This window comes from Agrobacterium sp. CCNWLW32, assembly GCF_037083425.1.
GTDB classification, from domain to species: domain Bacteria; phylum Pseudomonadota; class Alphaproteobacteria; order Rhizobiales; family Rhizobiaceae; genus Agrobacterium; species Agrobacterium radiobacter.
The window spans coordinates 621255-677731 of record NZ_JBAOJM010000002.1 but is presented as its reverse complement, the minus strand read 5'-3'; the positions used below and the strand labels follow the sequence as shown (position 1 = coordinate 677731).

54 protein-coding genes, 1 tRNA gene and 1 other RNA gene (2 of these 56 cut by a window edge) are annotated in these 56477 nt (G+C 59.6%); 26 read left to right on the top strand and 30 right to left on the bottom strand.

The features are described from left to right. The 7 genes from rpsO to rimP form a co-directional block, all read right to left on the bottom strand. Window positions 1-59, bottom strand: the start of a protein-coding gene (gene rpsO / locus V6R85_RS07205; protein ID WP_003492949.1) for a 30S ribosomal protein S15. The gene continues 211 nt to the left of window position 1, outside the view; the window shows 59 of its 270 coding nt (coding positions 1-59); the start codon lies at window positions 57-59; the stop codon falls past the left edge of the window. 163 nt (window positions 60-222) lie between these two features. Continuing rightward, the gene (gene truB, locus V6R85_RS07200) at window positions 223-1170 is read right to left on the bottom strand and encodes a tRNA pseudouridine(55) synthase TruB (RefSeq protein WP_003507165.1); all 948 of its coding nucleotides are present in this window, start codon (window positions 1168-1170) and stop codon (window positions 223-225) included. Window positions 1171-1173: 3 nt separating this feature from the next. Then, window positions 1174-1590 (bottom strand): 30S ribosome-binding factor RbfA, encoded by a 417-nt coding sequence (gene rbfA / locus V6R85_RS07195; protein ID WP_003507167.1) that lies wholly within the window; start codon window positions 1588-1590, stop codon window positions 1174-1176. 75 nt (window positions 1591-1665) lie between these two features. Further along, window positions 1666-4413 carry a translation initiation factor IF-2 gene (gene infB / locus V6R85_RS07190; RefSeq protein ID WP_111833797.1) on the bottom strand — a complete coding sequence of 916 codons (2748 nt, stop codon included), beginning with the start codon at window positions 4411-4413 and terminating at the stop codon, window positions 1666-1668. A gap of 102 nt (window positions 4414-4515) precedes the next feature. Next, complete coding sequence (locus V6R85_RS07185; protein WP_003507171.1) at window positions 4516-5217, bottom strand: RNA-binding protein; 702 nt, start codon at window positions 5215-5217, stop codon at window positions 4516-4518. Next, a complete protein-coding gene (gene nusA, locus V6R85_RS07180) occupies window positions 5214-6830 on the bottom strand; it encodes a transcription termination factor NusA (protein ID WP_003507172.1) in 1617 nt (538 codons plus the stop codon). Before nusA ends, V6R85_RS07185 begins: the two co-directional genes overlap by 4 nt. Window positions 6831-6894: 64 nt before the next feature. Next, the gene (gene rimP / locus V6R85_RS07175; RefSeq protein WP_111791706.1) at window positions 6895-7491 is read right to left on the bottom strand and encodes a ribosome maturation factor RimP; all 597 of its coding nucleotides are present in this window, start codon (window positions 7489-7491) and stop codon (window positions 6895-6897) included. Window positions 7492-7778: 287 nt separating this feature from the next. Here rimP and V6R85_RS07170 point away from each other — a divergent pair, with 287 nt between their 5' ends. Further along, on the top strand, window positions 7779-9407 hold the full coding sequence (locus V6R85_RS07170) for an MFS transporter (RefSeq protein ID WP_060722713.1): 1629 nt from the start codon (window positions 7779-7781) through the stop codon (window positions 9405-9407). Window positions 9408-9572: 165 nt separating this feature from the next. On the opposite strand, the gene V6R85_RS07165 is transcribed toward V6R85_RS07170, so the two are convergent. After that, entirely contained in the window at window positions 9573-10838 is a 1266-nt protein-coding gene (locus tag V6R85_RS07165) for a lytic murein transglycosylase (protein ID WP_111833796.1), read from the bottom strand. 38 nt (window positions 10839-10876) lie between these two features. Continuing rightward, a complete protein-coding gene (gene recR, locus V6R85_RS07160) occupies window positions 10877-11482 on the bottom strand; it encodes a recombination mediator RecR (protein WP_003507177.1) in 606 nt (201 codons plus the stop codon). A 37-nt stretch (window positions 11483-11519) separates the two neighbouring features. Between recR and V6R85_RS07155 the strand changes: the two genes are divergently transcribed. Further along, the gene (locus tag V6R85_RS07155) at window positions 11520-12155 is read left to right on the top strand and encodes an MOSC domain-containing protein (RefSeq protein ID WP_162691552.1); all 636 of its coding nucleotides are present in this window, start codon (window positions 11520-11522) and stop codon (window positions 12153-12155) included. 66 nt (window positions 12156-12221) lie between these two features. Here V6R85_RS07155 and V6R85_RS07150 read toward each other — a convergent pair whose 3' ends face one another. The 3 genes from V6R85_RS07150 to ffs all read right to left on the bottom strand — a co-directional run bounded on the left by V6R85_RS07150 (window position 12222) and on the right by ffs (window position 14623). Beyond that, complete coding sequence (locus V6R85_RS07150; RefSeq protein ID WP_003507179.1) at window positions 12222-12545, bottom strand: YbaB/EbfC family nucleoid-associated protein; 324 nt, start codon at window positions 12543-12545, stop codon at window positions 12222-12224. 24 nt (window positions 12546-12569) lie between these two features. Next, entirely contained in the window at window positions 12570-14447 is a 1878-nt protein-coding gene (locus tag V6R85_RS07145) for a DNA polymerase III subunit gamma/tau (RefSeq protein ID WP_111794269.1), read from the bottom strand. A gap of 79 nt (window positions 14448-14526) precedes the next feature. Further along, window positions 14527-14623: signal recognition particle sRNA small type (gene ffs, locus V6R85_RS07140), an RNA gene on the bottom strand. A gap of 65 nt (window positions 14624-14688) precedes the next feature. Between ffs and V6R85_RS07135 the strand changes: the two genes are divergently transcribed. Both V6R85_RS07135 and nudC read left to right on the top strand, forming a co-directional pair. Beyond that, entirely contained in the window at window positions 14689-15117 is a 429-nt protein-coding gene (locus V6R85_RS07135; RefSeq protein WP_035213077.1) for an HIT domain-containing protein, read from the top strand. Then, window positions 15117-16079: an NAD(+) diphosphatase gene (gene nudC, locus V6R85_RS07130; protein WP_003507186.1), complete on the top strand. Its 963-nt coding sequence runs from the start codon at window positions 15117-15119 to the stop codon at window positions 16077-16079. The genes V6R85_RS07135 and nudC overlap by 1 nt, the downstream gene beginning before the upstream one ends. Before the next feature lie 15 nt (window positions 16080-16094). Here the strand turns inward: nudC and V6R85_RS07125 are convergent, their stop codons facing one another. Further along, a complete protein-coding gene (locus tag V6R85_RS07125; protein ID WP_111833795.1) occupies window positions 16095-16958 on the bottom strand; it encodes a prephenate dehydratase in 864 nt (287 codons plus the stop codon). Window positions 16959-16969: 11 nt separating this feature from the next. After that, a complete protein-coding gene (locus V6R85_RS07120) occupies window positions 16970-17725 on the bottom strand; it encodes a 3-deoxy-manno-octulosonate cytidylyltransferase (RefSeq protein ID WP_003507189.1) in 756 nt (251 codons plus the stop codon). Between the two features lie 149 nt (window positions 17726-17874). On the opposite strand from V6R85_RS07120, the gene V6R85_RS07115 reads away from it, so the two are divergent. Continuing rightward, window positions 17875-18450 (top strand): c-type cytochrome, encoded by a 576-nt coding sequence (locus tag V6R85_RS07115; protein ID WP_003507191.1) that lies wholly within the window; start codon window positions 17875-17877, stop codon window positions 18448-18450. A gap of 96 nt (window positions 18451-18546) precedes the next feature. Here V6R85_RS07115 and V6R85_RS07110 read toward each other — a convergent pair whose 3' ends face one another. From V6R85_RS07110 to V6R85_RS07100, 3 genes are all read right to left on the bottom strand, one after another. Further along, a complete protein-coding gene (locus tag V6R85_RS07110) occupies window positions 18547-19275 on the bottom strand; it encodes a sugar transferase (RefSeq protein ID WP_111833794.1) in 729 nt (242 codons plus the stop codon). Between the two features lie 290 nt (window positions 19276-19565). Beyond that, window positions 19566-21860, bottom strand: a complete 2295-nt coding sequence (locus tag V6R85_RS07105; protein WP_336377045.1) for a transglycosylase domain-containing protein — start codon at window positions 21858-21860, stop codon at window positions 19566-19568. Window positions 21861-22006: 146 nt separating this feature from the next. Continuing rightward, window positions 22007-22465: a YbaK/EbsC family protein gene (locus V6R85_RS07100; RefSeq protein ID WP_111794268.1), complete on the bottom strand. Its 459-nt coding sequence runs from the start codon at window positions 22463-22465 to the stop codon at window positions 22007-22009. A 477-nt stretch (window positions 22466-22942) separates the two neighbouring features. Between V6R85_RS07100 and V6R85_RS07095 the strand changes: the two genes are divergently transcribed. Further along, the gene (locus tag V6R85_RS07095) at window positions 22943-23152 is read left to right on the top strand and encodes a cold-shock protein (RefSeq protein ID WP_003492998.1); all 210 of its coding nucleotides are present in this window, start codon (window positions 22943-22945) and stop codon (window positions 23150-23152) included. Window positions 23153-23552: 400 nt separating this feature from the next. Here V6R85_RS07095 and V6R85_RS07090 read toward each other — a convergent pair whose 3' ends face one another. Together V6R85_RS07090 and V6R85_RS07085 are read right to left on the bottom strand one after the other, a co-directional pair. Beyond that, complete coding sequence (locus tag V6R85_RS07090; protein ID WP_080865688.1) at window positions 23553-24944, bottom strand: dipeptidase; 1392 nt, start codon at window positions 24942-24944, stop codon at window positions 23553-23555. Window positions 24945-25110: 166 nt separating this feature from the next. Beyond that, the gene (locus tag V6R85_RS07085) at window positions 25111-25545 is read right to left on the bottom strand and encodes a MarR family winged helix-turn-helix transcriptional regulator (protein ID WP_035213110.1); all 435 of its coding nucleotides are present in this window, start codon (window positions 25543-25545) and stop codon (window positions 25111-25113) included. A gap of 415 nt (window positions 25546-25960) precedes the next feature. Between V6R85_RS07085 and polA the strand changes: the two genes are divergently transcribed. From polA to V6R85_RS07035, 10 genes are all read left to right on the top strand, one after another. Then, window positions 25961-28960, top strand: a complete 3000-nt coding sequence (gene polA / locus V6R85_RS07080) for a DNA polymerase I (protein WP_060727128.1) — start codon at window positions 25961-25963, stop codon at window positions 28958-28960. 75 nt (window positions 28961-29035) lie between these two features. Then, window positions 29036-29755 (top strand): DUF1868 domain-containing protein, encoded by a 720-nt coding sequence (locus V6R85_RS07075; RefSeq protein WP_060727127.1) that lies wholly within the window; start codon window positions 29036-29038, stop codon window positions 29753-29755. A gap of 192 nt (window positions 29756-29947) precedes the next feature. Beyond that, window positions 29948-30133 (top strand): 50S ribosomal protein L32, encoded by a 186-nt coding sequence (rpmF, locus tag V6R85_RS07070; protein ID WP_003507205.1) that lies wholly within the window; start codon window positions 29948-29950, stop codon window positions 30131-30133. 186 nt (window positions 30134-30319) lie between these two features. Next, window positions 30320-32122, top strand: a complete 1803-nt coding sequence (locus tag V6R85_RS07065; RefSeq protein WP_060722720.1) for a sensor histidine kinase — start codon at window positions 30320-30322, stop codon at window positions 32120-32122. After that, on the top strand, window positions 32119-33465 hold the full coding sequence (locus V6R85_RS07060) for a sigma-54-dependent transcriptional regulator (protein ID WP_080865692.1): 1347 nt from the start codon (window positions 32119-32121) through the stop codon (window positions 33463-33465). The genes V6R85_RS07065 and V6R85_RS07060 overlap by 4 nt, the downstream gene beginning before the upstream one ends. A gap of 197 nt (window positions 33466-33662) precedes the next feature. Continuing rightward, on the top strand, window positions 33663-34646 hold the full coding sequence (locus V6R85_RS07055) for a tripartite tricarboxylate transporter substrate-binding protein (RefSeq protein WP_336377044.1): 984 nt from the start codon (window positions 33663-33665) through the stop codon (window positions 34644-34646). Between the two features lie 97 nt (window positions 34647-34743). Continuing rightward, window positions 34744-35205, top strand: a complete 462-nt coding sequence (locus V6R85_RS07050) for a tripartite tricarboxylate transporter TctB family protein (protein WP_035213079.1) — start codon at window positions 34744-34746, stop codon at window positions 35203-35205. A 9-nt stretch (window positions 35206-35214) separates the two neighbouring features. Continuing rightward, window positions 35215-36720 carry a tripartite tricarboxylate transporter permease gene (locus V6R85_RS07045; protein WP_003507211.1) on the top strand — a complete coding sequence of 502 codons (1506 nt, stop codon included), beginning with the start codon at window positions 35215-35217 and terminating at the stop codon, window positions 36718-36720. 148 nt (window positions 36721-36868) lie between these two features. After that, the gene (locus tag V6R85_RS07040) at window positions 36869-37081 is read left to right on the top strand and encodes a SlyX family protein (RefSeq protein ID WP_087744208.1); all 213 of its coding nucleotides are present in this window, start codon (window positions 36869-36871) and stop codon (window positions 37079-37081) included. 13 nt (window positions 37082-37094) lie between these two features. Further along, window positions 37095-37646, top strand: coding sequence for a DUF924 family protein (locus V6R85_RS07035; protein ID WP_087743156.1), 552 nt, complete (start codon window positions 37095-37097; stop codon window positions 37644-37646). Between the two features lie 67 nt (window positions 37647-37713). Here V6R85_RS07035 and dnaJ read toward each other — a convergent pair whose 3' ends face one another. The 3 genes from dnaJ to V6R85_RS07020 all read right to left on the bottom strand — a co-directional run bounded on the left by dnaJ (window position 37714) and on the right by V6R85_RS07020 (window position 41227). Further along, on the bottom strand, window positions 37714-38850 hold the full coding sequence (gene dnaJ, locus V6R85_RS07030) for a molecular chaperone DnaJ (RefSeq protein ID WP_003507223.1): 1137 nt from the start codon (window positions 38848-38850) through the stop codon (window positions 37714-37716). A gap of 89 nt (window positions 38851-38939) precedes the next feature. Beyond that, window positions 38940-40841, bottom strand: coding sequence for a molecular chaperone DnaK (gene dnaK, locus V6R85_RS07025; protein ID WP_003507226.1), 1902 nt, complete (start codon window positions 40839-40841; stop codon window positions 38940-38942). 296 nt (window positions 40842-41137) lie between these two features. Next, window positions 41138-41227: transfer RNA gene (locus tag V6R85_RS07020), tRNA-Ser, on the bottom strand. A gap of 219 nt (window positions 41228-41446) precedes the next feature. Here V6R85_RS07020 and V6R85_RS07015 point away from each other — a divergent pair. The 10 genes from V6R85_RS07015 (at window position 41447) to deoA (ending at window position 50678) form a co-directional block, all read left to right on the top strand. Next, window positions 41447-41764 carry a hypothetical protein gene (locus V6R85_RS07015; RefSeq protein ID WP_060722723.1) on the top strand — a complete coding sequence of 106 codons (318 nt, stop codon included), beginning with the start codon at window positions 41447-41449 and terminating at the stop codon, window positions 41762-41764. Window positions 41765-41840: 76 nt separating this feature from the next. After that, a complete protein-coding gene (msrA, locus tag V6R85_RS07010; protein WP_087743158.1) occupies window positions 41841-42491 on the top strand; it encodes a peptide-methionine (S)-S-oxide reductase MsrA in 651 nt (216 codons plus the stop codon). A 213-nt stretch (window positions 42492-42704) separates the two neighbouring features. After that, entirely contained in the window at window positions 42705-43697 is a 993-nt protein-coding gene (locus V6R85_RS07005) for a BMP family lipoprotein (protein ID WP_003514392.1), read from the top strand. An 88-nt stretch (window positions 43698-43785) separates the two neighbouring features. Then, window positions 43786-45291 (top strand): ABC transporter ATP-binding protein, encoded by a 1506-nt coding sequence (locus V6R85_RS07000; protein WP_080865699.1) that lies wholly within the window; start codon window positions 43786-43788, stop codon window positions 45289-45291. A gap of 7 nt (window positions 45292-45298) precedes the next feature. Next, on the top strand, window positions 45299-46402 hold the full coding sequence (locus tag V6R85_RS06995) for an ABC transporter permease (protein WP_111833792.1): 1104 nt from the start codon (window positions 45299-45301) through the stop codon (window positions 46400-46402). Between the two features lie 6 nt (window positions 46403-46408). Then, window positions 46409-47380 carry an ABC transporter permease gene (locus tag V6R85_RS06990; RefSeq protein ID WP_003514401.1) on the top strand — a complete coding sequence of 324 codons (972 nt, stop codon included), beginning with the start codon at window positions 46409-46411 and terminating at the stop codon, window positions 47378-47380. 19 nt (window positions 47381-47399) lie between these two features. After that, on the top strand, window positions 47400-47789 hold the full coding sequence (locus V6R85_RS06985) for a cytidine deaminase (RefSeq protein ID WP_019564546.1): 390 nt from the start codon (window positions 47400-47402) through the stop codon (window positions 47787-47789). Then, window positions 47789-48589, top strand: coding sequence for a purine-nucleoside phosphorylase (locus tag V6R85_RS06980; protein WP_003514406.1), 801 nt, complete (start codon window positions 47789-47791; stop codon window positions 48587-48589). Before V6R85_RS06985 ends, V6R85_RS06980 begins: the two co-directional genes overlap by 1 nt. Before the next feature lie 2 nt (window positions 48590-48591). After that, window positions 48592-49365, top strand: coding sequence for a deoxyribose-phosphate aldolase (deoC, locus tag V6R85_RS06975; protein ID WP_087743167.1), 774 nt, complete (start codon window positions 48592-48594; stop codon window positions 49363-49365). Beyond that, entirely contained in the window at window positions 49362-50678 is a 1317-nt protein-coding gene (gene deoA, locus V6R85_RS06970; protein WP_111833791.1) for a thymidine phosphorylase, read from the top strand. The genes deoC and deoA overlap by 4 nt, the downstream gene beginning before the upstream one ends. On the opposite strand, the gene V6R85_RS06965 is transcribed toward deoA, so the two are convergent. The 8 genes from V6R85_RS06965 to cyoB all read right to left on the bottom strand — a co-directional run. Then, window positions 50671-51192, bottom strand: a complete 522-nt coding sequence (locus tag V6R85_RS06965; RefSeq protein ID WP_162687137.1) for a TIGR02281 family clan AA aspartic protease — start codon at window positions 51190-51192, stop codon at window positions 50671-50673. The genes deoA and V6R85_RS06965 overlap by 8 nt on opposite strands. 133 nt (window positions 51193-51325) lie before the next feature. After that, window positions 51326-51955, bottom strand: a complete 630-nt coding sequence (gene upp / locus V6R85_RS06960; protein ID WP_003493096.1) for a uracil phosphoribosyltransferase — start codon at window positions 51953-51955, stop codon at window positions 51326-51328. Window positions 51956-52052: 97 nt separating this feature from the next. Next, window positions 52053-53030, bottom strand: a complete 978-nt coding sequence (locus tag V6R85_RS06955) for an adenosine deaminase (protein WP_111784749.1) — start codon at window positions 53028-53030, stop codon at window positions 52053-52055. Further along, window positions 53027-54247, bottom strand: coding sequence for a phosphopentomutase (locus V6R85_RS06950; protein ID WP_099085759.1), 1221 nt, complete (start codon window positions 54245-54247; stop codon window positions 53027-53029). The genes V6R85_RS06955 and V6R85_RS06950 overlap by 4 nt, the downstream gene beginning before the upstream one ends. A gap of 113 nt (window positions 54248-54360) precedes the next feature. Beyond that, window positions 54361-55122: an SURF1 family protein gene (locus V6R85_RS06945; RefSeq protein ID WP_162695471.1), complete on the bottom strand. Its 762-nt coding sequence runs from the start codon at window positions 55120-55122 to the stop codon at window positions 54361-54363. A gap of 168 nt (window positions 55123-55290) precedes the next feature. Beyond that, entirely contained in the window at window positions 55291-55683 is a 393-nt protein-coding gene (cyoD, locus tag V6R85_RS06940; RefSeq protein WP_003507255.1) for a cytochrome o ubiquinol oxidase subunit IV, read from the bottom strand. Continuing rightward, entirely contained in the window at window positions 55683-56306 is a 624-nt protein-coding gene (gene cyoC, locus V6R85_RS06935; RefSeq protein WP_111833790.1) for a cytochrome o ubiquinol oxidase subunit III, read from the bottom strand. The genes cyoD and cyoC overlap by 1 nt, the downstream gene beginning before the upstream one ends. A gap of 5 nt (window positions 56307-56311) precedes the next feature. Then, a protein-coding gene (gene cyoB / locus V6R85_RS06930; protein ID WP_112958529.1) for a cytochrome o ubiquinol oxidase subunit I crosses the window boundary here: on the bottom strand, window positions 56312-56477 show its end. It continues 1838 nt past the right edge of the window; the window shows 166 of its 2004 coding nt (coding positions 1839-2004); its start codon lies off the right edge, out of view; the stop codon is at window positions 56312-56314.

Sequence of the window (56477 nt, the reverse complement as noted above, 5' to 3'; positions counted from 1 at the left end):
CCTTCCTTCGTGGCATATTCCTTGATGAGGGCGGCTTTGCGCTCTGCAGTAATCGACATCGGACGATCCTTTCTGTTTTAAGGAAAAATGGGACGCCTTGAGCCGGGATGTCGTCCAGCTCAGGCCATTCAGCAGCATAGGCAAAGCCCAAGCTGGCGCTGCCTATAAACTATTCCGGGTGCGATGGAAAGAGGCGATTGATTCCTGCCCGCGCTGCCCGGCTCAGCCGAAAACCCGCTTCGGCCGGAACTCGCCTTCACCGATCTCGCCGATAGCGACAAGCTTGCCATGCGCGGTGGCATAGGCTTCCGGATGGTTGGCCGGTGCATCACGCCCGCGAAGCAGGATGGGGTTGCCCATCTTCAGCCGGTGCGCCTGGTCGTCGTTGATGATGAGGCGGGGAAGGGCGGAAAGCGCCTCGGCCGTATCGATCAGGAAGGCGTCCAGCGCCTCCAGCCGTTCGTCGCGGTCCTCCACGGCCTCCAGTGCCGTCAGGGTTTCGAGCGGCACCATCATGTCTTCGCCGAAGGGAGCGACCATGGTGCGGCGCAGTTCCGAAATATGGCCGAAACAGCCGAGATCGCGGCCCATATCGCGCGCCAGCGCCCGCACATAGGTGCCCTTGCCGCATTCCACTTCGAAATGGGCCGTATTGGCGTCCGGGCAGGCAAGCAGCGTCAGGCGATGGATTTCGACCTCGCGTGCGGGGATTTCCACCGTTTCGCCTTCGCGCGCCAGATCATAGGCGCGCTCGCCAGCGATCTTGATGGCCGAAAATTGCGGCGGCGTCTGCAGGATCACGCCGGTATAGTTGGGCAGAATATCGCGGATCGCCTGTTCGTCCGGGCGCTGCTCGGAGGAATCGAGCACCTCGCCTTCCAGATCGTCGGTCGTGCGCTGCTCACCCCAGGTGACGGTAAATTCGTAGATTTTCCGGCCGTCCATGACGTAAGGCACGGTTTTGGTAGCGTCGCCAAGCGCGATCGGCAGCATGCCGGAAGCGAGCGGATCGAGCGTGCCGGCATGGCCCGCCTTCTGGGCATTGAACAGCCACTTGATCTTGGAAACGGCCTCGGTGGAGCCGAAATCGAGCGGTTTGTCGAGGATGAGCCAACCGGAAATCGGGCGGCCCTTGGGTTTGCGGTTCTGCTGTTTGCGTGGTTTGGACATGCTTCAGTTCTGTTCGTCGTCTTTTTCGTTTGAAGGTCCAAGATCGCGCTGCACTTCGGGCGAGCGCAGAAGGGCGTCGATCTTCTGGTAATTGTCGAAACTCGTATCGTCGCGGAAACGCAGTTCCGGCATGTATTTCATCTGCCGCAGCTGCGGGCCGAGGCGGCCGCGCATGAACTTGGCATGGCGGTTGAGCGCCGTGATGATGTCGGTGTGATCGGCAACGCCAAGCGGCGTCACATAGGCGGTCGCGATCTTCAGATCGGGCGACATGCGCACTTCCGAGATGGAAATGACGGTGCCTTCGATCAGATCGTCGCGGACTTCACCGCGCTGGAGAATCTGGGTCAGGGCGGCGCGCACCTGTTCGCCAACACGCAGCATGCGTTGCGAAGGGGCCGATGATGTAGCTTTTGCCATTGGTTATGCCTCAAACGGAGCGAGCGCCGGTAAGCCGGCGCCCGACAGTAAATTCCTGTTTTGCGGCGAGAACGCTTAGAGCGTTCTCGTGATGTGTTCGACGCGGAAGCACTCGATGGTGTCGCCGGCGCGGATGTCTTCGTAGTTTTCGAATGCCATACCGCACTCCTGACCAACAGGCACTTCGTTGACTTCGTCCTTGAAGCGCTTGAGGGTCTTGAGCTTGCCTTCGTGGATAACGACGTTGTCGCGCACCAGACGCACACCCGCACCACGTTCCACCTTGCCCTCGACGACGCGGCAACCCGCGACCTTGCCGACCTTGGTGATGTTAAACACCTCGAGAATTTCGGCATTGCCGAGGAAGGTCTCGCGACGTTCCGGCGAAAGCAGACCTGACATCGCCGCCTTCACGTCATCCACCAGATCGTAGATGATGTTGTAGTAGCGGATTTCGATACCGGCGCGTTCGGACGCCGTACGTGCCTGTGCGTTGGCGCGAACGTTGAAGCCGATGATCGCGGCGTTCGATGCCTCGGCAAGCGAGATATCCGATTCCGTGATGGCACCAGCACCAGAGTGAACGACACGAGCGCGGACTTCGTCTGTGCCGAGCTTGTCGAGCGAAGCGATAATGGCTTCGACCGAACCCTGCACGTCCGCCTTGATGACCAGCGGGAATTCCTTCAATCCCGAAGTCTGCAACTGGCTCATCATCTGTTCCAGCGAACCGCGCTGGCCGGTCTGACGGGCGACAGCCTTGTCGCGGGCCAGACGCTGGCGGTACTCGGAAATCTCGCGGGCGCGGCTTTCGTTTTCGACGACCGCGAAACGGTCACCGGCCGAAGGCGTGCCGGAAAGGCCGAGAATCTCGACCGGCATTGCCGGACCGGCTTCCTTGACGTGTTCGCCCTTGTCGTTGACGAGTGCGCGCACACGGCCCCACTGGTCGCCGGCAACGATGATCTGGCCGGGCTTCAGTGTGCCCTTCTGCACGAGAACGGTCGCAACGGCACCGCGTCCACGGTCCAGCTCGGCCTCGATGACCGTGCCTTCTGCGGTGCGGTTCGGATCCGCCTTCAGATCGAGGATTTCGGCCTGAAGCAGGATCGCCTCGAGCAGCTTGTCGAGGTTGAGCTTGTTCTTGGCCGAAACTTCGACATCAAGAACTTCACCACCCATCGATTCCACGAAAACTTCGTGTTGCAACAGCTGCTGGCGCACCTTTTCCGGGTTTGCCTCGTGCTTGTCGATCTTGTTGATCGCAACGACGATCGGAACACCGGCAGCCTTGGCATGGTTGATGGACTCGATCGTCTGCGGCATCACACTGTCATCAGCGGCGACAACCAGCACTGCAATGTCGGTTGCCTGCGCGCCACGGGCACGCATGGCCGTAAAGGCGGCGTGGCCGGGAGTGTCGATGAAGGTGATCTTCTGACCGTTCTTTTCGACCTGGTAGGCGCCGATATGCTGGGTGATGCCACCGGCTTCGCCAGCGACCACGTTTGCCTGACGAATGGCGTCGAGCAGCGAGGTTTTGCCGTGGTCGACGTGACCCATGATCGTCACGACCGGCGGACGGGAAACCATCTCGCCTGCGTCGTCGGCCTGGTTGAAGATACCTTCTTCAACGTCGGATTCGGAAACGCGCTTGACGGTATGGCCGAATTCGACCGCGATCAGTTCCGCCAGATCGGCGTCGATCACGTCGCCCGGCTTCATCATCTGGCCTTCCTTCATCAGGAACTTGATGACGTCGACGGCGCGTTCGGACATGCGCTGCGACAGTTCCTGAATGGTAATGGTCTCAGGCAGGATCACTTCGCGCATGACCTTTTCACGGGTTTCCTGCATCTGGCTGCGGCGGAATTTTTCCTGGCGGCGGCGCATGGATGCCATGGAACGGCCACGCGGCGTTCCGTCTTCATCCAGATTGGACGAGGTAACGGTCAGCTTGCCGCGACGGCGTTCTTCTTCCGTCTTCAGGCGGGCAGCGGGCTTGGCCGGAACCGGAGCCGCGACCTTGCCGCGAGCCGGAAGGCTGCTACCGCGGCGCGCGCTACGATCGTCCTCGTCGTCACCACCGGTACGACGTCCGCGCGGAGCGACGGCGTCAGGCGTGGCAGGAGCAGAACGGGGAGCGGCGGCTGCAGGCTGAGGACGGGCGTCGGCTCGTGGCGCAGGTGCTGCGGCCGCAGCCGGCGTTTCATCGGCCGGTTCGGATTTTGCTTCAGTGGCAGGCTGGCTTGCAGCCACCTTTGCAGCCGCTGCCTCTTCGACGGCGCGGCGTGCCGCCTCTTCCTTTTCGGCTGCGATGCGCTGTTCTTCCTCGACCTTGCGGCGCGCTTCATCTTCCGCGCGCTGCTTGGCTTCCACCACGTCACGAGCCTGCGCTTCCATCAGCGCGCGGCGACGGGCTTCCATCTCGCCTGCTGAAAGGTCGTGCAGAACATTGCCGCGCGGTCGGTCAGGCTGGCGCTGCTGGGGTGCGGACGAGCCTGGACGCTGCTGCGACTGGGAAGAGCCCGGACGCTGCTGCTGGCCGCTTGGCTGGTGAATACGCTGCTGGGGAGCCTGCGGACGCGGTGCCGAAGGCGCAGGGGCTGCTACCACCGGCCTTGGTGCTGCCGCAACAGGCTGAACCGGCTTCTCGTCTTCGGGACGCAGGGGGCGGCGCTTGCGTGTTTCCACGACAACCGCGTTTGTGCGACCTCGACCCATGTCCTGCCGCACGGTGCCCTGATTCATCCCGCCCGGTTTCAGGGTAAGAGTCTTCTTGGCCGGCGCATTGAGTGTCTTGTCGTCGTTGTTGTCGGTCATTCCGTTCCCGTTCCTTCGGACGAGAACCGGATGACGTTCATCAGGTCTCGTCGTTCAATTGCTGCATCGGAACGCGGCGACCGTTCATGTCGGGCAACCGCGTCATTGTTCTGTCCGGGCAGCGTCGCGTTCCGCCTGAGATCGACCGCCAAGGCGGTACTGCTCAAGCATCGTTGCGCGCTTCACTACACCTTCACCCGCCTGCCCTGCAAGCGCGCAGGCATGGATAAAAGCATTCTGGCCCATCAACTCGTCCATTTCGGCTTCGCTAAAGAGCCGGAAGGACGGAATTTCATTGCCGGCATCGCTGCCGAGCGCCCAGGCCTTGCGGGCCTGGTCCAGTTTTCTCACGCCATCGGCCGCAGCATCGGTCGCGTGGAATACGGCGATCGCGTTCCCGGACCGGACGGCGGCATCGACCTTCGTCGCGCCACTGATGAACTGGCCCGCCTTGCGCGCCATGTTCATCATACCAGCCACATGCTGCGCCATCAGCCGGTCGAGAATAGCAAGAAGCTCGGGTCCGGCCTTGACGTCACGTTTGAGCGCCCGCGCGAAGAGCTTCTTCGCGATGGCCTTCTCGATCAGGGCGCGCTCGGGTGTTACCCAGCAACCGCGCCCCGGCAATTGGCGTTTCAGATCCGGCACGACGCTGCCGTCCGGGCCTGCGACGAAGCGGATCAGCTCATCCGGCGATCCGCTTTGCCGTGTCACAATGCACATACGTCCATTGACGTCGCCTTTGAGCCGCCCGTCGTCATCCGTTTCGGGCAGCTCGTCCGGCTCATGCGCCTGCGATGTCATTCCTGTTCGGCGGTATCCGCCTCCTCGGCAGCTTCCGCATCGGCTTCCTCTTCAGAAGCGAGCTCTTCGGCGGTGATCCAGCCTGCCAGAAGGCGGGCCTGCACCACCATGTTCTCGGCTTCGACGCGCGAAACGTCGAGCTTGGAGAAGATGCCTTCGAACTTCTTCGTCTCGCCGTCCTTGCGCTCGCTCCAGCCGACCAGGTCGTCTGCGGCACAGCCGGCAAAGTCCTCGATGGTCTTGATGCCTTCTTCACCGAGGGCGACCATCATCTGCGAGGTCAGGCCGTCGATCTGGCGCAGTTCGTCGGAAACGCCGAGTTCCTTGCGCTTGGCGTCCATTTCGGCTTCCAGGCGCTCCAGATATTCGCGGGCGCGGGTCTGGATTTCATCGGCGGTGTCTTCGTCGAAGCCGTCGATCGACGAAATTTCGTCGAGATCGACATAGGCCAGTTCTTCAACCTGCGCGAAGCCTTCCGAAGCCAGAACCTGACCGACCATTTCGTCGACATCGAGGGCTTCCATGAAGAGGGCCGTACGCTCGTTGAATTCCTTCTGACGGCGCTCGGATTCTTCCTGCTCGGTCATGATGTCGATATCCCAGCCGGTCAGCTGCGATGCCAGACGCACGTTCTGGCCACGGCGGCCGATGGCGAGCGACAGCTGCTCATCCGGAACAACCACTTCGATGCGCTCGGACTCTTCATCCAGAACGACCTTGGCGACTTCTGCCGGCTGCAGGGCGTTGACGATGAAGGATGCCGGCTCCTGGCTCCACGGAATGATGTCGATCTTTTCGCCCTGGAGTTCGCCGACGACGGCCTGAACGCGCGAACCGCGCATACCGACGCAGGCGCCGACGGGATCGATCGACGAGTCGTTCGAAATGACGGCGATCTTGGCGCGCGAACCGGGGTCACGGGCAACCGACTTGATCTGGATGATGCCGTCGTAGATCTCAGGAACTTCCATGGTGAACAGCTTCACCATGAACTGCGGATGGGTACGCGACAGGAAAATCTGCGGGCCGCGCTGTTCGCGGCGAACGTCGTAAACGTAAGCGCGCACGCGATCGCCGTAACGCATGTTTTCACGCGGGATCATCTCGTCACGACGGATGATGCCTTCGCCACGGCCGAGATCGACGATGACATTGCCATATTCGACGCGCTTGACGGTGCCGTTGACGATTTCGCCGATACGGTCCTTGAATTCGTCATACTGGCGGTCACGCTCGGCTTCGCGCACCTTCTGCACAATCACCTGCTTGGCGGACTGGGCGGCGATACGGCCAAAATCCATCGGCGGCAGCGGGTCGGCGATGAAGTCGCCGAGCTTGGCGTCCGGATTGCGGTCGCGGGCCAACTCAAGCGGGATCTGGGTCGAATAGTCCTCGGCCGCTTCGACAACTTCGAGAAGACGCTGCAGGCGGATTTCGCCGGTCTTGGAGTTGATGTCGGCGCGGATGTTGGTTTCCGAACCATAGCGCGAGCGGGCGGCTTTCTGGATAGCGTCGGCCATTGCGGCAAGCACGATTTCGCGGTCGATGACCTTTTCGCGCGCCACAGCATCGGCGATCTGCAGAAGCTCAAGCCGGTTAGCACTCACTGCCATTTTTCTATCTCCGTAAGTCGCATAATTGCGTTGATCGCCCGTTTTTTCGGGCTTTACGTTGGAATTAGTCTTCGTCTGCTTCGTTTTCGTCGTTCTGGTTTGCGGCGGCGGCCTTGGCGGCCTTGTCTGCCCGCAGCGCATCACGAATAAGGTCGTCCGTCAGAATGAGCTTCGCATCGGAAAGCGCGCTGAACGGAATGATGACTGTCGGCTCTTCGCCGTAGGCGATCTGGTCGCGTTCCAGCTTGAAGCCGTCAGCATTAACCTCAACGATCTTGCCGCGAAACCGCTTGCGGTTCTCGACCAGAATGGAGGTCTCGACCTTCACCAGATGGCCCTGCCAGCGGGTGAAATCCGATTTGCGAACCATCGGCCGGTCGATGCCGGGCGAGGAAACTTCGAGATGATACGCTTTATCGACCGGATCTTCCACATCAAGAACCGGTGAAATCGCCATCGAAATGGCTTCGCAGTCCTGAACGGTCATGGTTCCGTCTTCGCGCTCGGCCATCACCTGCAGCGTCATGCCGTTCTGGTTGGAGAGCCGCACGCGCACCAGAAGATAGCCCATGCCCGTCAGAACAGGTTCGATGATCTCGGCAATGCGCTGGTCGATGCCTGTTTCGGTAATCAGTCGCGGTTCTTGTGCGGTCTCTGCCATCTGGCCTTCCGGTCTTTGATTTTCACCGGGCTTTCTGCCCGTGGTTTCCGGTTCGCCTAACGAAAAAGAGCGGAGCCTTGCGGCCCCACTCTTCATCAAGCGATCAAGAATTTCAGGGGTCATATAGACCCATCGGGGCAGGATTGCAAGGTTTTAGCGGGCTCCTCCGCTTCGGTCGCCGCCTTCGCCACATTTTCACCCTTACCTTGTCGGAAAGGCTGGCATGATTACCGGCACTGTCTATAGTTGCCGTTTGACAAATCGCAGTTGCATCAAGTGGACAGAGCGTGCCTGACCGTAAATCGCCACTCGCGCCTTTAAGGCATTTGACTTACAGACGAATCTGGGTCGCGAGCCTTGCCTCGAATTTCGGCGGACTGATCCAGGCGGTGGGCGCCGCATGGATGATGACGTCGCTCTCAAGTTCGGAAAACATGATCGCTCTGGTGCAGGCCTCCACCTCTTTGCCGATCATGCTGTTCTCACTGATTTCAGGCGCGTTGGCCGATAGTTTCGACCGCCGCCGCATCATGATTTCGGCGCAGCTGCTGATGCTGACGGCCTCTGTGCTGCTCACGGTTTTTGCCTGGTCCGGCTGGCTCACGCCCTGGCTTCTGCTCTTCTTCACCTTCATGATCGGCTGCGGCACGGCGCTCAACAATCCGTCCTGGCAGGCATCGGTCGGCGAAATGGTGCCGCGCGAGGACTTGCCCGCCGCCGTGACGCTGAACAGCGTCGGCTTCAACATCACCCGCAGCGTCGGCCCGGCCATCGGTGGTATCATCGTCGCCGCCGCCGGTGCTGCCGCGGCGTTTTTCGTGAATGCGCTGAGCTATTTCACCCTGATCTACGCCCTGTTTCGCTGGCAGCCGCCCAAATATGCCTCGACATTGCCGCGCGAGCAGCTTCTGGCCGCCATTTCGGCCGGCATGCGTTATGTGGCGATGTCGCCCAATATCGGCAAGGTGTTGGTGCGCGGTTTCCTTTTCGGCCTTTCCGCCAGCGCCATCCTGGCGCTGATGCCCATCGTCGCCCGCGATCTGGTCGAGGGCGGTCCGCTGACCTACGGCGTCATGCTCGGCGCATTCGGTGTCGGCGCGATAGCCGGCGCGCTGGTCAGTGCGAGACTGCGTGAGGTCCTGTCCAGCGAATGGATCGTGCGCGTCGCCTTTTTAGGCTTCGCTTTCAGCTCTGGCGTGACGGCGGTGAGCACGAGCGCGATCATCACCTCGCTTGTCCTGACGGTTGCCGGCGCCTGCTGGGTTCTGGCGCTGTCGCTCTTCAACACCATCGTCCAGCTTTCCACGCCGCGCTGGGTGGTGGGTCGGGCACTGTCGCTTTACCAGACGCTGACCTTCGGCGGCATTGCGGTCGGCAGCTGGCTGTGGGGTGAGTTGGCGGAAGACTACGGCATTTCCTATTCGCTTCTCTGTTCCTGCGTGCTGATGCTGCTCGGCGTCGTCGTCGGCCTCAAGCTCGCAATGCCGGCCTTCGCCTCGCTCAATCTCGATCCGCTCAACCGTTTCGTCGAACCGCCGCTGAGACTGGACATCAAGCCGCGCAGCGGCCCCATCGCCATTCTCATCGACTATGAAATCCATGACGAGGACCTCGGCGAATTCCTGCCGCTGATGGCCGAGCGCCGCCGTATCCGCCTGCGCGACGGCGCGCGCAACTGGAACCTGATGCGCGATCTCGAAAACCCCGACATCTGGACGGAAAGCTACCATGTGCCGACATGGGTGGAATATGTCCGCCACAACCACCGCCGCACCCAGGCGGATGCGGAAGCCTGGGACCGGCTGCTTGAGCTTCACCGGGGCAAGACGCGGCCGCGGGTACACCGGATGATCGAGCGGCAGACCATCCCGCCGACCGACGATATCTTTCACAAGCCGCATACCGATCAGCACTGAAAGACGATGCGCTGGGAGAGTGGCGGCGGCTTTTACCCCACACGCGCCGTCATCCTCGGGCCTGTCCCGAGGATCCAATCACCTGTCGTTAAATCAATCGGTTGCAGATGCTCGGGAAAGGCCCGAGCATGACGGAAGAGAGGTTTGTGCTTCGCCAGCAACCTGCTATTTCAGCTTCGCCTTCAACGTCGAATCGGGAAAGCAGGTGGGGGCCAAGCCGTTTTTCGCCTGCCAGTCGCCGAGCGAGCGGCGCGTCTTGAAGCCCGCCAGCCCATCGGCCTTGCCGACATCATAACCCTTGGTGACCAGCGCCTTTTGCATGGCGAGAACGTCGGAGCGCAGCATCGACCCGACATTGCCCCATTCACCCTTGAACGGTCCTGCGCCATGGGTGATGCGGTCGGCGAGATTGCCGATGAAGAGCGCGTAGAGATCGGAATTGTTATATTCCTTGATGACGTAAAAATTCGGCGTCACCACGAATTCCGGCCCGTGCCGCCCGGCCGGCACCAGCATCATGCCGTCGGCTGATAGGTCGTTGGCTGGAAAGGCTTTTCCGGAAATGCGGGTAATGCCCATATTCGCCCAGTCGGCCACCGGCCGGGCAAGATCAGGGCCCTCCTGCGCGCAGGAGACATTGGCGGGGATAGAGACTTCAAAACCCCAGTCACGATTGCGCTGCCAGCCGCGCTGGGAAAGATAGTTTGCTATGGATGCCAGCGCATCCGGCACTGAGTTCCAGATATCGCGGTGGCCGTCGCCATCGAAATCCACGGCATATTTGAGATAGCTCGACGGCATGAATTGCGGCTGGCCGAGGGCGCCGGCCCAGGAACCCATCATGCGCGAAGCCGCGATATCGCCGCTTTCGACGATCTTCAGCGCATCGATCAGCTCGGCGCGGAACATCTCCTTGCGGGTCGACATATAGGCTTTTGTGGCGAGTACATCGACCACGGAATGCGGCAGTTTTGCTCGGCCGAACCCGGATTCGCGACCCCAGATCGCAACGACGATATCACCCGGCACACCGTATTTCGCCTCGATTCTGCGCAGCGTCGCCGCATGGGTGGCTGCAAGCGAACGGCCGGTGCTGGCCAGCCCCTGCAGCCGCTTTTCGGAGAAATAGGCGCCGGGTGAGGAAAATTCCGCCTGGCTCTGGCTCTGCTCCTTTGGCGGCTTCTGGCCGGGAATGACGAGATCGGGCAGGTTCCAGCTGATGGAGAGACCATTGAGCGTGGCTTCAAGCGTCTTTTGCGAAATGCCGGCCTTGCGGGCCTCCGGCCAGATTTCCTTTTTCAGCCAGACATTAAATTCAGCGTCATATCGGGCTGCCGCTGCTCCTGTCGGTGCCGACTGCGCTAGAGCTGTCGTTGCTGAAAAAACGGAAAGAAGTGCAGCCAGTGCCTTCGGGGCAAAATGGTTTCGCATTGGGTCTCCTCTTTGAATGACGGGGAGGGAGGGGGACTTCAGATCGTCGTGCGCGCCCGAAGCGCCGCCGTCAATGTGCCCTCGTCGAGATAATCGAGCTCACCGCCCACCGGCACGCCATGCGCAAGCCGGGTGATCTTGATGTCGAGACCGGAGAGGCGGTCGGTGATGTAATGGGCGGTTGCCTGTCCCTCCACCGTCGCATTGACGGCGATGATAAGCTCGCGAATGCCGCCCGCGCTGACACGGTCGATCAGGCCCTTGATATTCAGGTCCTCCGGCCCGACGCCATCGAGTGGCGAAAGCGTGCCGCCGAGAACGTGGTAGGCGGTGTTCATCGCGCCCGTCCGCTCCAGCGCCCAGAGATCCGACACGTCTTCCACCACGATGATGACCGACTGGTCACGCCGGTCGTCAGCGCAGACGGTGCAGGGATCGATGGTATCGACATTGCCGCAGCAGGAGCAGATCTTCACCTTGTCATAGGCCTCGCCCATGGCATGGCCTAGCGGTCCGAGAAGTTGCTCCTTCTTCTTAATGAGATGCAACGCTGCCCGCCGCGCCGAGCGGGGCCCAAGCCCCGGCACTTTTGCCAGAAGCTGGATGAGTTTTTCAATTTCGGGACCGGTGACTCGTTTTGCCATGAGCGCTTTCTACTGCATAAAACGGGAAACGGGAATCATGAAGCACGAAGGGCAGGCCATGAAAATACAGGCGGTATGCCGGGGCGAGGCAAAAAGCCTGCCGGGAAAGACGACGAAGACGGGCATCTTCAAGCATCCCGTGAACGGGCCGGTCATGGTGGATGCCGAAGGTATCGTCAGCGATGCCGTCTGCAATCGCAAACATCACGGCGGGCCGGATCAGGCAATTTACGTGATGGGCTCCGTTGATCTCGACTTCTGGTCCCGCGCTCTGGGTTTCGTGGTCGAACCCGGATTTTTCGGCGAGAACCTCGTGCTTGATGGTGTCGACAGCGCGAAACTCCATGTGGGTGACAGGTTCTCGGCAAGCGAAGTCTTGCTGGAGGTGACCGCTGCCCGCATTCCCTGCGCCACGCTGTCGGCCCGGATCGGCGATCCCGATTTCGCACCGCGCTTCCGGCAGGCAGGCCATCCGGGTTTTTATTGCCGGGTGTTGAAGGGCGGAATGCTCGCTGCCGGGGAGGATATCGCCTTTGCAGCCTATCAGGGAACGAAGCTGCCGATACCAACTATTCTGCAGCGCTTCCGCCCCATGCAGCTCGACGCAGCCGAACGCAGGACCTATCTCGAAACACCGCTTGCAAGCCGGTTCCGTGCGATGCTGGAAGCCTGAATCTCGCCTCGAGACAGGGACGGCGACCACGCCATGCGTGTCGCCATCCTCTTCGGGTTGATTATATCAGAACGGGAATTTCATGCCGGGAGGCAGCGGCAGACCCGCGGTCAGGCCGGCCATCTTTTCCTGTGCCTGCGCTTCGCCTTTTTCCTTGGCGTCCTTATGGGCAGCCACGATCAGGTCCTCGAGGATTTCCACCTCGTCTTCCTTGAACAGCGAAGGATCGATTTTCAGGCCGCGCATTTCGCCCTTGCCGTTGAGAATGACGGTCACCAGACCGCCGCCGGCCCTGCCTTCGACTTCAAGGGCGGCGATTTCTTCCTGCACCTTCTCCATCTTGGACTGCATTTCCTTGACCTTGCCCATCATGCCCATGATGTCACGCATGTGCCAATCTCCTGTTCTTTTTGTTTAAAACTCGATGTCGTCGCCGGGAAGGATGTCGCCTTCGCTCGATTCGGCAACCGATGGCGGCGCGATATCCTCCGCCTCATCCTGTGCGGCGGCACGGATGCGCACGTCGGTGATTTTTGCGCCGGGAAACTGCGCCAGAATGGCGGCAACGTCAGGATCCTGACGCGCATCGACAAGGCGGGCATCCCGGGCATTGCCTTCGGCTTCGACAAGGGTCGGCTCCCCCTGCTCCTTGCTGAGGCTGATGATCCAGTGGATACCGGTCCATTCCTTGAGCTTGACGCCAAGCTCACCGGGCAGAGAGCCGGGCGCACCTTCGCCGAGGCGCATATCAAGCCGGCCGGGCTCCAGCCGCACCAGCCGCACAAAGTTGCGCACCTTTGCCCGCATGACGGGATCGCGGTTCTTCTGGCAGAGATCAGCAATATCCTGCACCGAATTGACGGGAACCTTCGGCTCCGGCCGCTCCTCGGTTTTGGGTGCTACGACCTGCATCTCCTGCGGGCGGCTGTCTGGAACGGCGCGCAGCACGGCGGAGGTCTGCGGCGTCGTCTGGCGCTGGGCGGGAAGATCGACAGGTCTTCCCGCGGCCACGGTCTGTCCTGACGAATAGGCGCGCGCACCGCCGCCGTTGCCGCCGCCCGAAGGTCCGCCATTGGCGTAACCGCCGCCGTCGCCGCTCGAAAGCTCGAGCAGGCGCCGCGCGGCATCTTCAGGTGCGGGCAGATTGGCGGCGTGCGAAAGCCGGATCAGAACCATTTCGGCAGCACCGGCAGGCCGCGAGGCGTTTTCCGTTTCCGGAATGCCCTTCAGCAGCATCTGCCAAATGCGCGACAGTGCGGTTACCGCAATCGTCTCGGCAAATTCCGCACCACGCACGCGTTCTATTTCCGAAAGCGAGGGGTCTTCCGCCGCATCAGGCACATATTTCATGCGGGTGACGAGATGGGTGAAATCGGCAAGGTCGTTCAATACGACGACAGGGTTCGCGCCCGCCTCATATTGCCCGTTGAATTCCGAAAGGGCGGCCGCGACGTCGCCTTTGACGACGTGCTGGAAGAGATCGACGATGCGCGCACGGTCGGCAAGGCCGAGCATGCCGCGCACCGCTTCGGCCTCCACCCGGCCGCCGCCATGGGCGATCGCCTGGTCGAGCAGGGAAAGGCCGTCACGGGCGGAACCCTCTGCCGCGCGGGCGATCATCGACAGCGCCTGCGGATCGGCCTCGAAACCTTCCTTGCCCGCAATGGCGGTGAACAGGCCGACGAGATCAGCGGCGCTGATGCGGCGCAGGTCGAAGCGTTGGCAGCGCGACAGAACGGTAATTGGAACCTTGCGGATTTCGGTGGTCGCGAAGATGAATTTCACATGTTCCGGCGGCTCCTCCAGCGTCTTCAGAAGACCGTTAAACGCCTGCGTCGACAGCATGTGCACTTCGTCGATGATATAGACCTTGTAGCGCGCCGAGACCGGGCGATAGCGCACCTGTTCGATGATCTCGCGAATATCGTCGATGCCGGTATGGGAGGCGGCGTCCATCTCGATCACGTCGACATGCCGGCCTTCCATGATCGCCTGGCAATGTTCGCCGGGGATCCGAAGGTCGATGGTCGGCTTGTCGATGGTGTCGGTCTTGTAATTCAGCGCGCGGGCGAGAATGCGTGCCGTGGTCGTTTTGCCCACGCCGCGAACGCCGGTCAGCATATAGGCCTGGGCAATGCGGCCGGTCTCAAACGCGTTGGTCAGCGTGCGGACCATCGGCTCCTGGCCGACCATCAGATCGGAAAAATCTTTCGGGCGATATTTGCGTGCCAGTACCCGGTAGCCGGTCCCGACCTGGGATTCGCTTGTTGTGGTGGGTACGGTATCGCTCATTGCCTCGCCAGTTTGTTTTGCCAGTTTGTCTTGGGGCGCTGAACTGGCCCGGCGAAAGCTGAGCACGTCTTTTAAAAAGGTGGGAGGCTGGCACGGCGACCCGTGCCGGGCTCGTTAGGGCTGCTTCCTTCCGGACCTGACCCGGTTGGCGAGTGGCTCGTCCACCACCAACCTCCCGGGGCCACATATCGGCAATATCGACAGCAAATGCAAGCCAAGCCTTCAAAAAACTGCTATCACGATGAAAACAAACATGGAGGACACCTTGGAGACATTCCGGCTGGACGACAGGCTGGCGCGCGACAGTGTGCTTGTGACGCGTTTGGGGCTATGTGAACTGCGTTTGCAAAACGACAGTCGCTGGCCTTGGCTGGTGCTGGTGCCGCAGCGAGACGGCGTCAGCGAATTGTTCGATCTCACCCCGCTTGATCAGGCCGTGCTGACATTCGAGACCAATCTCGTCGCGTCCGCCTTGAAGGAGATCACGGGGGCCACCAAGATAAATGTCGGTGCTTTGGGCAATATCGTCCGGCAATTGCATGTCCATATTATCGCCCGCAATGAAGGCGACACCTGCTGGCCCGGCCCCATCTGGGGTTACGGAACGGCGGTGCCCTATGCTGCGGGCGAAAAGGAAACTTTGATGAAAAAAATCTCCGGCGCGCTCTGATGATTTCCATGAAAATTTTTGAAACCACTGCCCCCCATCCTGAAGCAAGCCTGCTGACGGCCTTTTCCAAAAATGCCCTCGACCGTTTCGCCGAAAAGCGGACGGAGGAGTGTGTTGCCGATGCACTGAAAGTCGATGGCACCCATATTTTTGCCTTCTCGGGCAACCGGCTGGTCCTGAAACATGATGAGCAGGTCATCGATCCCCTGTTTTCCGCCTATGAGCTGGCCGAATTGCAGCCGGATTTCGACAATGCCGTGCTGCTCGGATACCGCGAAACCGGCGAGCCGAGAATTGCGGTGCCGGTCGCCGTGGCCGAGGATCAGCTGGCGAGCCATTACAAGCTGGCCGATGCCCGCACGCTTTATCGCGATCATCTTCTCGACGAGGAACTGCTGAGCGAGGTTGCGCAGGCAGTCAGCCTGACGCACTGGAATGGTGACAATCGCTTTTGCGGTAAGTGCGGCGGAACCATGGAGCTGCGAATCGGCGGCTACAAGCGCATCTGCGGCGCCTGCAGCCACACTATTTTTCCGCGCACCGATCCCGTTGTCATCATGATGACCATCGATATCGAGCGTGATCTCTGCCTGCTTGGCCGCGGTGCGCATTTTGCGCCGGGCATGTATTCCTGCCTTGCCGGCTTCGTGGAGCCGGGCGAAACCATCGAACAGGCCGTCCGCCGCGAAACGCATGAGGAATCCGGCGTTGAAATCGGTCGTGTGCGGTATCACGCCTCCCAGCCCTGGCCGATGCCGCATACGCTGATGATAGGCTGTTATGCCGAGGCGCTCTCTTTTGAGATCGCGCGTGACGAGATCGAGCTTGAGGATTGCCGTTGGTTCACGCGGGAAGAGGTAGCAAAGATGCTGGAGGCCCCGACGGGTGAAGGTTTTTCCGCGCCGCCAATGGGAGCCATCGCGCATCGGCTGATGCGCGACTGGGTGGAATGGCTAAAATAATGGGCTGCGGCAGGCTCAGCTTTGGTTGAGCTTGCCGCGCATCGCGTGACCGTTGTAGACGCCGAGAATGCGGACTTTTTCCGAGAAGAAACGCAACTCGTCCAGCGCATGCCGCACCGGCTCGTCATCGGGGTGGCCTTCAATATCGGCATAAAACTGCGTCGCCACGAATTTGCCGCCGAGCTGGTAGCTTTCGAGCTTCGTCATGTTGATGCCGTTCGTCGCAAAGCCGCCCATGGCCTTGTAAAGTGCTGCCGGAATATTGCGAACGTTGAAAACGAAGGTCGTGACGACGATTTCGTCACTCGACTGGCGCTTGGCCCAGTTTTCATCGCGGGAAAGCACCACGAAGCGCGTGACGTTGTTGTCCGAATCCTCGACATTTTCAGCGAGAATATCGAGACCGTAGAGGCTGGCGGCAAGACGTGGCGCAAGGGCCGCCATGCTGCGGTCGCCCTGTTCGGACACGAGCCTTGCGGAGCCTGCCGTATCGCCGGCGATGACGGGCTTCCAGCCGTTGGAACGGATGATCTTGCGGCATTGGCCAAGCGCGTGGATGTGGCTGTGGACGGTGCGAATCTCATCCTTCTTCACGCCGGGCATCACCATCAGCTGGAAGCGGATCGGCATGAAGTATTCGCCGATGATGTGCAGGCGCGATTCCGGCAGCAGGTGATGAATATCCGCAACGCGGCCGGCCAGTGTATTTTCAATCGGGATCATGCCGAGATCAGCTTCGCCGTTTTCAATGGCGTTGAAGGCATCCTCGAAGGTCGGGCAGGGCAAAGGCTCCATATCCGGGAACATGTCGCGGCAGGCCATGTCGGAATTCGCGCCGAATTCGCCCTGGAAGGCAATACGATTTGTGCTCAAGGTCATGGGACTGTCCGTTAGAGGGTTCTGCTTGCGAGAATTTTGCGGGCTTTTTCCAGATCGTGCGGCGTGTCGACGCCGAGCGGCACGGAACGGACGATTTCAGCGTCGATGCGCATCCCCGCTTCCAGTGCGCGCAGCTGTTCCAGCCGTTCGCGTTTTTCAAGCGGCGAGGGCGGCAGGCTCACGAATGTCTCGAGCGCAGAGCGGCGATAGGTATAAAGCCCGATGTGATGATAAAGCGGGCCATCGCCATAGGGTGCGGTGGTGCGGGTAAAATAAAGCGCGCGCAATCGCGTCTCGGAAAGCGGGCTGCCCACCACTTTCACCACGTTAGGATTGGTTTTTTCTTCCTCGTCGGTGATTTCGACCGTCAGTGTCGCAATATCGACCTCTGTATTTTCCAGTGGGCGCAGCGAAGCGCGGATCGTTTCCGCCTCAATGGTCGGCAGGTCGCCCTGAACATTGATGACATATTCCGCCTTTCCATAGGGGTCGGCCTTTTGCAGCGCTTCGAAAATGCGGTCCGAGCCGGACTGGTGGTCGTCGCGGGTCATCATCACGTCGAAACCGGCATTTTGCACGGCCGAAAACACCTGTTCGTCATCAACGGCAACAACGATTCGTTCCGCACCGGCCTCGCGTGCCCGCAGCGCAACCTGCACGATCATCGGCTTGCCGCCTATGTCGGCGAGCGGCTTGCCTGGCAGGCGTGTGGATGCCATCCGCGCCGGTATGAGGACGACAGCTTTCTCGAATTCCCGATTCTTCATCCGACACCCTTCAAATCCCGCCCGAAAAGTGTCAAAACGTCACGGTGTGGGGAGCATTATTCAAGTTGCGCAGGCTGTGCAAAAGCCATAGCTTTCGAGCAATTTCAAGATGCCCGTTATATCAAGCGGATGCGAGGGAGCGCATATAGATGAATTCTTATGTAAATATGGGCGTTGGGGCGTTGCTTGGCACGGTTTTCGTCCTGATGTCGGTGTCGATTGCGTCTGAGGGCATTTTCCATGCGCCTGCGCCCGAAAAGGAAGGTTTCGCCATTGCTGCGGCAGAGAGCGGCGGCGAAGCGGGTGGCGGTGAAGCCGCTGCCGCGGCGACGCCGATCGCGCAATTGCTTGCCAGCGCCGATGCCGCCAAGGGCGAAACAGTCTTCAAGAAGTGTACGAGCTGTCATACCGGAGAGAGTGGTGGTGCAAACAAGGTCGGCCCCAATCTCTTCGATATCGTCAACCGGCCGATCGCCAGCCATGAAGGTTTCAGCTATTCCGCCGGGATGAAGGATTTCTCCAAGGGCGGTTCCGTGCATTGGGACTACGATCATCTCAGCTACTTCCTCGAATCCCCCAAGAAACACGTTCCCGGCACGGCCATGGGTTTTGCGGGTGTGAAGAAGGAGACGGAACGCGCCGATCTCATCGCTTATCTGCGCACGCTTTCGGCAAACCCGGCACCGCTTCCGGATCCGGCAGCGGCTCCCGCGCCGACAAACTGATTGTCATGATGATTTCATGATAAAAGCCCGGCATCGCTGCCGGGCTTTTGTTTTTATAACGGATGGACTGCAGCTGCGGGAATGGCGTCTGAAAAATCAGAAACCCTTGCCGCCGCGCAATTCGGAAATCACCGTTCCGACCATGATCCTGATATCAAGCCAGATCGAAAAATTTTCGACGTAATAAAGATCGGAGACGATTCGGGCGCGCGCCTTGTCGCTGCGATCCGTCGGGCCGCGTAATCCCCGCATCTGTGCGAGGCCGGTAATGCCCGGCCGCACCCGGTGCCGCATATGGTAGTGCGGCACCAGTTCCTCATAAAGACGGCCGGCCGCCAGCATGCCGATGGCGTGGCAGCGGGGCCCGACCAGCGACATATCGCCTTTCAGCACATTCAGAAGCTGCGGCAGTTCGTCGATATTCGTGCGGCGAAGAATCGCGCCGATCCGGGTTATTCTGGGATCGTTCTTCACCGTTTGCGCCACACCGGTGGCATCGCAAAGGTCGGTTCTCATGGAGCGGAATTTATAGACACGGATTTTCCGCCCGTTCATACCCCAGCGGACCTGCGAAAACAGGACCGGCCCTTTGCTATCGAGTTTGACCAGAGCCGCTACGGTGAGCAACACCGGCGCGAGCGCGACAAGGGCGATGGACGCCCCTGCAATATCCATCGTTCTTTTGAGCGCGAACTGGCCGCGCAAAAATGCGGAGACGGTTTTTTCCGAAGAGGAAGGTTGCGTTTCCGGCGATTCGAAAGTTGTGGCTGCGGAATAGGAGGCACCGTAAAAAACGGCATGCGATGAGCCTTTAGTACCCAGCATAATATAAAGCCCTGAAAAGTTATTTTGATAGAAGAAAATTAATTTATATGAACGATTAATAATTCATTTACCGTAAAAAGTCATCCGAAATGTAACCGCTCTGGAGCAAATGGCAATCTACGGTTAATGCGACTGCACGCGGATGTTGCAGGGCGAGCATCCTCTCCGCTCGTAGCTGCCGAGACGACCAGTCTCCATGGAGCCAAATCCTGCTAAATCGGGAATTTAGCGCGACAATGACGTCATCGTCACCGCCCGTGAGATCAGCGCCTGCCGGCCACGCTATGCCGTCAGTTTCCCATCAGAATATCGAGCAGGGTCGTCTGCTTTGGTCCGGATGGCGCCTGACCGCCGATATCGGCGGGTGGTACAGGCCCGTTGCCGGCTGAATAGCCGGGCTCGATATCGCGGGAAGGGATATTTGCCGGCGGCATCGGCACATCCGGCTGATTCGGGTTCGGCGCAATGGGGGCTTGGGGATAGGCGCGCGTATCCGGCGTCCCGCCCCCGAGCGCATTGGAAATGATATCGCCGATGGAGGAGGGCGGGTTTTCCGGTGCCGGCTGCTGCATTTCCCCAAGCGGCGGCACGCCGCCTGCGCCAAGCCCGAAGAGCGGCGAGGGTGAAAGCCCCGAATGGGCGGCGGTCATGAAATCTTTCCACGCCTTTGCCGGAAGCCCGCCGCCGGTGACCTTTTTCATTGATGTGCCGTCGTCATTGCCGAACCATACGCCGGTGGTCAGGTTGCTTGTGTAGCCGACAAAAAGTGCATCGCGGAAGGACTGCGTCGTGCCGGATTTTCCAGCCGCCTGCCAGCCCTGCAGCTTCGCCGCCTTGCCGGTGCCTTCGGTGATAACGCGCGACAGCATGCTGTTCATGGTCGCGGCGATCTCTTCGCTCAGAACGCGAGGCGGATTGTCATATTTGTTTTCGTAAAGCACTTTGCCGTCGGCGTCGGTGATGCGTTTGACGATATGCGGCGTCGCCTTGTAGCCGCCATTCATGAAGGGGGCGTAGGAGGCCGTCAGCTCCATCAGCGACACTTCCGAGGTGCCGAGCGCGATGGAGGCATTGTTCTGCAGCTCGGATTCGATGCCCATGCGATGTGCCACCTGGGTCACACGATCAGGCCCCACTTCCATCACCAGCTGCGCGGCAATGGTGTTCAGCGAATTGGCGAGCGCGGTGGCGAGTGTCACTTCGCCTCGATATTTCTTCTCGTAATTTTCCGGGGTCCAGTTGCCGATACGAACAGGCGCGTCATTACGGATGGTATAGGGGGTAAGCCCGGATTCGAGCGCGGCGACGTAAACGAAGGGCTTGAATGCGGAGCCGGGTTGCCGTTTTGCCTTGGCGGCGCGGTTGAACTGGCTTTCGGCATAATCAGCCCCGCCTACCACGGCCCGGATTGCACCCGTGCCATCAATGGAAACAAGGGCCGCTTGCGAGGCGCCCTGTTTCTTGCCGTCGCCATGCAGCACGTGGGTCAGCGCCTTTTCGGCATCGCGCTCGAGATTGGGATCGATCGTCGTGTCGACGACGATATCCTGCTTCACCTCGCCAACCAGGTTGCGCACCTCCTCCAGCACCATGTCGGCGGCGTAATGTTCGGCGCCGGACCAGAAACGTTTCGCCTTGGTTGGCGGCTGCGACATGGCGGTCTTGATTTCGTCGTCCGTGATGAAGCCGACATCGCGCATGGATTGCAGCACGACCTGCGCCCGCTCTTCCGCCGCCTGCGGATCGCGCGCCGGCGAAAGGCGCGAGGGCGCTTTAAGAAGCCCGGCCAGCATTGCCGCTTCGCCCAGATTGACGTCGCGCGCGGATTTGTTGAAGTAGCGCCGCGAGGCCGCCTCGACGCCATAGGCATTGGAGCCGAAATAGACGCGATTGAGATACATCGCGAGAATCTGGTCCTTGGTGAATTCATGCTCCAGCCAGAAAGACAGCAGCACTTCCTGAACCTTGCGCTCCAGCGTGCGATCCGGCGAGAGGAACAGGTTTTTTGCCAGCTGCTGTGTCAGCGTCGAGCCGCCCTGCACCGTTCGCCCCGTCAGGACATTCGTTACGATAGCGCGTCCAAGACCCAGCGGATCGACGCCGAAATGCGAATAGAACCGCCGGTCCTCGATCGCCATCACGGCCTGCGGAATATAGGGTGACATGTCCTCCAGCGCGAGCGCCTCGCCGCCGGTGGTGCCGCGATTGGCAAGCACGCTGTCATTCACCGAAACGATCTTCACATTCGGCGGGCGTTCGGGAATGGACCAGCTGCTGGCGCTCGGCATGCGCGCACCATAATAAAGGACAAGACCGGCAACGCCGATGCCGCCCCAGATGCCGAGTACGATACACCAATAAACGAGGGAGCGGAGGAAGCCCGTCGCGCCACGGCCGGAACTGCGGGTGCGCTTTTCTTTTTTGCTGGATTTGGTGCGGCCGGATGCCGGCTTCGGTTTCCTGGCCTGCTGCTTTGTGGTTCCGCTGATGCGCTCGCTGGCGTCAAGGCGCAGGTCGTCACCGGACTCATGGAAATCCCCGAAGGAAGGTTCTACCCGTTCGCGTGATTTACCCTTGCCTGCCATCCAGCCGAAGTCGCTCCTATTCGCGAAACCGCGCGCATCCCATTCGGGTTTCAGGCTTCTATGCCTGCGCGATCCTTAATCCAGGATGAAGAGTTTAAATGCGGCAATTTAAGGCGGGGTTAAGTCCCGGCCGCATCAAATCAGCGTCATTGGCAGACGTCGACCCACTCCGCGTCCGTCAGTTCGGCCATCACATCGGGTGAAATCTTCACTGCCGCATTGGTGGCGCCGGCCGCGGGAACCACCTCATGATAGTTTTTCAGCGATATGTCGCAAAACACCGGGAGGGCAGAGGGCAGGCCGAAAGGGCACACCCCGCCGATGGGATGGCTGGTCACCGCAACCACCTCATCCGGTCCAAGCATGCGCGGCTTTGCTCCGAAATGATCGCGGAATTTCCGGTTGTCGAGGCGTTTCGTGCCGGCGACGACGACGAGAAGAATGGTGTCGCCCGCCTTCAGGCAGATCGTTTTCGCAATCTGGTCGGGGTCGACGCCGTGTGCTTCGGCGGCCAGCGCCACCGTCGCTGAACTCGCTTCCGTTTCAATCACGGTCACTTCGGGCGACTTTTCGGTGAAGAAGGCTCTGACGGATTCGATAGACATGCGTATTTATTAGGCGTTACGCGGAGAAGCTTCAAGTCACCCTGAAGTAGCTATGCATTATGCGCAATGCTGCGCTGCGATGAAACGTCTGTTTTTTAAGCTGATATCCTGTATCTTCAAACCATCGAAGCGACGCACTCCTCCTCCCAGCGTCGCCCGATTGGACTGACAATACTCCTCCTCCCAATTGTCAGTCAGTTTCAAGAACCCGGCGCACCTCCTCCCGCGCCGGGTTTTTGCTGTTTAGGGCCCTGTTTCCAACGGATTTGGGTGGCCGGCGGCTCACAAAGATCGCCGCGTTTTTCAAAGAAACTTGACTTTTCGCCCCTGCCAACCTAGGTGTTCGGCCATCGATATTTGTTTGACGACCAGAGCTTCGGCGCCTTTTTGGGTGCACACGACGATCTTTCCTTCAAATTCGACCTAAGTCCGCACTGCTCGCAGTGCAAATACAATTGCCAACGGAAGGAAATCGTTATGGCGACTGGTACAGTAAAGTGGTTCAACGCAACCAAGGGCTACGGCTTCATTCAGCCTGACGACGGTTCGCAGGACGTATTCGTTCACATCTCCGCTGTTGAGCGCGCTGGTCTGACCGCCCTCAACGACGGCCAGAAGCTCTCCTACGAGCTGATGCAGGATCGTCGCTCGGGCAAGATGTCCGCAGGCAACCTCGTTGCTGCCTGATAAGCGCTTTGGCCCGAAAGGGTCATTCGCATGAATGGAAAGGCCGGATTTTTCCGGCCTTTTTCTTTTGCAGGAAGGGACTGGGCCGGCCACTCTTGAAAAAGCCGGACGACATACCAATATAGGGTTCAACAGTGCTCCGGATCGGAACTGCCGGGAATGGCGCTTTTAAAAGTGCCGCTGCTGTTGCGTTAACCAAAGATTAACCAAAGCAGCCGATCCTGAGCCGGAAAGCAGCGTCGATATCTTTGGCGCGCTCTGGAGCATCAGACCGTTTGAACGCTTTGACCACGGATGTACTGGCATTGACGAAAAACGGATGGAAAGGTCGGGCTTGCCCGGCCTTTTTGTTTATGTACCGAGGAGGTGCCGAATATTCGGCGCCTCCTCTTTTTCCGGATTATTTTGCCGCGAGTGCGTCGAGAATGCGGACCCAGGAGCGGATGCCCTTGTGGAACGACTGCAGGTCGTATTTTTCATTCGGCGAATGAATGCGGTCATCGGTAAGTCCGAAGCCCACAAGCAGCGAATCCATTCCCAGCATCTTCTGGAAATCGCCGACGATCGGGATCGAGCCTCCCATGCCGATGACGACGGCGGGCTTTGGCCACTCTTCCGAAAGCGCATTTTTGGCTTTGGTCAGTACGGGCGAGTCGTAGGACAGCTGGATGGCGGGTGAACCGCCATGTTCGTGGAACTCCACGGAGCAGTCGGCGGGTATTTTCGAGCGCACATAGCCCCGGAAGCTTTCGCGAATGGCCGCAGGGTCCTGCTCACCGACGAGACGGAAAGACACCTTGGCGGAGGCTTTCGCGGCGATCACGGTCTTGAAACCATCGCCGGTATAGCCGCCGATAATGCCGTTGACTTCCGCCGTCGGCCGCGCCCAGGTCTGCTCAAGCACGGAGCGACCCTTTTCGCCCGAGGGAACCGAAAGGCCTACTTCGCCGAGAAAGGCTTCGGCCGTGCGGCCCAGCGTCTCCCAGGAGGCCTTGATGTTGGCTGGCGTTTCTTCCACGCCGTCATAAAAGCCTGAAAGAGTTACCCGGCCGGTCTCGTCATGCAGGCCGGCGAGAATATCGGTGAGGATGTGAATGGGGTTTGCGGCAGCACCACCGAACAGACCGGAATGCAGATCGCGGTCGGCTGCTGTGATGACGACTTCTTCGCCGACCAGGCCGCGAAGGGCCGCAGCAATGGCTGGCGTATCCCGGTCCCACATGCCGGTATCGCAGACCAGCGCATAATCGGCCTTCAGTTCTTCCGCATTGGCTTCGAGGAAAGGCTTCAGCGACGGCGAGCCGGATTCCTCTTCGCCTTCAAAAAGAATGGTGACGCGCACCGGCAGGCCGCCATTCACTGCCTTATAGGCGCGGCAGGCTTCGACGAAGGTCATCAGCTGGCCCTTGTCGTCTGCCGTACCACGTCCCGTGATCACCTGGCGGCCGGCGCCGATATCCTTGACGGCGGGTTCGAACGGATCGTTTTCCCAGAGCTCGAGCGGATCAACCGGCTGTACGTCATAATGGCCGTAAAAAAGCACATGCGGCGCGTCCTTGGTGGCCGCATCATGATGCGCCACCACCATGGGGTGGCCGGCCGTATCGCGCACGGAGGCCGTAAAGCCGAGCGCTGAAAGCGTCCTGACCAGCCACTCCGCCGCCTTGCGGCATTCCGCCTTGTAGGCGGGGTCCGTCGAAATCGACGGAATGCGTACGAGCTCGAACAGTCGCTCAAGGCTGGAGGTGAGATTGTCGTCGGCGGTGGAAAGAATGGGGGAAACGTCTGTCATCGCTGATCCTGTCATGTCTGTCGTGACCCGGCGATAAGACGAAACATCCGGGCATCGCGCATCGCGGGAAACAAGGGGGCCGGCGCGTCGTGAATCGGCAAACGTGCGGCCGCCGGAACGATAGAGCAGTTCAGGGAAAGTGCGAAGTGGTTTCGGGCTGTAAATGCTATTTCGCTTTTTTGGCGCTTTCGATCGCCCGGCGCATATATTCCAGCAAAAGCTGTCTCTCGAAACGCCGGAAATCCTTGAGCAGTGCATCTTCGGTGGCTTCGGAAGCTGCAATGGCATTGGCTTCCAGATCCCTGCCGCGCTGTGTCAGCTCGATGATCTGGGCACGGCGGTCGCTTGGATGGGATTTGCGGATGATCAGCCCGTCGCGTTCCATGCGTGAGAGCGTATTGGCGAGCGTCGCCTGTTCGACATCGATTCTATCAAGCAATTGTCGCTGCGTCAGGCCGTCCTCATGCCAAAGTTCGATGAGAATGGGGAATTGTCCGGGCGAGAAACCCAGGGCGGCGGCTCTTTTCTGCAGCGCCATGGTGAATTCCCGCGCCATTTTCGAGGCGAGATAGATCGCCGATTCGTCCCGGGAAAAACCCATTTTTCCGCCCATAAAACATCACGGCCGGCTCAGCCCGGCAATTCAATAGCGCGATATATATCGCATGATATGTTTAGGCCAGCCCGAAACGGCGCATAAAATAAAACCGCCATGGCCGGGAGGGGTCGGCCATGGCGGTCATATTGGAGGACAAAGGCCCGGAGAGGGGGAAAGGCCTTTGTCCGGTCTGACGCGGCGGGGGACGAGCCAGCTATCAGACTACGGCGTGATCAGGCGCCGTCCCTTATGAAATGTGTCTGCAAATGCGGCTTTTCAAGGGAAGGGCGGATTACAAATCGGTAACGTTCAGGTGAATTTTGCAGGTCTGTGCTGGAGCCCCATTCCCCGCTCTTTACGGTGCGTTGTGCGAAGTTTCGGTAGACGTCAAAACGGCCCCGCGCTATCCATGCTACCCATGAAAAAAGGCGATCATCTCTTCCTCGTTGACGGTTCCGGTTTCATTTTCCGGGCCTTCCATGCAATCCCGCCGCTGAACCGCAAGTCGGACGGGCTGCCGGTCAACGCCGTTTCCGGCTTCTGCAACATGTTGTGGAAGCTCTTGAGGGATGCGCGCAATACCGATGTCGGCGTGACGCCTACTCATTTCGCGGTGATTTTCGACTATTCATCGAAGACCTTCCGCAACGAGCTTTATGATCTCTACAAGGCCAACCGCACCGCACCGCCGGAAGATCTGGTGCCGCAATTCGGCCTGATCCGCGAAGCGACGCGGGCCTTCAACCTTCCCTGCATCGAGACGGAAGGCTTCGAGGCTGATGATATCATCGCCACCTATGCCCGGCAGGCCGAAGCGATCGGCGCCGATGTCACCATCATCTCCTCCGACAAGGATCTGATGCAGCTCGTCACGGCCAATGTACACATGTACGACGCCATGAAGGACAAGCAGATCGGCATTCCTGATGTCATCGAGAAGTGGGGCGTAGGCCCTGAAAAGATGATCGACCTGCAGGCGATGACCGGCGATTCCACCGACAATGTGCCCGGCATTCCCGGCATCGGCCCGAAGACGGCGGCGCAGTTGCTGGAGGAATATGGCGATCTCGATACCCTCCTGACCCGTGCTGGCGAAATCAAGCAGCAGAAGCGGCGGGAGAATATCATCGCCAATGCGGAACTTGCCCGCCTTTCCAGACAGCTTGTGGCGCTCAGGACTGATGTGCCGCTGGAGCAGTCGCTTGAAGCTCTGGTGCTCGAACCGCAGAACGGGCCGAAACTGATCGCCTTCCTGAAGGCGATGGAGTTCACGACGCTGACACGCCGGGTGGCCGAGGCGACCGAAACCGACGCTTCTGCCATCGACCCTGCCAATGTGCCAGTGCAATGGGGTGCCGATGCCCATGGTCCCGATCTTGATGCGCCAGCCCCTGCCGTTCAGGCTGGTGAAGTGGCCACTAACACCGCTGGCGCCGCGGCTTCGCCCGCCGCTCCGGCAAGAAAAGTAACGGGGGAGGGCAGCGCGCCCGCCGATCTGGCCGCAGCGCGACAGGCGCTTTTTTCCGCCGCCAAGATCGATACGACAGCCTATCTAACGATCAGGGATCTTCCGACGCTCGACCGCTGGATTGCGGCGGCCCGGGAGACGGGCGTTGTCGCCTTCGATACGGAAACGACCTCGCTCGATCCGATGCAGGCCGAACTTGTCGGTTTTTCGCTGGCCATTGCCGATAATGGCAAGGATGCCACGGGCACCGATATCCGGGCCGCTTATGTTCCTTTGACGCACAAGACCGGCTCCGGCGGCGATCTCTTCAGCGATGGCATCAGAATGGCGGAGGGGCAGGTGCCCTTTGCCGAGGCGCTGGCGCGCCTGAAGGACCTGCTCGAAGATGAAGCTGTCCTGAAAGTCGCCCAGAACCTCAAATATGATTATCTGCTGATGAAACGCCACGGCGTCGTCATGCAGAGCTTCGACGACACGATGCTGATTTCCTATGTTCTCGAGGCCGGCAAGGCCACGCACGGCATGGATTCGCTGTCCGAACGCTGGCTTGGCCACACGCCGATCGCCTATAAGGACGTGGCGGGATCGGGCAAGTCGAGCGTCACCTTCGATTTTGTCGATATCGACAAGGCGACAGCCTACGCGGCGGAAGACGCGGATGTCACCTTAAGGCTATGGATGGCGCTGAAGCCGAGGCTTGTGTCGGAACGGCTGACCAAGGTCTATGAGCGGCTGGAGCGCCCCCTCGTGCCGGTTCTGGCGCATATGGAAGAGCGCGGCATCACCATCGACCGGCAGATTCTCTCGCGCCTTTCCGGCGAACTCGCGCAGAAGGCTGCGTCCTTCGAAGAGGAAATCTACGAGCTGGCAGGCGAGCGTTTCAATATCGGATCGCCAAAGCAGCTCGGCGATATCCTTTTTGGCAAGATGGGTCTGCCGGGTGGTTCCAAGACCAAGACCGGTCAATGGTCGACATCGGCACAGGTTCTGGAAGATCTCGCGGCGGAAGGTATCGAACTGCCGCGCAAGATCGTCGACTGGCGGCAGCTGACGAAGCTGAAATCGACCTATACGGATGCACTTCCGGGATATATCCATCCCGAGACAAAGCGGGTGCATACGTCCTATGCGCTCGCCTCCACCACCACGGGACGCCTGTCCTCCTCGGAACCGAACCTTCAGAACATTCCGGTCCGCACGGCGGAAGGGCGCAAGATCCGCACGGCTTTCATCTCCACGCCGGGTCACAAGCTCCTGTCGGCCGACTACAGCCAGATCGAACTGCGCGTGCTGGCGCATGTCGCCGACATTCCGCAGCTTCGCAACGCTTTCGAAAACGGCATCGACATTCATGCGATGACGGCATCGGAAATGTTCGGCGTGCCTGTCGAAGGCATGCCGTCGGAAGTGCGCCGCCGCGCCAAGGCCATCAACTTCGGCATCATCTACGGCATTTCCGCTTTTGGCCTTGCCAATCAGCTCAGCATCGCCCGCTCCGAAGCAGGCGACTATATCAAGAAATATTTCGAGCGTTTTCCCGGTATTCGCGACTACATGGAGGCGACCAAGGCCTTCGCCCGCGAAAACGGTTATGTCGAAACGATTTTCGGCCGCCGCGCGCATTATCCGGAAATTCGCTCTTCCAATCCTTCGGTAAAAGCATTCAACGAGCGCGCGGCCATCAACGCGCCGATCCAGGGCTCGGCTGCCGATATCATCCGCCGTGCCATGGTCCGCATCGAGCCCGCGTTGGAGGCGGAAAAACTTTCCGCCCGCATGCTGTTGCAGGTGCATGACGAACTCATCTTCGAAGTCGAGGAAGCGGAGATCGAAAAGACCTTGCCCGTCGTCGTCTCTGTCATGGAAAACGCGGCCATGCCGGCGATTTCGATGAAGGTGCCACTGAAAGTGGATGCCCGCGCGGCCGACAATTGGGATGAGGCGCACTGATCGCTCTTCAGGCGGTCGATGTCATTGCCTTGTTGCGTGCAGGTACTAGGGGGAAATTCTTACAAGGAGTTTCCCATGCACGCCCCGCTCGTCTCGAAAGATCTTGAGTATATTTCTGCCGCTGATCACGATCAGCCGCCGCGCCATCTGGGTAGCCGCTACAATGCTGATGGTGAGTTCCTGCCAGAGCCGGGCAATACGGTTGTGTGCCATCTTGTCGAAGGGTCGCAGACCGAAAAAGCCATCATTGCAACCCGCCAGCGTTTTCTGGATACGCCGGAGGCGCCGCAGCTTGCCTTCACGCCGGTTTCCAGCCTGCACATGACGGTGTTTCAGGGCATTATCGAATTTCGGCGCGCTTTGCCCTACTGGCCGGAGAACATGCCGCTCGATACGCCGATCGACGTGATGACGGAATATTATCGCCAGCGTCTTTCCGCCTTTCCGGCCCTGCCGGCGTTCAACATGCAGGTTACGGGTCTGCGCCCGGTGGGACTGGTCATGAAGGGTGCAACCGTAGAGGACGATCGGATCGTGGCTCTCTGGCGGGATACATTCGCCGATTTCTTCGGCTACCGACATCCTGATCACGGCACTTATGAGTTTCATATCACCTTGTCCTACATCATCAGCTGGTTCGAGCCGGAATGCTTGCCGCGCTGGCAGGTGATGCTCGACGAGGAACTGGAAAAGCTGCGCGCCGCAGCGCCGGTCATTGAGATGCGTCCGCCAGCTTTCTGTGAATTCCGGGACATGAACCACTTCAAGGAGCGCGTCATTTTCGATAAGACGTGAGCCATGATTTGCGATGCCTGACGATCGCTTGTTGCGCTTATTCCGCTGAATCGGAAAAAATGCGCGTCAGGGCTGGTCAAAGCCCGTTTGGGCATGTATAAGCGCGCCAAATTTCCGATATCGAGACATCCGACATTCGGCCTTTGGTTCTGGCCGGTTCCGTTGTTTCGCCGCTTAAGTGGAGTAACAAAAATGGCTGTACCAAAAAGAAAAACAAGCCCGTCCAAGCGTGGCATGCGCCGCTCGGCTGACGGTCTCAAGTCTGCGACCTACGTTGAAGACAAGAACTCCGGCGAACTGCGCCGCCCGCACCATATCGATCTGAAGACCGGTATGTATCGCGGTCGTCAGGTTCTGACGCCGAAGGAAAGCGCATAAGCTTTTCTGAAATCATCTTTGCAAAAAACCGGTCCTCGTGGCCGGTTTTTTGTTTTTGGGACTGTCTGGCTGCCTTTTCCGCTCACTTGGAAAATTCGGCCGCTCCACCTACACTCTTTTAGGGAGAGCAGGTTTGATGCCTGCAACAGGAGGGGAGCTTCGGTGAAATATCGCTGGATTTTGTTGATGCTTCTCAGCTTCGGTCTCGGTTATGGCGCCGTGACGAGAGGCGGCGGCATCATTGCGGAAAGCTATTTCGGCGAAATGTCCGAGCAGGGCCGCACGACCCTCCGGTTGGCTGTCTCCGCTCTCGGCGGGCTTTTGAACCGTTACGAGCCGCTGCCCGCCTTGATCGCCGATCACGACGACATTGAGGAACTGGTCGCACATCCCAAGGATGCCGAGCTGCGCCAGCGCGCCAATGTCTACCTCAAATCTATTAACACCCTGCTGGAATCCTCCGATATCTACATCATCACGCTCGACGGGGAGACTATCGCCGCCAGCAACTATGATGGTCCGACGAGTTTCGTTGGTGAGAATTTCAGCTACCGCCCTTATTTTCAGGATGCCGCGAAGGGCTTGCAGTCGCGGTTCTTCGCGCTTGGCACCACCTCCCATAAGCGCGGCTATTATTTTTCCGCGCCCATCCTCTTCAATGAGGAAATCAAGGGCGTCATCGTCTTCAAGGTCGATATTGAAGGCATAGAGGCCTCATTCGGCGATGGTGAGAACCGAATTCTGGTCTCGGACCCTGAGGGCATCATCTTCATGACCGGAACGCCGCAATGGCTTTATTCCGGTCTGATGCCGCTGACGCCCGAACGGCTGGCACGAACGGAGGCTTCCCGCCGGTATGCCAATGCCACCCTCAAGGAACTGCCGCTGAAAAACGGCAATTTCGGTTCGCATCAGCTGATGACGATCGTCCAGGACGACGGCGAGAGGGAATATATGCTCCTGTCACAGCCCATGCCCGATGCCGGTTGGACGGTCAGCGTGCTGATGGATACAGGTTCGCTCAGGACGCAGGTCAAGACCGCGATGATCGCGATAATCCTGTGCCTGTGTCTGGCCGCCGCCGTGATTGCGGCCATGCTGCAAAGACGGCGGCGTCTGCGCGAACGGCTGATCCATCAGGCAGAGGCGCAGGCGGAACTGGAACGCCGGGTGGAGGAGCGCACTGCCGATCTGGCGCGGGTGAACCAGGAGATCGAACACGAAATCGCCGAACGCCGCCAGACGGAAAAACAGCTGCGCAAGATGCAGAACGATCTGGTGCAGGCCGGCAAGCTTGCAGCCCTCGGGCAGATGTCGGCGGCACTGTCGCATGAGTTCAACCAGCCGCTTGCCGCGGCCAAGAACTATGCCGAAAATGCTTCGCTTCTCGTGGAGCGCGGGCGGCTGGAAGAGGTGACGGAAAACCTCAGGCGTATTTCAGGCCTTATCGACCGCATGGCGTCGATCAGCAAGCATCTCAGGAATTTCGCCCGCAAGCCCAACGAAAAAATGGCAGCGGTGGGTCTGGAGGCGGTGCTTCGGGATACGCTCGAAATTGTCGGTGCGCGGTTGAAGGCCGCCGATGCGGTGCTGGATGTTGATCTCGGGCCGGTGCAGCTTGCGGTGAAAGCCGGCCCGGTGAGATTGCAGCAGGTGCTCGTCAACATCATCTCCAACGCGGCCGATGCTGTGGAAGGGCGCGAGGATCGCCATATTGCGCTGCAAGCCGTCCAGCATGGCCAGATGGTATCGATTTTCATCCGCGATCGTGGTCCCGGCGTGCCGGCGGCGATTTCGGAGCGCATTTTTGATCCCTTCTTCACCACCAAGGGTGTGGGACGCGGCCTGGGCCTTGGCCTGTCCATCTCCTACAACATCATCAAGGATTTTGGCGGTCAGCTGCGGGTGAGAAACCATGAAGAGGGCGGGGCGGAGTTCGAGATCGAATTGCCAGCCGCCGCCTGGCGCGTGGAGGCGGCTGCGGAATGACCATGTCGCGGGTTCTGTTGATTGATGACGAGGAGGAGCTGCGCTTTTCCACCGCGCAGGCGCTGGAGCTTTCCGGCTTTGCCGTCACCATGCTCGCGAGTGCCGAGCATGCGCTCGAACTCATCGGTTACAGCTTTGATGGCGTCGTGGTCAGCGATATCAGGATGCCTGGCATGGATGGCATGACGTTGCTGCAGAAGGTGCGCGAGCTCGATCCGGAAATACCTGTCATCCTGATGACGGGCCATGGTGATGTGCAGCTTGCGGTCAACGCCATGCGCAACGGCGCCTATGATTTCATCGAAAAGCCGTTCACGCCGCAATATCTCGCCGGCATCATCAAAAGGGCGAATGACCGGCGGGCGCTGGTGCTGGAAAACCGCCGCCTCAAGGCGGTGGCGGGCAAGCACGACGATCTCGAAACACGTCTGCCCGGCAGAACCCAGATCATGGTCGATCTGCGATACCGCATCCGCGCGATTGGCGCGACGGACGCCGATACGCTGATCGTTGGCGATACCGGCGCGGGCAAGGAGGTCGTGGCGCGCGCGCTTCACGATATCAGTGCCAGAAGCAACCGGCCCTTCGTTGCGATCAATTGCGCCGCCCTCCCGCAGACGTTGATCGAAAGCGAATTGTTCGGTCATGAGGCGGGTGCGTTTCCCGGCGCGCTTCGCCCGCGCTACGGCAAGTTCGAACATGCCCGCGGCGGCACCATCCTGCTGGACGAGATCGGCTCCATGCCCTTCGAATTGCAGGGCCGCTTCCTTCGTGTCCTGCAGGAACGGGTGATTACCCGTCTGGGCTCGAATGAAACGGTCGAACTCGATGTTCGCTTCATCGCCACAAGCAAGGTGGATCTGGAACAGGAAGTCGCGGCTGGCCGGTTCCGTGCCGATCTTCTTTATCGGCTCAACGTGGCTACACTTCTCGTGCCATCTCTCTCGCAGCGCAGTGCCGATATACCGCTCCTCTTCCTGCATCTCGTGCGGGAAGCTGCTGCGCGCTACGGGCGGGAAGACATGGAGGTGCCGCAAAATCTGCTCTCGGCCATCTCCCTTCGTGAGTGGCCGGGCAACGTGCGTGAATTGCGCAATGCCGCGGACCGTTTCGTTCTCGGCCTGGAAAGCGACGTTTCCGAAGGGTCGTTGCCGTTTCAGGCTGACGGAAAAGCGGCTCTTGCTGCAAGGGTCGCGGCTTATGAAAAAAGCCTGATCGCACATGCAATTGCCGCCCACGGCGGAAATCTGAAATCCGTCTATGAGGCGCTCGGCATTTCGCGCAAAACGCTCTATGAAAAAATGCAGAAATACGGGCTGCACCGGCACATGACCGAGGTGTAGTGGGTGGATTTCCACCCATGAATAGGTGCTTATGGGTCGAAATCCACCCATTGCCTCTCGCGATAGCGATAAAAGCGCATCCCACTGCAAGACCGCCATTGCTGAACGGCAATCCCGGATCGCAAATATGTCACCCCGGTCGCCATGGAGGAGCATGCGCGGCTGAAGTGGCGAACATTTTCATCCGGGAGGAATCGATGAAAATACTGAAGACAGTCACCGGCCTTGCTGCCGCCGCTGCCGTTTCCCTTTTTGCGCTGTCCGCATCCGCTCAGAACTATCCAGCGCGCAATATCACCATGGTTGTGCCCTTTGCTGCCGGCGGCCCGACGGATACGGTCGCGCGTCTTGTTGCTGAATCCATGTCGAAGGATCTCGGCCAGCAGATCATCGTCGAAAATGTCGGCGGCGCAGGCGGCACGCTGGGTGCTGGTCGTGTGGCATCGTCCGATCCGGACGGTTACACCGTCCTTCTCCACCATATCGGCATGGCCACCAGCGCCACACTCTACCGCAAGCTCGCCTATGACACGCTGAACGCCTTCGAATATGTTGGTCTCGTCACCGAAGTGCCGATGACGATCCTGTCGCGCAAGACCCTTGAGACGAAGGATCTGAAGGGGCTGATCGAATACGCCAAGGCGAACAAGGACAAGGTCACGGTTGCCAATGCCGGCATTGGCGCTGCCTCGCATCTCTGCGGCATGCTGTTCATGAGCGCCATCGAGACGCCACTGGTCACCGTTCCCTATAAGGGGACTGGGCCGGCCATGACCGATCTGCTCGGCGGCCAGGTCGACATCATGTGCGACCAGACCACCAACACCACCAAGCAGATTCAGGGCGGAACCGTGAAAGCCTATGCCGTAACCACGGCCAAGCGGCTGGACGTGCTGCCTGACGTGCCGACGGTCGTCGAGGCGGGCCTGCCGAAGCTTGAGGTTGGCATCTGGCACGGCATCTATACGCCCAAGGGCACGCCGGCTGAAATCAACGAAAAGCTCTCCAAGTCGCTGCAGGTCGCGCTGAAGGACAAGAATGTCGCGGCTCGTTTTGCAGAACTGGGCACCACGCCCTCTTCGGAAAGCGATGCGACGCCGGCGGCACTCAAGGCCAAGCTCGAAAGCGAAATCGCCCGCTGGAAGCCGGTGATCGAAGCTGCCGGCCAATATGCCGACTGATGAACGCGGAAGGACCGGCGGCATCGCCGCCGGTCGACCGTGATCATTTTAACAGGCGGACCGGTGTGATGCCGGCCGCGGTGGAGGGGCATCTTTCATGAAGTCATTATTTAATGACCCTGCCGAGGCAGTCTGCGGGGCAATTTTTATGGGACTTGGCGTCTTTTTCGCCTTGCAGTCCTATGGGCTGGAGATCGGAACCGCCTTTCGTATGGGGCCGGGCTATTTCCCGCTCGTTCTGGCAATTATCCTCATTCTGCTCGGTGGCATCATATTCCTCCGCTCAGCCCGCCCGGCCGGGGAAGGGATCGGAGCGATCGCATGGCGTGGCATATTCTTCATCCTGCCCGCGCCGATCTTCTTCGGTTTTACTGTCCGGGGTCTTGGTTTCGTGCCGGCGCTGTTTTTTAGCGCGCTCATCGCCTCCTTTGCCTCGCACAAGATGAGTCCGATCATGGCGATTATTCTTTCCGCAGCCATCACGGCCTTCTCCGTCGCTGTTTTCAATTACGGTCTCGGCCTGCCGTTCCAGCGCTTCGGCCCCTGGCTTAAATTTTGAGGTGCTGCGATGGATTTGCTTGATAATCTTGCTCTCGGTTTCGTCACCGCCTCATCGCTGGCAAACCTGTTCTTCTGCCTGATCGGCGTGTTGCTCGGCACCCTGATCGGCGTGTTGCCCGGCATCGGCGCGACGGCGACCATTGCCATGCTGCTGCCCATCACCTTTCAGCTCGAGCCCGTCTCGTCGCTGATCATGCTCGCCGGCATTTATTATGGCGCGCAATATGGCGGTTCCACCACGGCCATCCTGATCAACATGCCCGGCGAATCCTCCTCTGCCGTCACCGCCATCGATGGTTATCAGATGGCGCGCAAGGGCAAGGCAGGGGCTGCTCTCGCCATTGCCGCCATCGGTTCGTTCTTTGCCGGCACGGTTTCCACCTTCCTCGTCGCGATCTTTGCGCCGCCTCTGACCGCAATTGCGCTGGAGTTTGGTGCGGCGGAATATTTCTCACTGATGGTCGTCGGCCTCGTTTCGTCCATCGCCCTTGCCCATGGCTCCATCGTCAAGGCGCTGGCCATGGTCGTGCTTGGTCTGCTGCTCGGTCTGGTCGGCACGGATATCTACAGCGGCACGCCGCGCTTCACCCTTGGCATCCGCGAATATGCCGATGGTCTGAACTTCGTCGCCGTGGCTGTGGGTGTCTTCGGTATCGCCGAAATCCTGCGCAACCTCGAAAACGAGCGCACCCGTTCGGTGCTGATCGCCAAGGTCAGCGGGCTGATGCCCACGCGGGAGGATTTCAGGAAAATGGTCGGCCCGGTGCTACGCGGCACGGCCATCGGTTCCGCGCTCGGCATCCTGCCGGGCGGCGGCGCCATCCTCGCGGCCTTTGCGTCCTACACGGTGGAAAAACGCGTCTCCAAGAACCCGGAGGAATTCGGGCATGGCGCGGTGGCCGGTGTGGCCGGTCCGGAATCGGCCAATAATGCCGGCGCCCAGACCTCCTTCATCCCGCTGCTCACGCTCGGCATCCCCGCCAATCCGGTGATGGCGCTGATGATTGGGGCGATGATCATTCAGGGGATCGTGCCGGGTCCAAACGTTGCGATCGAGCAGCCGGCGCTGTTCTGGGGCATCATTGCCTCCATGTGGATCGGCAACTTGATGCTCGTCGTCCTGAACCTACCGCTGATCGGGCTGTGGGTTAAGCTATTGACGGTGCCCTATTATGTGCTGTTCCCCATCATCATGGCTTTCTGCGCCATCGGAGTTTATAGCGTCAATTCCAACGTCTTTGATCTCTATGCCGTCGCCTTCTTCGGCTTCATCGGCTACGTGCTGGTGAAATTGCGCTGCGAGCCGGCGCCGCTGCTCCTCGGTTTCGTGCTTGGCCCGCTCCTGGAGGAAAACCTGCGTCGCGCGATGATCCTGTCCCGCGGTGATCCAACCACCTTCGTCACCCGGCCGATCAGCGCCACACTGCTTTTCATCGCTTTGGCCGTGCTGATCGTCGTCTTCCTGCCAAGCGTGAAGAAGAAACGAGAAGAGGTTTTCGTAGAAGAAGACTAAGCAATATCAAACTTCCCGACGCCGGCGATGGAAACATCGCCGGCTTTTTCCGTTTCCGGATCACCATGACGAATTCGCTTCACGAAAGCGACATATGGTTGACTCGCAAGCTTTTAGGCCCAAGGAAGGGCTGGAAAGAGAGGTCGATATGACGTCGGAAACCGAAAAACGAATCATCGCGCTCGAGGAGACGGTCGCGTATCAGGTGAAGGTGATAGAGGAACTGTCCGACCAGCTGGCGGAACAGTGGAAGGTGGTGGAGCAGACCCGCGCCAAGCTCGACCGCTTGACGGAGAGGTTCCTGAGCCTTGAGGAGCAATCGCTGGACGCGCCTGCGATCACCCGGCCGCCGCATTATTGACAGGGAAGAGCAGATGAAAAACGACACAGCCGCGCTTGCCGCCGATATCGTCGATTTCTGGAAGAAGGCCGGGCCGGACAAGTGGTTCGACAAGGACGCCGCCTTCGACAGTCATTTCCACGACCGTTTCCGCGATGCCCATTTCGCGGCAGCACGGCGCGAACTGGATGACTGGCTGGAGGGTGCGGAAAGCAGCCTTGCGCTGATGCTTCTGCTGGATCAGTTTCCGCGCAATTGTTTTCGTGGCACCGCCCACATGTATGCCACAGACCCCCTGGCGCGGCTTTTCGCCGACGAGGCCATTCGCCGTGGCCATGATCAGGCCGTGAGCGAGGATTTGCGCGTCTTCTTCTACCTGCCCTTTTCCCATGCGGAGGATATCGCCGCCCAGCGGCGTGCCTGCGACCTGAACCAGCCGCTCGGCGGGCTTTATCTTCATCATGCCGAAGAGCATCGCGATATCGTTGAACGTTTCGGCCGTTTTCCGCATCGCAACGACATATTGCTGCGGGAAACGACATCAGAAGAACGGCAATATCTGGAAGAAGGCGGCTTTTCCGGCTGAGCCCAAAACGAAAACGCCGCCAGTCTCAAGGGATGGCGGCGTCCTAAAAGCTTGGGACCGGCGGAAATCAGCCGTCGAAGAATTCCTTCATCCGGGCAAAGAAGCCCGTCGATTCCGGATTGTTCTCCTTCGAGGAGAGCTGCTCGAACTCCTGCAACAGCTCGCGCTGACGCTTGCTGAGTTTCTGCGGCGTCTCGATCTGAATCTGGATATAGAGATCGCCCGTCTGCGCCGAACGCAGCACCGGCATGCCCTTGCCCTTCAGACGGAATTGCTTGCCCGGCTGGGTGCCCTCGGGAACCGTGACGCGTGACTTGGTGCCGTCGAGTGTCGTGACATCGAAGGTGCCGCCAAGCGCTGCCGTCGTCATGGAGATCGGTACGGTGCAATAAAGATCGGCACCGTCGCGCTGGAAGAACTCATGCGGACGCACGGACAGGAAGATATAGAGATCGCCCGCCGGACCGCCGCGCATGCCGGCCTCGCCTTCGCCCTGCAGGCGAATGCGGGTGCCGTCTTCGATACCCGAGGGAATGTTGACCGAGAGCGAGCGCTCTTCCGTTACACGGCCCTGACCATGGCACTTGCCGCACGGATCGGAGATCGTCTGCCCGCGGCCATGGCAGGTGGGGCAGGTGCGTTCCACCGAGAAGAAGCCCTGTGCTGCGCGCACGCGGCCGGAACCCTGACAGGTAGCGCAGGTTTTCGGCTGTGTACCTGGTTTGGCGCCAGAGCCCGAACAGACATCACAGGTGATCGAGGTAGGAACCCTGATCTGCGCCGTCTTGCCGGTGAAGGCTTCTTCCAGCGTGATTTCCATGTTGTAGCGAAGATCGGCGCCGCGTTCGCGCCCGCCGGAAGAGCGGCGCGCACGGCCACCACCCATCATCTCGCCGAAGATGTCCTCGAAGATGTCGGAGAAGCCGCCATTGGCGAAACCGCCGCCGCCAAAGCCGCCACCGCCGCCCATGCCGCCATTTTCAAATGCGGCGTGGCCGAAACGGTCATAGGCCGCGCGCTTCTGCGGGTCCTTCAGCGTTTCGTAGGCTTCGTTGATTTCCTTGAATTTCTGCTCGGATTCGGCGTTATCCGGGTTCTTGTCCGGATGGTATTTCATCGCGAGTTTGCGGAAGGCGCTTTTCAGCTCTTTTTCGTCCGCGGTCTTGCTGACGCCGAGTGTTTCGTAAAAGTCTGCTTTCGCCATTAAGTTAACAAGCCCCGCAAATGGATTTCCGGCTGCACTCGGCAGCCGGATGTCTTGCATATGTTGTCAGGAGACGGGAAGTCACGCGATTATGCGGACTTCTTGTCGTCCTTGATTTCTTCATAGTCGGCGTCGACGACGTCGTCCTTGCCGCCTTCAGAAGCATCACCGGCCTCCGCCTGCTGCGCTTCGTAAATGGCCTGACCAAGCTTCATGGAAACTTCCATGAGGGTCTGGGTCTTCGCCTGAATGTCGTCTGCGTCAGGCTCGGCGGCTTCGACAGCGGTCTTCAGGGCGGCTATGGCGTCTTCGATTGCCTTGCGGTCGGTCTCGGAAACCTTGTCACCATATTCCTTCACCGACTTTTCGGTGGAGTGAATGAGGCTTTCGGCCTGGTTTTTGGCTTCCACACCGGCGCGACGCTTCTTGTCGGCTTCGGCATTGGCTTCGGCGTCCTTGACCATCTTTTCGATGTCGGCGTCGGAAAGACCGCCGGAGGCCTGGATGCGGATCTGCTGTTCCTTGCCGGTGCCCTTGTCTTTCGCCGAAACCTGCACGATGCCGTTGGCGTCGATATCGAAGGTGACTTCGATCTGCGGAACGCCGCGCGGCGACGGTGGCAGGCCGACGAGGTCGAACTGGCCGAGCAGCTTGTTGTCCTGGGCCATTTCACGCTCGCCCTGCGAAACGCGGATGGTCACGGCCGACTGGTTGTCTTCGGCGGTCGAGAAGGTCTGGCTCTTCTTCGTCGGGATCGTCGTGTTGCGATCGATCAGACGGGTGAAGACGCCACCCAGCGTTTCGATGCCGAGCGACAGCGGGGTCACGTCGAGCAGCAGAACGTCCTTGACGTCGCCCTGCAGAACGCCGGCCTGGATGGCGGCGCCCATGGCAACCACTTCATCCGGGTTCACGCCCTTGTGCGGCTCCTTGCCGAACAGCTGCTTGACGACTTCCTGCACCTTCGGCATGCGGCTCATGCCACCGACGAGAACGACTTCATCGATCTCGGAAGCGGAAACGCCGGCATCCTTGAGCGCTGCCTTGCAAGGCGCAACGGTGCGCTGCACGAGGTCATCGACCAGGCTTTCGAACTTGGCGCGGGTCAGCTTCAGCGTCAGGTGCTTCGGACCGGAAGCATCAGCCGTGATGAACGGCAGGTTGATTTCGGTCTGCTGCGAGGACGACAGTTCGATCTTCGCCTTTTCGGCAGCTTCCTTGAGGCGCTGAAGGGCGAGCTTATCGTTCTTCAGGTCGATGCCCTGATCCTTCTTGAACTCGCCGGCCAGATATTCAACCAGACGCATGTCGAAGTCTTCACCACCAAGGAAGGTATCACCATTGGTGGACTTCACTTCGAAGACGCCGTCGCCGATTTCCAGAACGGAAATATCGAAGGTGCCGCCGCCAAGGTCGTAAACGGCGATGGTCTTGCCGTCCTTCTTGTCGAGGCCGTAAGCAAGCGCTGCCGCGGTCGGCTCGTTGATGATGCGCAGAACATCCAGACCGGCAATGCGGCCGGCATCCTTGGTTGCCTGACGCTGGGCGTCGTTAAAATAGGCCGGAACGGTGATGACGGCCTTTTCGACCTTTTCACCGAGATAGGATTCAGCCGTTTCCTTCATCTTCTGAAGGATCATCGCGGAAATCTGCGACGGGGAATAATTTTTGTCCTGAGCCTTCACCCATGCGTCGCCATTGTCGCCCTTGACGATTTCAAAGGGGACAAGAGCCTTGTCCTTTTCGACGGTCGGGTCTTCGTAACGGCGGCCGATAAGGCGTTTCACCGCAAACAGGGTATTGGTCGGGTTGGTGACCGCCTGGCGCTTGGCCGGCTGGCCGACAAGGCGTTCGCCATCGTCGGAAAATGCCACCATGGACGGCGTGGTGCGCGCGCCTTCCGCATTTTCAATTACTTTCGTGTCCTTGCCGTCCATCACTGCGACGCAGGAATTGGTCGTGCCAAGGTCGATACCGATTACTTTTGCCATGCTCTTCTCTCCTTGAAGCGAGCCGTCGGAACCCCGTGAGGCATTCCATTGACAACTCCTTGACTTGGATTTGCAGTATTCGCTGCAGTTATGCGGCGTATATAAGGAGCGATTTTTCCTGCTGCAAGGCGCAAGAGAGGGGTAAGAGCAGCAAAAAGCGGATGAATCCCTTGTCTGTGCAGAAGCATAGCCATCAACGCATGCGGAAGCGGAAAAACGCGACTTTGACGCTACGTCCTTGCAACACGGTCGGCAACACCAAGGTTCATATGTAAGTCGGTGAAGATGAGGTGAAATGGCGGACAGGGTGGGATTCGAACCCACGGTACGCTTTCACGCACACACGCGTTCCAGGCGTGCGCCTTAAACCACTCGGCCACCTGTCCTTTTTCAAGTCTGCATGTCATGAAGAATGCAAATCACTGGAACGGCGCGATATATACCGATGAATTCGCAGGGATCAACACGAATCTGACAGTTTTTTGAAATGTCGGCAATTTCCTGTGTTCCGACGCGATTGCAAACCGGTTTTCCCACCTTTATCGATGCATTATAGGTTTCAAAAAGTGGCTGTCTGACCGGCAGATCGTGAGCGAGGTATACCAATGAAAGCTTTTTTGCGGTTTTTGAGCTTTCTTTTCCTCGTTGCGGCGGTTTTTCTGGGCGTGCTCGATTCGATCCGCTCGGTTTCCACATCCTCGGTCGACATCACCGGCATCCTGTCCGTCTGGAACTATCTTCTTCCTGCTTCCCGCACCATGGTGGAAGCGGCCTTGGCTCACTATATTCACCCTGAAGCGTGGCGCTTCATTGAAAATGCCCTGACGGCGGTGCCCGCATTTGCCGTTTCCCTGGCGCTTTCCCTGCTCTGCTGGATGGCGGGGTACAGGAAACACAGGCCGATGAGGCGTTTGTCAGCCTGACTTGTGTCAGCCGAATTGCGCGCGCCCGCAGATGTGAACCATGAAAAGCGGCGGAGCTGGCCGCATGGAGGACCGAATGTTCCTGTTCGATACGCTTTCAAAAAAGACGACGATGCCGACGCAAGAAACCGCCTTGCCTGGCCGTGAAGCGGCGCTTGCGGTTCCGGAGGCCCATTTCGTCAATGGCCGGCCTTTGAAGGGGCCTTATCCCGACGGCCTTGAAACCATCTATCTCGGCATGGGCTGCTTCTGGGGCGCGGAACGGCTGTTCTGGAAAACGCCGGGTGTGTGGGTGACGGCGGTGGGGTATGCCGGCGGTTTCACCCGCAATCCCACCTATCAGGAGACGACGACAGGTCAGACGGGCCACGCGGAAGTGGTCAAGGTTGTCTACGATCCGGCCGTGATCTCGCTCTCGGGCCTCTTGAAGATATTTTTTGAGGAGCACGATCCGACGCAGGGCATGCGACAGGGCAATGATGTCGGCACGACCTATCGTTCCGCCATCTACGCGACGACGGAAGGCCAGTTGCAGCAGGCGCAGAAGGCCCGCGATGCTTTTCAACAGGCTTTGGAGGAGGCTGGCCATGGCAGTACCATCACCACCGAGATCGGGCCGCTTGAAAAGTTTTATTACGCTGAAGACTATCATCAGCAATATCTTGCCAAGAACCCGGGTGGCTACTGCGGCCTCAGGGGAACGGGCGTAAGCTGCAATATCGACTAGATTTTTTGCAGGTCGCGCGGTGGAAAGACCAAAAAAGCGCCAGAATAAAGTTTTTCCACCGGGTCAAAAAAACCGGATGAATTTTTCATTGAGCCATGCAAGGATATGAGCCAAGCACAGCCGGGATAACGGCTGGCGGTTCCGCAGACATTCCCGGTCAACGGGTTTGCGGGAGGACCCTTAAAATATCAATTGCAACAACAGGGCTGCACAATGAAAAAATCCCTTCTGACGCTTTTTGCGCTCGCCGCCATGTCGGCTTCCGCGCTTGCTGCCGATATCAAGCCGGCATTGGTTTATGGTACGGGCGGCAAGTTCGACAAGTCGTTCAACGAAGCCGCCGCGGCTGGCGCTGAAAAGTTCAAGGCGGAAACGGGCATCGAGTTCCGCGATTTTGAACCGACCAGCGATACGCAGGGTGAGCAGGCTATCCGCAACTTCGCCAGCAAGGGCTTTAACCCGGTTGTTGCCGTGTCCTTCGCCTGGACGTCGGCCATGGAAAAGGTTGCAGCCGAATTCCCTGACACCAAGTTCGTCATCGTCGATTCCGTCGTCGAGCTGCCGAATGTCCGCTCAGTCGTTTACAAGGAGCACGAAGGCTCTTATCTCGTCGGTCTTCTGGCAGGCATGGCCTCCAAGACCGGTAAGGTCGGCTTCATCGGCGGCATGGATATTCCGCTGATCCGCAAATTCGCCTGTGGTTATGCGCAGGGCGCCAAGGCTGCCAACGACAAGATCGAAGTCTTCCAGAACATGACCGGCACCACCGGTGCGGCCTGGAATGATCCGGTGCGCGGTGGCGAACTGACCAAGAACCAGATCGACCAGGGCGCTGACGTGATCTACGCGGCAGCCGGTGCGACCGGTATCGGCGTGTTGCAGACCGCTGCCGACAACAAGAAATTCTCGATCGGCGTCGATTCCAACCAGAACCACCTGCACCCCGGCTCGGTTCTGACCTCGATGGTCAAGCGCGTCGATCTGGCCGTCTACAACGCCTACAAGGATGCCAAGGACGACAAGTTCACCCCCGGCATCGTTGCTCTCGGCGTCAAGGAAGACGGCGTTGCCTATGCTCTCGACGACAACAACAAGGCCCTGATCACGCCGGAAATGACCGCCGCCGTGGACAAGGCGAAGGCCGACATCATTGCCGGCACCATCAAGGTTCATGACTATATGGCGGACAATTCCTGCCCGAAATGATATGATATGATATGTGTCTGGGGCGCATGGTGATTTTTCACCTTGCGCCCTTTTCATATCCAGCCTTCGGAGAGGTTTCGGTTTGAGTATGGACCCAGCAATCGAACTCGTGGGCATCGATAAAAAATTCGGTGCCGTTCACGCCAATAAGAATATCAACCTGACCGTTGCCAAGGGTACGATCCACGGCATCATCGGGGAAAACGGCGCCGGAAAATCGACCCTGATGTCGATCCTCTACGGTTTTTATCAGGCCGATGCTGGCGAAATCCGGGTGAATGGTGCGCCGGTCTCGATCCGTGACAGTCAGGCCGCGATCAGTTCGGGCATCGGTATGGTGCATCAGCACTTCATGCTGGTGGAAAATTTCACCGTGCTTGAAAACGTCATGCTGGGCGCGGAAGGCGGAGCATCGCTCGCCAAGGGTCGGGCAGCCGCGCGCAAGGAGCTGCAGCGCCTCGAGGACGATTACGGGCTGGAAGTCGATCCCGATGCGGTGATCGAGGAATTGCCCGTTGGCCTGCAGCAGCGCGTCGAAATCCTCAAAGCCATGTATCGTGGCGCCGAAATCCTGATCCTCGATGAGCCGACCGGCGTTCTCACACCGGCTGAGGCCGATCACCTTTTCAAGATTTTGGGTGTCTTGCGAGAGCAGGGCAAGACCGTCATCCTGATCACCCACAAGCTGCGCGAGATCATGGCGATCACGGATTCCGTCTCCGTCATGCGCCGTGGCGAAATGGTGGCGACCCGCAAGACTTCCGAAACCAGCGTCGAGGAACTGGCCGAGCTGATGGTCGGCCGCCGGGTGCTGCTCAGGGTGGAAAAGGGCGAGACGACGCCGGGCGAAGTTCTCCTCTCCATCCGCAATCTCACCGTCAAGGACAGCCGTGGCGTCACCATGGTGGATGATGTCTCTCTCGATGTCCGCGCCGGTGAAATCGTCGGTATCGCCGGTGTGGCCGGCAATGGCCAGTCCGAACTCCTTGAGGCGATCGCCGGCATCCGCAAGCCTTACTCGGGTGAGATATGGGTGGCCGGGCAGAAGGTCGACCGTCCCGATCCGGCCATTTTGCGCGAGCTCGGTCTCGCGCATATTCCGGAAGACCGGCACCATATGGGGCTGGTGCTGAAATTCGAGGAATATGAAAACTCCATCCTCGGCTATCACCACGATGAGCGTTACGGCAAGGGACCGTTCCTCAATCCCGAAGCCATCCGCAAGGATGCGGTCGAAAAAATCGAGAAATACGATATCCGCCCGCCGAACCCGCAGCTGAAGACCGCCAATTTTTCCGGCGGCAACCAGCAGAAGATCGTCGTTGCCCGCGAAATCGAGCGTGACCCCAAGATGCTGATCATCGGTCAGCCGACCCGCGGTGTGGATATCGGCGCCATCGAATTCATCCATCGCCGCATCATCGAAATGCGCGATGCCGGCAAGGCGATCTTGCTGGTTTCGGTTGAACTCGATGAAATCCGTTCCCTTTCGGACCGGATCATGGTCATGTTCGCCGGGCGTGTCGTTGGAGAAAAAACGGCGGAAGCCGAAGAACAGACGCTGGGCCTGATGATGGCCGGCATCGCCGCATGAGGCATGAATGAGCACCGCTTCCACTCCCCTGCCAAACTGGATCAGCTACGGCCTGTTGCCGCTGCTGAACGTCGTCACCGCCTTTCTGATTTCCGGCCTCGTCGTCTGGTCCATCGGTGAAAATCCGCTCGCGGCGCTTCGCCTGCTCATCGAAGGCGCCCTCGGTCGTGGCGACGCCATCGGCTTCACGCTGTTTTACACGACTAGCTTCATCTTCACCGGCCTCTCCGTTGCGGTCGCCTTCCATGCCGGCCTGTTCAATATCGGCTCCGAAGGTCAGGCCTATATTGGCGGGCTGGGTGCCGCACTGGTGGCGCTTGCGCTCGACCGTTATGTGCCCTGGTATGTGACGATGCCCTTCGCCGTCATCGGTGCTGCACTTTTCGGCGCGGCCTGGGCCTTCATTCCGGCATGGCTGCAGGCAAAACGCGGCAGCCACGTCGTCATCACCACCATCATGTTCAACTTCATCGCCGCGGCCTTGATGGTCTATCTGCTGGTGAATGTGCTGATCGTGCCGGGCAAGATGGCCCCGGAAACGCGCACTTTCTTGGCCGGTGGCCAATTACCGAAGCTGGACTGGCTGATGGCGCTGTTCGGCCTCAAGCTCGGGCCGGCGCCGTTCAACGTCTCCTTCATCATCGCGCTGGTCATGTGTTTCCTCGTCTGGGTGCTGATCTGGCGCACCAAGCTCGGATACGAGATGCGCACGCTCGGCGTCAGCCCTTCAGCGGCCGTTTATGCCGGCATTCCCTATGCGCGCACCGTCATCATCGCCATGCTCATTTCTGGTGGTCTGGCGGGCATGATGGCGCTGAACCCTGTCATGGGCGCTTCCGCCCGCCTGCAGGTGGAATTCGTCGGTGGCGCAGGTTTCGTCGGCATCGCCGTGTCGCTGATGGGGCGAAGCCATCCGCTCGGCATCATCTTCGCGGCATTGCTGTTCGGCATTCTCTATCAGGGCGGCGCAGACCTCTCTTTCGAGATGCCGAACATTACCCGCGAGATGATCGTGGTCATCCAGGGTCTGGTTATCCTGTTTGCCGGCGCGCTCGAATACATGTACCGGCCGGCTATCGTCCGCATCTACCAGCGCTTGGCAAAGGGGTGAGCTGATATGGATTTCTTCGATATGCTGGTCAGCATTCTCGGCTCGACCGTCCGTCTCACCATCCCGCTTCTGTTCACGGCGCTTGCCGGGCTTTTTTCCGAACGCGCGGGCGTGTTCGATATCGGCCTTGAAGGCAAGATGCTGGCGGCAGCCTTTGCTTCGGCTTGTGTCGCCTATCTCACCGCAAATCCCTGGGCCGGCCTGCTTGCGGGCATTGCCGTCTCCATCCTGTTTTCGCTGATCCACGGCTTTGCCGTCATCACAAATCGCGGCAACCAGATCGTGTCGGGCGTGGCGCTCAACTTCATTGCCGCCGGTCTGACGGTGGTTCTGGGGCAGGCGTGGTTCGGGCAGGGCGGGCGCACGCCGCAATTGCCGGGCGAAGGCCGTTTCGCACCGATCATCCTGCCCGGTGCGGATGCGATGCGCGAAGTGCCTTTCATCGGCCCGCTCTACGCCAATGTCATTTCCGGCAACAATATCCTGACCTATCTCGCCTTTCTGGCGGTGCCGCTGTCCTGGTGGGTGCTTTACCGCACCCGTTTCGGCCTTCGCCTGCGCGCGGTGGGTGAAAATCCGGGCGCGGTCGATACGGCGGGCATTTCGGTGACATGGATGCGTTACCGCGCCGTCATCGTTGCCGGCTTCCTCTGCGGTTTTTCGGGCGCCTATCTCGCCGTTGCGCAATCGGCGGCCTTCATCGCCAACATGTCGGCCGGCAAGGGCTATATCGCACTAGCCGCGCTGATCTTCGCGAAATGGAAGCCGGTGCCGGTCATGTTCGCATGCCTGCTCTTCGGTTTCCTGGATGCTTTCGCCAACTTCATGCAGGGCAAATCCGTGCCCGGCATCGGCGAGGTGCCGGTGCAGATTTTCCAGGCCATGCCCTATATTCTGACCTGCATCCTGCTTGCCGGTTTCATCGGCGTCGCCAAGCCCCCCAAGGCCGGTGGCGTTGCCTATGCGAAGGAGCGTTAAATCCATGTCCCGTGAACCAATGTCCCATCAGTTGTTCGAGGCAGCGGTGGAGGCCATGGCCTTTGCCCATGCGCCCTATTCGAAATTCCCTGTCGGTGCGGCAATCCGCGCTGAAGACGGTAAGATCTACAAGGGCGCCAATATCGAGAACCTCTCCTTCCCTCAAGGCTGGTGCGCCGAGCCTTCGGCCATCAGCGCCATGATCATGGGTGGAGCAAAGAAGATAAGCGAGATCGCCGTCATCGCGGAAAAGCTTGCTCTTTGCCCGCCCTGCGGCGGCTGCCGGCAGAAGATCGCCGAATTCGCCTCGCCAGACACCAAGGTCTATCTCTGTGACGAAACCGGTGTTCAGAAGGTCATGACCATGGATGAACTTTTGCCCTTCAGCTTCAAGACCGAGCTGCCCTGATGCCGGATACGCTGATCGATATTCTGGTGGAGCGTCTGAATGGCCTGATGCCGCGCATCGCCATCGTGCTGGGCTCAGGCCTGGGGTCGCTTGTGGACGAGGTCAGCGATGCGATCCGCGTGCCCTATGCCGAACTTCCCGGTTTCCCTGCAAGCGGCGTTTCTGGCCATGCGGGCGAGTTGGTGGCCGGATATCTTGGTGGCGAGCCGGTGATGATGCTGTCCGGCCGGGTGCACTATTACGAAAAAGGCGATCCGGCCGCCATGCGCGCGGTCATTGAGGCGCTCGCCGGTCTTGGCGTGCAGTCGCTCATCCTCACCAATTCTGCAGGCTCGGTCAGGCAGGACATACCGCCCGGCTCGGTCATGCAGATCACCGATCATATCAATTATTCCGGCATGAACCCGCTGATTGGCGAAGAGAGCGACAACCGCTTCGTCGGCATGACCACGGCTTATGATCCGGACCTGATGCTCGCCATGCGTAATGCCGCGATCCGCGCGACGGTGCCCTTGTTCGGCGGCGTCTATATGTGGTTTTCCGGCCCGAGCTTCGAAACGCCGGCGGAAATCCGCATGGCGCGGCTGCTGGGTGCGGATGCCGTCGGCATGTCCACCGTGCCGGAAGTCATCCTCGCCCGCTTTTTCGGGATGCGCGTTGCCGCCGCATCGGTTATTACCAATTACGGTGCCGGCATGACTGGCGCTGAACTGAGCCATGAGGAAACCAAGGACATGGCTCCGGTAGGCGGCAAGAGGCTTGCCGCCATCTTGAAAGAAATGATCGCAGGAGGAGCGTGACCATGGAACTCCAGCGTCCGCGCGAAGCGGCTGCCCTGACACTATCCTTGCTGGACCTGACCAACCTCAAGGAAGACTGCACGCCCGAGCAGATTGCTGCTTTGTGCCAGAGGGCTCATACCGAATACGGCAATACCGCCGCGATCTGCATCTGGCCGCGTTTCGTCGCCCAGGCGCGTGCCGCTTTCGGAAAAGACCATGCGATCCGTATCGCCACGGTCGTCAATTTTCCGTCGGGCGATCTGGATGTTGCGACCGTGGTGGCGGAGACCGAGGCGGCTATCCGCGACGGTGCCGACGAAATCGATCTGGTCATCCCCTATCGTAAGTTCATAGCAGGCGATGAAACGGCTGTTTCCGAGATGGTGGCTGCCGTACGCAAGGTCTGTGTCGCACCCGTTCTTCTCAAGGTCATTCTTGAAACCGGCGAGCTGAAGGACAAGGCTCTCATTCGTCGTGCTTCCGAACTCGCCATTGCCGAAGGTGCCGATTTCATCAAGACCTCAACAGGTAAGGTCGCCATCAACGCCACGCTGGAAGCCGCCGACATCATGTTGCAGGCGATCCGCGACAGCAGGCAAAAGGTTGGCTTCAAGCCCGCTGGCGGCATCGGTACGGTGGAAGACGCCACGCTTTATCTGCGGCTGGCGGAAACCATCATGGCGCCCAACTGGGCCATGCCGTCCACCTTCCGTTTCGGCGCTTCCGGCGTCCTCGACGACGTATTGAACGTGCTGGCTGGCGGTGAGCCGGCCAAGGCTGCCAGCGGGTATTGAGCTTGATCCCGCAGGAAATCATCCGCCGCAAACGCGATGGCCTGTCTCTGGAACCGCAGGAGATCGCCGCTTTCATAAGCGCGCTTTCGAAAGACGGCATATCGGAAGGCCAGGCGGCGGCCTTTGCCATGGCGGTGTTTTTCCGCGGCATGAACCGGGACGAGATGGTGGCGCTGACGCTCGCCATGCGCGACAGCGGCGATGTTCTGTCCTGGAGCGATATCGGCAGGCCGGTGGCGGACAAGCACTCGACCGGCGGTGTCGGCGACAATGTCTCCCTGATGCTTGCTCCCATCGTTGCCGCCTGCGGTCTCGCCGTGCCTATGATCTCCGGCAGGGGTCTCAGCCATACCGGCGGCACGCTGGACAAGCTGGAGGCGATCCCCGGTTATAACGTCATGCCGGACGAGGCGCTGTTTCGCCAGACGGTGAAAACGGTCGGCTGCGCCATCATCGGCCAGACGGGCGATCTGGCCCCCGCCGACAAGCGCCTCTATGCCATCCGCGACGTGACCGCGACGGTGGATTCCATACCGCTGATCACCGCCTCCATCCTGTCGAAGAAGCTTGCAGCCGGGCTGCAAACGCTGGTTCTGGATGTGAAGGTCGGCAACGGCGCTTTCATGCAGAGCGTGGAGGATGCCCGCAATCTCGCCCGCGCGCTGGTCGATGTGGCGAATGGTGCGGGCTTGCCGACGACGGCCCTGATAACCGACATGAACCAGCCGCTTGGCGATGCCGCAGGCAATGCGGTCGAAATCGTCAATTGCCTGGATTTTCTGGCTGGTCGCAAGGCGGGAACCCGTCTCGAAAAGGTCGTACTCGCTTTCGCTGCAGAAATGCTGGTGCAGGCCGGAAGCGCGACTACGCTGGATGAAGGCGAGGCGCTCGCTGTGGCCGCTCTTTCGTCCGGCCGGGCGATGGAGGTCTTTGCGCGGATGGTTTCAGCACTCGGCGGGCCTTCGGATTTCGTTGAGCGCGCGTCTCATTACCTGCCGTCCGCTCCGGTCATTCTCCCTGTTCCGGCTCCGCACAGCGGCTGGCTCTCATCCTGCGCGACGCGCGATCTCGGTATGGTCGTCGTGGAGCTTGGCGGCGGCAGAAGAAAACCGTCGGATACCATCGACGCTGCGGTCGGTATTTCGGACATCCTGCCGCTCGGCACAAAAGTAGAAAAGGGCGAACCTATCGCCCTCGTCCACGCGGCTTCGAAAGAAGAAGCGGAACGCGCCGCCGAAAGGATTGCGGCCTGTTACGGGATTGGGGACTCTGTGACAGAGACCGGCAACGTGGTTCTTGAGCGGATTATCTGACCAGCCGCATTTCGCCGTTCGACACCTTGAATGACGACAATTGCTTCAAAAAGCTCATGCCGATCAGCATGTTGCTCAGCGCATTGTCTTTGAGCACCATGGCATCGACATTCTGGACACGGATCGTGCCGATTTCTACCCGGTCGAGCTTCACATAGGCCGCCATGGTCTGGCCGTTGGCGGTCGAGATCGGATATTTGAAATCGAGGCTGTTGACGCCGAAACCGAGCCGCCGGGCGATCGTTTCGTTGATGGCGACCGTGGAGGCGCCTGTGTCGACAAGCCCGTCGAAAGATTTGCCGTTGATACGGAAGGTGGCATTGAAATGACCGCGCGCATCCGCCTTCAGACTGACGCTGCCCAGTGACACCGGCTGCGGTTTGGCAAGTTCGGTGGTGGCATCGGATTTTGCCGCGCCGGTTTCCGGGCGTGGCTGAAATTTTTCCATCAGCGCCGGGATCTGCGTGGCGCTGACCGAAAGACCGACAAGCAGAAAAATCGCACGCGCCAGCAAGTGATTGCTCCTAATCGCAAGGTTTATCCACATGCAGCATAGGCGCAAAATATGCTGAAATCTTAAAAGAAAAAGCCATCCGCCGCGTTGCGTGCGGCGAATGGCTCAAGCGGTTAAGCAATGATGAACGGTATTACTTGGTGCCGTACATGCGGTCGCCGGCATCGCCGAGGCCAGGAACGATGTAACCCTTTTCGTTCAGCTGCTTGTCGATTGCGGCGGTGTAGATCGGCACATCGGGATGCGCTTCACGGAAATTCTTGATGCCCTCGGGGGCGGCCAGCAGACACAGGAAGCGAATGTTCTTCGCACCACGTTCCTTCAGCTTTTCCACGGCGGCAATCGAGGAGTTTCCGGTTGCCAGCATCGGATCGACAACGATGATAAGGCGCGCATCGAGACTTTCGGGGGCCTTGAAGTAATATTCGACGGCCTCCAGCGTATCGTGATCGCGATACACACCGATATGGGCAACACGCGCCGAAGGCACGAGTTCCAGCATGCCTTCCAGCAAGCCGTTGCCGGCGCGCAGGATGGAGGCGAAAACCAGCTTCTTGCCCTCCAGCACCGGAGCCTCGATGGTTTCGAGCGGCGTATCGATGGTTTCCATCGTCATTTCAAGGTCGCGCGTCACTTCATAGCAGAGCAGCGTCGAGATTTCCCTGAGCAGGCGGCGGAAGCCGGCCGTCGAGGTTTCTTTCTTGCGCATGATGGTAAGTTTGTGCCGCACCAGCGGATGTTCGATGACTGTGACGCCGTCCATGAAACTGGCCTTCCTTTTTTATCTTGTGTCCTTGTCATTCACCGAAAGTGCGCTTTTCGCAAGCCTTCTTCGCGGTTTTACCTCGCGAACCGCAGCGTCACGCACAATCGAGTTTTGCGAGCAGCTGGTTGCGCGTTTCCTCGTCCACGAAGGCGCATTCCAGCGCGGTTCGGGTCATGCGGTTGATCTCGGCATCGCTGAAACCGAACTCGTCCGCGGCCAGCGCGTATTCCCGTGCAAGCGAGGTGAAAAAGAATGGCGGATCGTCGGAACTGATGCAGACGCGCACCCCCGCGTCGTGCAACGCTTTGAGTGGATGGCTGCCGAAATCGGGATAAACGTCGAGTGCGATGTTCGATCCGGGGCAGACCTCCAGAACCGTTCCCGTCTCGACCAGCCGGGCGATGAGGCCGGCATCTTCGATGGCGCGCACGCCATGGCCGATGCGGGCTGGTTTGACGAGATCGAGCGCATCGGCAACGCTTTCAGGGCCGCAAACCTCGCCCGCGTGAATGGTCAGCCCGAGACCCGCATCGCGGGCGATATCGAAGGCGCGCGCATAATCGGCGACGCGACCCATGCGCTCCTCGCCCGCCATGTTGAAGCCGGTCACCAGTGGATGCCGGGCGCGTGCTGCATATTCCGCCGCTGCGATCACCCGTTCAGGACCGAAGTGGCGCTCGCCGGTGACGATGATGCGGGTCTCGATGCCGGTCTTTTCTTTGGCGATCCTGATGCCCTCGGCAATGCCGGCGAGATAGGCGTCTGCACCGAGCCCGATGCGGTCACCATGGTCGGGCGAGACGATCAGTTCACTATAGATCGTGTTGGCCTCGGCAAGTTCAGTCAGATAGGTTTCCGTCAGAACCGCGTAGTCTTCGTCCGTCTTGAACACCTGCGCCACCGCATCGTAGCACTGGATAAATTCGGCGAAATCCGACCAGACATATTGGCCATCGCGCAAAAAGCCGCTGGTGTCTATGCCGTATTTCTCCGCCTGTCGTGCGACAAGCGCGGGCGATGCCGCCCCTTCAAGATGGCAGTGGATTTCCGCTTTCAGCAAATGGGATGTCAAATGAAGCTCCTGCCGTGTGAACCGGCCTCGATGCCAAGATGGTGGGCGATGCTTTCGCCGATATCGGCGTAGCTTGAACGGATGCCGACATCACGGGAACGGATACCCGGTCCGAATGCCATGATCGGCACCCTTTCCCGCGTATGGTCGGTGCCCCGCCATGTGGGGTCGCAGCCGTGATCAGCGGTGAGAAGGGCGATATCGCCAGGCGCCATCTTGCGATGGATTTCGGGGATGCGCGCATCGAAGGCCTCAAGCGCCGCCGCATAACCTGCAACGTCGCGACGATGGCCGTAAAGCATGTCGAAATCGACGAAATTGGTGAAGACGAGATCGCCGTTTTCAGCTTCGTCGATGGCCTGCAACGTTGCGTCCATCAGGGCGCTGTTGCCATTTGCCTTGATGACGCGCGAGATACCCTGATGGGCATAGATATCGCCGATCTTGCCGATCGCGTGCACCTTGCGGCCGGCCTCCACAAGCCTGTCGAGCAGGGTCGGTTCCGGTGGCAGAACGGAAAAATCGCGGCGGTTGCCGGTGCGTTCGAAGGTTGCGACCGTTTCGCCGATGAAGGGGCGGGCGATGACGCGGCCGATATTCAGCGGATCTAGCAGCTTGCGCACCGTCTCGCAGAGCGCGATGAGCCGCTGCAACCCGAAATGTGTTTCATGCGCGGCTATCTGGAATACGGAATCGGAAGAGGTGTAGCAGATCGGCTTGCCGCTCCTGATATGCTCCTCGCCGAGCTTCGCGATGATCTCTGTGCCGGAAGCATGACAATTGCCGAGAATGCCGGGAATATCGGCTTGCCCGCAAATGGCCTCCACCAGATCGGGAGAAAAGGCGTCGCCCTCCGTCGGGAAATATCCCCAATCGAACGTTACCGGCGTGCCGGCGATCTCCCAATGGCCGGAAGGCGTATCCTTGCCTTTGGAGATTTCACTGGCGGAACCGTGAAGACCGAAAATACGCTCAGGCGGTTCCATGCCCGCGGGAATGTCGCCGCTTGCCTGTTTCGCGATCTCCAGCAGGCCGAGCGAACACATGTTCGGCAGTTTCAGCGGACCGGAGCGAAGCCCGGCTTTGTCGGCAGCGCCTGCGGCACAGAATTCCGCGATATGGCCAAGCGTGTTCGCGCCAAGATCGCCATAGTGTTCCGCATCGGGTGCACCGCCGACACCGAAGGAATCCAGAACGAGAAGAAATGCTCTTGCCATAACTCACCGAAACAAAATGCGCCGACGGGCAATGTCAGGCCGAACTGTCGTTATAGATCAGCAAAACGTGAAGAAGGAAGTGCTTTTATGAACCATCCGGTAAAACCGGCCGTTCAATCCTCGCCCCGTTTCGGTTTGGGAGCGTTGAGATTGCGCAGGACATACCAGCCCGCGGCCACCACCATGGCCGCCAGAATATACCACGTAACGGCATAGGAGAGGTGGTTGTTGGGGAAGGTGAGCATGGTCTTGCCGCCGACCGGCAGGCCGTCCGGATTGGGTGTTGCGTCGGCGTCGACATAGAACGGCGCGACATCGGAAAGGCCGGATGCCTGCGAAATCTGAGGAATATTGCGGGAATACCAGCGGCCATTTGCCGGATCGTTGGTGCGCAGGAAAAGCCCGCCGGTTTCGGGCGCGCGCATCAGCCCGGTGATCTCGACGTTGCCGGCTGGTTCGCCTTCCCGGCGGGAGGACGGGTCACGCCTGTCGGACGGCACGAAGCCTCGATTGACGATGATGCTGGAGCCATCGTCGCGCTTGAGCGGCGTCATCACCCAATAGCCGGGACCGAGGTCTGTGACCGTATAGACCTGAACCTCCCTGTCGTTGAGGAAGGTGCCGGACAGTTTCACACGGCGATATTCGTATTCCGCGGGGTCTTTGAGGGCTGGCCATTCGCCGGCGGCAGGGGCATCGACGGGGTCGGCATGGGCGCGGGCTTCGATGCGCTCGATAAGATCGAGCTTCCAGGAAAGGCGTTTGACCTGCCATGTGCCGAGCACCAGCAGCAGACCCGTCAGGACAACGGTCAGAAACAGAACGATGATCGCGGCGGGGCGGATACGCCGGTTGTGGGGTGTGGTGTCACTCATGTCACGGTCCTTGCGAAGGGCGGCTGGCGGGAAAGGCCATCTGCTTTGGCGTCCACCGGGGGCTTCCTCCAGCAAATAACCCCATAAATCGCACCGGGATTCATGGGGTTATGTGTTGGCGCGGAACGCGGCCCGCCGGAAAACCGGCAGGCCGCTGATATCTGCTGCTCAGGGCAGGTTCTTCACATCCTCGATGTGCAGCGGCATCATGTTCTTGTTCATGTTGTACATGACCCAGAGCGAGCCGGAGAGCGTGATCAGGAGCACCACGACGGTGAAGATCAGCGCCATGAAGGTCCAGCCGCCTTCGGACTTGGTGTCCATGTGCAGGAAGTAGATCATATGCACGAAGATCTGGATGACGCCGAGACCCATGATCGCGATGACCAGCAGGGTCTTGTTTTCAAGAACGTCGCCCATGACCAGCCAGAAGGGGATCGCCGTCAGGATAACCGACAGGATAAAGCCGATCATGTAGCTCTTGAACGTGCCGTGGCTGGCGCCATCATGATGATGGTCGTCGCCATGCGCGTCGTGATGTGCGTGTGCTTCGGAACTCATCAAAGAACTCCCATGAGGTAAACGAAGGAGAAGACGCCGATCCAGATGACGTCAAGGAAGTGCCAGAACATCGACAGGCACATCAGGCGGCGTTTGTTTGCCGCGATCAGGCCATGCTTGGTAACCTGAACCATCAACGTGACGAGCCAGATGATGCCGAAGGTGACGTGCAGTCCGTGCGTACCGACCAGCGCGAAGAAGGCTGACAGGAACGCCGAGCGCTGCGGGCCGGCGCCTTCCGCGATCAGGTGGTGGAATTCGTAAAGTTCCACGGCAAGGAAGGCGAGGCCGAAGAGACCGGTGACGCCGAGCCAGACCAGCGTGGTCTTCACCTTCTGCTTTTCCATTTCCAGCATGGCGAAGCCATAAGTGATGGAGGAGAAAAGCAGGAAGCCGGTATTGATCGCCACCAGCTTCAGATCGAACAGGTCGGCGCCCGAAGGGCCGGCCGCGTAGTTGCGGCCGACAACGGCATAGGTGGCAAACAGCGTTGCGAAGATGAGGCAGTCGCTCATCAGATAGAGCCAGAAGCCCAGCGAGGTGCCGTTCTCCGGGTGGTGGTCTTCCTTCAGGTAGAAGACCGGTTCAGCGCCGTCGACGCTTTGTGCAGGTGTATGAGCCATATTCGTTACGCCTGTTCAGCAAGCAGCTTCGTACGTTCCGCCTCGACCGTCGAAACGTCGGAGGCAGGAATGTAGTAATCGCGATTGTAGTTGAAGGTATGGGCGATGGAGACCGCGATGATGGCGAGCATGGACAGAGCCGCCAGCCACCAGATGTGCCACACCAATGCA

What these genes read in the sequence shown, in the direction of transcription:
- V6R85_RS07000 (WP_080865699.1), top strand. Translation starts at nt 43,786, where the DNA reads ATGGACCCAGCAATCGAACTCGTGGGCATCGATAAAAAATTCGGTGCC.
- V6R85_RS06950 (WP_099085759.1), bottom strand. Translation starts at nt 54,247, where the DNA reads ATGGCAAGAGCATTTCTTCTCGTTCTGGATTCCTTCGGTGTCGGCGGT.
- V6R85_RS06985 (WP_019564546.1), top strand. Translation starts at nt 47,400, where the DNA reads ATGTCCCATCAGTTGTTCGAGGCAGCGGTGGAGGCCATGGCCTTTGCC.
- V6R85_RS07110 (WP_111833794.1), bottom strand. Translation starts at nt 19,275, where the DNA reads ATGCTGGGTACTAAAGGCTCATCGCATGCCGTTTTTTACGGTGCCTCC.
- truB (WP_003507165.1), bottom strand. Translation starts at nt 1,170, where the DNA reads ATGTCCAAACCACGCAAACAGCAGAACCGCAAACCCAAGGGCCGCCCG.
- nudC (WP_003507186.1), top strand. Translation starts at nt 15,117, where the DNA reads ATGATTTCCATGAAAATTTTTGAAACCACTGCCCCCCATCCTGAAGCA.
- nusA (WP_003507172.1), bottom strand. Translation starts at nt 6,830, where the DNA reads ATGGCAGTGAGTGCTAACCGGCTTGAGCTTCTGCAGATCGCCGATGCT.
- V6R85_RS07155 (WP_162691552.1), top strand. Translation starts at nt 11,520, where the DNA reads ATGAAGCACGAAGGGCAGGCCATGAAAATACAGGCGGTATGCCGGGGC.
- V6R85_RS06945 (WP_162695471.1), bottom strand. Translation starts at nt 55,122, where the DNA reads ATGAGTGACACCACACCCCACAACCGGCGTATCCGCCCCGCCGCGATC.
- V6R85_RS07105 (WP_336377045.1), bottom strand. Translation starts at nt 21,860, where the DNA reads ATGGCAGGCAAGGGTAAATCACGCGAACGGGTAGAACCTTCCTTCGGG.
- V6R85_RS07125 (WP_111833795.1), bottom strand. Translation starts at nt 16,958, where the DNA reads ATGACCTTGAGCACAAATCGTATTGCCTTCCAGGGCGAATTCGGCGCG.
- V6R85_RS07135 (WP_035213077.1), top strand. Translation starts at nt 14,689, where the DNA reads ATGAAAACAAACATGGAGGACACCTTGGAGACATTCCGGCTGGACGAC.
- V6R85_RS06995 (WP_111833792.1), top strand. Translation starts at nt 45,299, where the DNA reads ATGAGCACCGCTTCCACTCCCCTGCCAAACTGGATCAGCTACGGCCTG.
- msrA (WP_087743158.1), top strand. Translation starts at nt 41,841, where the DNA reads ATGTTCCTGTTCGATACGCTTTCAAAAAAGACGACGATGCCGACGCAA.
- V6R85_RS07035 (WP_087743156.1), top strand. Translation starts at nt 37,095, where the DNA reads ATGAAAAACGACACAGCCGCGCTTGCCGCCGATATCGTCGATTTCTGG.
- V6R85_RS07075 (WP_060727127.1), top strand. Translation starts at nt 29,036, where the DNA reads ATGCACGCCCCGCTCGTCTCGAAAGATCTTGAGTATATTTCTGCCGCT.
- V6R85_RS07185 (WP_003507171.1), bottom strand. Translation starts at nt 5,217, where the DNA reads ATGACATCGCAGGCGCATGAGCCGGACGAGCTGCCCGAAACGGATGAC.
- cyoD (WP_003507255.1), bottom strand. Translation starts at nt 55,683, where the DNA reads ATGAGTTCCGAAGCACACGCACATCACGACGCGCATGGCGACGACCAT.
- V6R85_RS07060 (WP_080865692.1), top strand. Translation starts at nt 32,119, where the DNA reads ATGACCATGTCGCGGGTTCTGTTGATTGATGACGAGGAGGAGCTGCGC.
- V6R85_RS07150 (WP_003507179.1), bottom strand. Translation starts at nt 12,545, where the DNA reads ATGCGTGACATCATGGGCATGATGGGCAAGGTCAAGGAAATGCAGTCC.
- V6R85_RS07165 (WP_111833796.1), bottom strand. Translation starts at nt 10,838, where the DNA reads ATGCGAAACCATTTTGCCCCGAAGGCACTGGCTGCACTTCTTTCCGTT.
- V6R85_RS07045 (WP_003507211.1), top strand. Translation starts at nt 35,215, where the DNA reads ATGGATTTGCTTGATAATCTTGCTCTCGGTTTCGTCACCGCCTCATCG.
- V6R85_RS07005 (WP_003514392.1), top strand. Translation starts at nt 42,705, where the DNA reads ATGAAAAAATCCCTTCTGACGCTTTTTGCGCTCGCCGCCATGTCGGCT.
- V6R85_RS07050 (WP_035213079.1), top strand. Translation starts at nt 34,744, where the DNA reads ATGAAGTCATTATTTAATGACCCTGCCGAGGCAGTCTGCGGGGCAATT.
- V6R85_RS07100 (WP_111794268.1), bottom strand. Translation starts at nt 22,465, where the DNA reads ATGTCTATCGAATCCGTCAGAGCCTTCTTCACCGAAAAGTCGCCCGAA.
- V6R85_RS06990 (WP_003514401.1), top strand. Translation starts at nt 46,409, where the DNA reads ATGGATTTCTTCGATATGCTGGTCAGCATTCTCGGCTCGACCGTCCGT.
- V6R85_RS07095 (WP_003492998.1), top strand. Translation starts at nt 22,943, where the DNA reads ATGGCGACTGGTACAGTAAAGTGGTTCAACGCAACCAAGGGCTACGGC.
- rpmF (WP_003507205.1), top strand. Translation starts at nt 29,948, where the DNA reads ATGGCTGTACCAAAAAGAAAAACAAGCCCGTCCAAGCGTGGCATGCGC.
- V6R85_RS07115 (WP_003507191.1), top strand. Translation starts at nt 17,875, where the DNA reads ATGAATTCTTATGTAAATATGGGCGTTGGGGCGTTGCTTGGCACGGTT.
- V6R85_RS07085 (WP_035213110.1), bottom strand. Translation starts at nt 25,545, where the DNA reads ATGGGTTTTTCCCGGGACGAATCGGCGATCTATCTCGCCTCGAAAATG.
- dnaK (WP_003507226.1), bottom strand. Translation starts at nt 40,841, where the DNA reads ATGGCAAAAGTAATCGGTATCGACCTTGGCACGACCAATTCCTGCGTC.
- rbfA (WP_003507167.1), bottom strand. Translation starts at nt 1,590, where the DNA reads ATGGCAAAAGCTACATCATCGGCCCCTTCGCAACGCATGCTGCGTGTT.
- V6R85_RS07015 (WP_060722723.1), top strand. Translation starts at nt 41,447, where the DNA reads ATGAAAGCTTTTTTGCGGTTTTTGAGCTTTCTTTTCCTCGTTGCGGCG.
- V6R85_RS07055 (WP_336377044.1), top strand. Translation starts at nt 33,663, where the DNA reads ATGAAAATACTGAAGACAGTCACCGGCCTTGCTGCCGCCGCTGCCGTT.
- deoC (WP_087743167.1), top strand. Translation starts at nt 48,592, where the DNA reads ATGGAACTCCAGCGTCCGCGCGAAGCGGCTGCCCTGACACTATCCTTG.
- upp (WP_003493096.1), bottom strand. Translation starts at nt 51,955, where the DNA reads ATGGACGGCGTCACAGTCATCGAACATCCGCTGGTGCGGCACAAACTT.
- infB (WP_111833797.1), bottom strand. Translation starts at nt 4,413, where the DNA reads ATGACCGACAACAACGACGACAAGACACTCAATGCGCCGGCCAAGAAG.
- cyoC (WP_111833790.1), bottom strand. Translation starts at nt 56,306, where the DNA reads ATGGCTCATACACCTGCACAAAGCGTCGACGGCGCTGAACCGGTCTTC.
- V6R85_RS07120 (WP_003507189.1), bottom strand. Translation starts at nt 17,725, where the DNA reads ATGAAGAATCGGGAATTCGAGAAAGCTGTCGTCCTCATACCGGCGCGG.
- V6R85_RS07040 (WP_087744208.1), top strand. Translation starts at nt 36,869, where the DNA reads ATGACGTCGGAAACCGAAAAACGAATCATCGCGCTCGAGGAGACGGTC.
- V6R85_RS07090 (WP_080865688.1), bottom strand. Translation starts at nt 24,944, where the DNA reads ATGACAGACGTTTCCCCCATTCTTTCCACCGCCGACGACAATCTCACC.
- V6R85_RS06980 (WP_003514406.1), top strand. Translation starts at nt 47,789, where the DNA reads ATGCCGGATACGCTGATCGATATTCTGGTGGAGCGTCTGAATGGCCTG.
- V6R85_RS07145 (WP_111794269.1), bottom strand. Translation starts at nt 14,447, where the DNA reads ATGAGCGATACCGTACCCACCACAACAAGCGAATCCCAGGTCGGGACC.
- polA (WP_060727128.1), top strand. Translation starts at nt 25,961, where the DNA reads ATGAAAAAAGGCGATCATCTCTTCCTCGTTGACGGTTCCGGTTTCATT.
- rimP (WP_111791706.1), bottom strand. Translation starts at nt 7,491, where the DNA reads ATGGCAGAGACCGCACAAGAACCGCGACTGATTACCGAAACAGGCATC.
- V6R85_RS07065 (WP_060722720.1), top strand. Translation starts at nt 30,320, where the DNA reads ATGCTTCTCAGCTTCGGTCTCGGTTATGGCGCCGTGACGAGAGGCGGC.
- recR (WP_003507177.1), bottom strand. Translation starts at nt 11,482, where the DNA reads ATGGCAAAACGAGTCACCGGTCCCGAAATTGAAAAACTCATCCAGCTT.
- dnaJ (WP_003507223.1), bottom strand. Translation starts at nt 38,850, where the DNA reads ATGGCGAAAGCAGACTTTTACGAAACACTCGGCGTCAGCAAGACCGCG.